Origin of the sequence: Flavihumibacter profundi (assembly GCF_020076305.1) — a bacterium.
GTDB lineage: Bacteria > Bacteroidota > Bacteroidia > Chitinophagales > Chitinophagaceae > Flavihumibacter > Flavihumibacter profundi.
In genome coordinates this window covers 288,357-346,027 of the sequence record NZ_JAIQXE010000002.1, presented here as the reverse complement: position 1 = coordinate 346,027, position 57,671 = coordinate 288,357, and the positions used below count along the sequence as shown (strand labels likewise).

At 44.4% G+C, this 57,671-nt stretch carries 42 protein-coding genes (2 of these 42 cut by a window edge); 17 read left to right on the top strand and 25 right to left on the bottom strand.

Translation table 11 applies throughout. The annotated features are described in order from the left end of the window. A protein-coding gene (locus tag LAQ65_RS11210) for a hypothetical protein (protein WP_224117057.1) crosses the window boundary here: on the bottom strand, window positions 1-152 show its beginning. Its footprint begins 190 nt before the window's first position; the window shows 152 of its 342 coding nt (coding positions 1-152); the start codon lies at window positions 150-152; its stop codon lies off the left edge, out of view. Window positions 153-280: 128 nt separating this feature from the next. Between LAQ65_RS11210 and LAQ65_RS11205 the strand changes: the two genes are divergently transcribed. Continuing rightward, complete coding sequence (locus LAQ65_RS11205; RefSeq protein ID WP_224117056.1) at window positions 281-1,111, top strand: glycerophosphodiester phosphodiesterase; 831 nt, start codon at window positions 281-283, stop codon at window positions 1,109-1,111. A gap of 82 nt (window positions 1,112-1,193) precedes the next feature. Then, window positions 1,194-1,691 carry a hypothetical protein gene (locus LAQ65_RS11200; protein WP_224117055.1) on the top strand — a complete coding sequence of 166 codons (498 nt, stop codon included), beginning with the start codon at window positions 1,194-1,196 and terminating at the stop codon, window positions 1,689-1,691. A 44-nt stretch (window positions 1,692-1,735) separates the two neighbouring features. On the opposite strand, the gene LAQ65_RS11195 is transcribed toward LAQ65_RS11200, so the two are convergent. Beyond that, window positions 1,736-4,141, bottom strand: coding sequence for a ChbG/HpnK family deacetylase (locus LAQ65_RS11195; RefSeq protein ID WP_224117054.1), 2,406 nt, complete (start codon window positions 4,139-4,141; stop codon window positions 1,736-1,738). A gap of 200 nt (window positions 4,142-4,341) precedes the next feature. Between LAQ65_RS11195 and LAQ65_RS11190 the strand changes: the two genes are divergently transcribed. Then, on the top strand, window positions 4,342-6,072 hold the full coding sequence (locus LAQ65_RS11190) for a PQQ-dependent sugar dehydrogenase (RefSeq protein ID WP_224117053.1): 1,731 nt from the start codon (window positions 4,342-4,344) through the stop codon (window positions 6,070-6,072). Here LAQ65_RS11190 and LAQ65_RS11185 read toward each other — a convergent pair. Both LAQ65_RS11185 and LAQ65_RS11180 read right to left on the bottom strand, forming a co-directional pair. After that, window positions 6,043-8,307 carry a beta-N-acetylhexosaminidase gene (locus LAQ65_RS11185; protein ID WP_224117052.1) on the bottom strand — a complete coding sequence of 755 codons (2,265 nt, stop codon included), beginning with the start codon at window positions 8,305-8,307 and terminating at the stop codon, window positions 6,043-6,045. The genes LAQ65_RS11190 and LAQ65_RS11185 overlap by 30 nt on opposite strands. 63 nt (window positions 8,308-8,370) lie before the next feature. Then, on the bottom strand, window positions 8,371-9,852 hold the full coding sequence (locus LAQ65_RS11180; RefSeq protein ID WP_224117051.1) for a family 43 glycosylhydrolase: 1,482 nt from the start codon (window positions 9,850-9,852) through the stop codon (window positions 8,371-8,373). 165 nt (window positions 9,853-10,017) lie between these two features. Between LAQ65_RS11180 and LAQ65_RS11175 the strand changes: the two genes are divergently transcribed. Both LAQ65_RS11175 and LAQ65_RS11170 read left to right on the top strand, forming a co-directional pair. Beyond that, window positions 10,018-11,103, top strand: a complete 1,086-nt coding sequence (locus LAQ65_RS11175; protein ID WP_224117050.1) for an acyl-CoA dehydrogenase family protein — start codon at window positions 10,018-10,020, stop codon at window positions 11,101-11,103. A 115-nt stretch (window positions 11,104-11,218) separates the two neighbouring features. Further along, window positions 11,219-12,292 carry an OmpA family protein gene (locus LAQ65_RS11170; RefSeq protein ID WP_224117049.1) on the top strand — a complete coding sequence of 358 codons (1,074 nt, stop codon included), beginning with the start codon at window positions 11,219-11,221 and terminating at the stop codon, window positions 12,290-12,292. Between the two features lie 6 nt (window positions 12,293-12,298). Here the strand turns inward: LAQ65_RS11170 and LAQ65_RS11165 are convergent, their stop codons facing one another. From LAQ65_RS11165 to LAQ65_RS11155, 3 genes are all read right to left on the bottom strand, one after another. Continuing rightward, window positions 12,299-12,826 carry an RBBP9/YdeN family alpha/beta hydrolase gene (locus LAQ65_RS11165; RefSeq protein WP_224117048.1) on the bottom strand — a complete coding sequence of 176 codons (528 nt, stop codon included), beginning with the start codon at window positions 12,824-12,826 and terminating at the stop codon, window positions 12,299-12,301. A gap of 92 nt (window positions 12,827-12,918) precedes the next feature. Next, a complete protein-coding gene (locus LAQ65_RS11160) occupies window positions 12,919-14,307 on the bottom strand; it encodes a hypothetical protein (protein ID WP_224117047.1) in 1,389 nt (462 codons plus the stop codon). A 49-nt stretch (window positions 14,308-14,356) separates the two neighbouring features. Continuing rightward, window positions 14,357-17,167 carry a TonB-dependent receptor gene (locus LAQ65_RS11155; protein WP_224117046.1) on the bottom strand — a complete coding sequence of 937 codons (2,811 nt, stop codon included), beginning with the start codon at window positions 17,165-17,167 and terminating at the stop codon, window positions 14,357-14,359. Window positions 17,168-17,304: 137 nt separating this feature from the next. On the opposite strand from LAQ65_RS11155, the gene LAQ65_RS11150 reads away from it, so the two are divergent. From LAQ65_RS11150 to LAQ65_RS11140, 3 genes are all read left to right on the top strand, one after another. Next, on the top strand, window positions 17,305-18,171 hold the full coding sequence (locus LAQ65_RS11150; RefSeq protein ID WP_224117045.1) for a hypothetical protein: 867 nt from the start codon (window positions 17,305-17,307) through the stop codon (window positions 18,169-18,171). A 108-nt stretch (window positions 18,172-18,279) separates the two neighbouring features. Continuing rightward, the gene (locus tag LAQ65_RS11145) at window positions 18,280-19,092 is read left to right on the top strand and encodes a hypothetical protein (RefSeq protein ID WP_224117044.1); all 813 of its coding nucleotides are present in this window, start codon (window positions 18,280-18,282) and stop codon (window positions 19,090-19,092) included. Between the two features lie 44 nt (window positions 19,093-19,136). Continuing rightward, complete coding sequence (locus LAQ65_RS11140; protein WP_224117043.1) at window positions 19,137-21,884, top strand: CHAT domain-containing protein; 2,748 nt, start codon at window positions 19,137-19,139, stop codon at window positions 21,882-21,884. 32 nt (window positions 21,885-21,916) lie between these two features. Here the strand turns inward: LAQ65_RS11140 and LAQ65_RS11135 are convergent, their stop codons facing one another. The 7 genes from LAQ65_RS11135 to pbpC form a co-directional block, all read right to left on the bottom strand. Continuing rightward, window positions 21,917-22,798, bottom strand: a complete 882-nt coding sequence (locus LAQ65_RS11135; RefSeq protein WP_224117042.1) for a DUF4382 domain-containing protein — start codon at window positions 22,796-22,798, stop codon at window positions 21,917-21,919. An 89-nt stretch (window positions 22,799-22,887) separates the two neighbouring features. Further along, window positions 22,888-23,652, bottom strand: coding sequence for a tetratricopeptide repeat protein (locus LAQ65_RS11130; protein ID WP_224117041.1), 765 nt, complete (start codon window positions 23,650-23,652; stop codon window positions 22,888-22,890). Next, entirely contained in the window at window positions 23,645-24,253 is a 609-nt protein-coding gene (locus LAQ65_RS11125) for an RNA polymerase sigma factor (protein ID WP_224117040.1), read from the bottom strand. Before LAQ65_RS11125 ends, LAQ65_RS11130 begins: the two co-directional genes overlap by 8 nt. Before the next feature lie 86 nt (window positions 24,254-24,339). Further along, window positions 24,340-25,059, bottom strand: coding sequence for a DUF4412 domain-containing protein (locus LAQ65_RS11120; protein WP_224117039.1), 720 nt, complete (start codon window positions 25,057-25,059; stop codon window positions 24,340-24,342). 83 nt (window positions 25,060-25,142) lie between these two features. Continuing rightward, on the bottom strand, window positions 25,143-26,750 hold the full coding sequence (locus tag LAQ65_RS21120) for an OmpA family protein (protein ID WP_224117038.1): 1,608 nt from the start codon (window positions 26,748-26,750) through the stop codon (window positions 25,143-25,145). 61 nt (window positions 26,751-26,811) lie between these two features. Continuing rightward, the gene (locus LAQ65_RS11110) at window positions 26,812-28,080 is read right to left on the bottom strand and encodes an amidohydrolase family protein (protein WP_224117037.1); all 1,269 of its coding nucleotides are present in this window, start codon (window positions 28,078-28,080) and stop codon (window positions 26,812-26,814) included. A gap of 6 nt (window positions 28,081-28,086) precedes the next feature. Further along, entirely contained in the window at window positions 28,087-30,333 is a 2,247-nt protein-coding gene (gene pbpC, locus LAQ65_RS11105; protein ID WP_224117036.1) for a penicillin-binding protein 1C, read from the bottom strand. Between the two features lie 185 nt (window positions 30,334-30,518). Here pbpC and LAQ65_RS11100 point away from each other — a divergent pair, with 185 nt between their 5' ends. Beyond that, entirely contained in the window at window positions 30,519-35,912 is a 5,394-nt protein-coding gene (locus LAQ65_RS11100) for an alpha-2-macroglobulin family protein (protein ID WP_224117035.1), read from the top strand. A gap of 26 nt (window positions 35,913-35,938) precedes the next feature. After that, window positions 35,939-36,925, top strand: coding sequence for an ion channel (locus LAQ65_RS11095; protein ID WP_224117034.1), 987 nt, complete (start codon window positions 35,939-35,941; stop codon window positions 36,923-36,925). Window positions 36,926-36,959: 34 nt separating this feature from the next. Here LAQ65_RS11095 and LAQ65_RS11090 read toward each other — a convergent pair whose 3' ends face one another. Continuing rightward, window positions 36,960-37,256 (bottom strand): hypothetical protein, encoded by a 297-nt coding sequence (locus LAQ65_RS11090; protein ID WP_224117033.1) that lies wholly within the window; start codon window positions 37,254-37,256, stop codon window positions 36,960-36,962. Between the two features lie 122 nt (window positions 37,257-37,378). Here LAQ65_RS11090 and LAQ65_RS11085 point away from each other — a divergent pair, with 122 nt between their 5' ends. The 3 genes from LAQ65_RS11085 (at window position 37,379) to LAQ65_RS11075 (ending at window position 39,057) form a co-directional block, all read left to right on the top strand. Continuing rightward, window positions 37,379-37,816 carry a DUF6526 family protein gene (locus tag LAQ65_RS11085; RefSeq protein ID WP_224117032.1) on the top strand — a complete coding sequence of 146 codons (438 nt, stop codon included), beginning with the start codon at window positions 37,379-37,381 and terminating at the stop codon, window positions 37,814-37,816. A gap of 17 nt (window positions 37,817-37,833) precedes the next feature. Next, window positions 37,834-38,730, top strand: coding sequence for an aldo/keto reductase (locus LAQ65_RS11080; protein ID WP_262901448.1), 897 nt, complete (start codon window positions 37,834-37,836; stop codon window positions 38,728-38,730). 150 nt (window positions 38,731-38,880) lie between these two features. After that, entirely contained in the window at window positions 38,881-39,057 is a 177-nt protein-coding gene (locus tag LAQ65_RS11075) for a hypothetical protein (RefSeq protein ID WP_224117031.1), read from the top strand. Here the strand turns inward: LAQ65_RS11075 and LAQ65_RS11070 are convergent, their stop codons facing one another. After that, window positions 39,058-39,444, bottom strand: coding sequence for an SRPBCC domain-containing protein (locus LAQ65_RS11070; protein WP_224117030.1), 387 nt, complete (start codon window positions 39,442-39,444; stop codon window positions 39,058-39,060). It abuts the gene before it with no gap. Window positions 39,445-39,469: 25 nt separating this feature from the next. Further along, entirely contained in the window at window positions 39,470-39,958 is a 489-nt protein-coding gene (locus LAQ65_RS11065) for a hypothetical protein (protein ID WP_224117029.1), read from the bottom strand. Between the two features lie 67 nt (window positions 39,959-40,025). On the opposite strand from LAQ65_RS11065, the gene LAQ65_RS11060 reads away from it, so the two are divergent. Together LAQ65_RS11060 and LAQ65_RS11055 are read left to right on the top strand one after the other, a co-directional pair. Continuing rightward, complete coding sequence (locus tag LAQ65_RS11060; RefSeq protein WP_224117028.1) at window positions 40,026-41,348, top strand: DEAD/DEAH box helicase; 1,323 nt, start codon at window positions 40,026-40,028, stop codon at window positions 41,346-41,348. 25 nt (window positions 41,349-41,373) lie between these two features. Continuing rightward, the gene (locus tag LAQ65_RS11055) at window positions 41,374-42,072 is read left to right on the top strand and encodes a dihydrofolate reductase family protein (protein ID WP_224117027.1); all 699 of its coding nucleotides are present in this window, start codon (window positions 41,374-41,376) and stop codon (window positions 42,070-42,072) included. 51 nt (window positions 42,073-42,123) lie between these two features. Here LAQ65_RS11055 and LAQ65_RS11050 read toward each other — a convergent pair whose 3' ends face one another. Together LAQ65_RS11050 and LAQ65_RS11045 are read right to left on the bottom strand one after the other, a co-directional pair. Then, entirely contained in the window at window positions 42,124-44,475 is a 2,352-nt protein-coding gene (locus LAQ65_RS11050) for a ribonucleoside-diphosphate reductase subunit alpha (RefSeq protein WP_224117026.1), read from the bottom strand. Between the two features lie 32 nt (window positions 44,476-44,507). Then, window positions 44,508-45,479, bottom strand: coding sequence for a ribonucleoside-diphosphate reductase small subunit (locus LAQ65_RS11045; protein WP_224117025.1), 972 nt, complete (start codon window positions 45,477-45,479; stop codon window positions 44,508-44,510). A gap of 468 nt (window positions 45,480-45,947) precedes the next feature. Between LAQ65_RS11045 and LAQ65_RS11040 the strand changes: the two genes are divergently transcribed. Together LAQ65_RS11040 and LAQ65_RS11035 are read left to right on the top strand one after the other, a co-directional pair. Next, window positions 45,948-47,243: a DUF5690 family protein gene (locus tag LAQ65_RS11040; RefSeq protein ID WP_224117024.1), complete on the top strand. Its 1,296-nt coding sequence runs from the start codon at window positions 45,948-45,950 to the stop codon at window positions 47,241-47,243. Beyond that, a complete protein-coding gene (locus LAQ65_RS11035) occupies window positions 47,240-48,397 on the top strand; it encodes a TIGR03364 family FAD-dependent oxidoreductase (protein WP_224117023.1) in 1,158 nt (385 codons plus the stop codon). The genes LAQ65_RS11040 and LAQ65_RS11035 overlap by 4 nt, the downstream gene beginning before the upstream one ends. Before the next feature lie 28 nt (window positions 48,398-48,425). On the opposite strand, the gene LAQ65_RS11030 is transcribed toward LAQ65_RS11035, so the two are convergent. From LAQ65_RS11030 to phnY, 6 genes are all read right to left on the bottom strand, one after another. Further along, window positions 48,426-49,019, bottom strand: a complete 594-nt coding sequence (locus tag LAQ65_RS11030) for an HD domain-containing protein (protein WP_224117022.1) — start codon at window positions 49,017-49,019, stop codon at window positions 48,426-48,428. Between the two features lie 3 nt (window positions 49,020-49,022). Further along, a complete protein-coding gene (locus LAQ65_RS11025) occupies window positions 49,023-51,047 on the bottom strand; it encodes a TonB-dependent receptor plug domain-containing protein (RefSeq protein ID WP_224117021.1) in 2,025 nt (674 codons plus the stop codon). Then, a complete protein-coding gene (locus LAQ65_RS11020) occupies window positions 51,044-53,485 on the bottom strand; it encodes a bifunctional YncE family protein/alkaline phosphatase family protein (protein ID WP_224117020.1) in 2,442 nt (813 codons plus the stop codon). The genes LAQ65_RS11025 and LAQ65_RS11020 overlap by 4 nt, the downstream gene beginning before the upstream one ends. A gap of 2 nt (window positions 53,486-53,487) precedes the next feature. Then, window positions 53,488-56,184, bottom strand: coding sequence for a bifunctional YncE family protein/alkaline phosphatase family protein (locus LAQ65_RS11015; RefSeq protein ID WP_224117019.1), 2,697 nt, complete (start codon window positions 56,182-56,184; stop codon window positions 53,488-53,490). A gap of 116 nt (window positions 56,185-56,300) precedes the next feature. Further along, window positions 56,301-57,404 carry a 2-aminoethylphosphonate--pyruvate transaminase gene (locus tag LAQ65_RS11010; RefSeq protein ID WP_224117018.1) on the bottom strand — a complete coding sequence of 368 codons (1,104 nt, stop codon included), beginning with the start codon at window positions 57,402-57,404 and terminating at the stop codon, window positions 56,301-56,303. 32 nt (window positions 57,405-57,436) lie between these two features. After that, window positions 57,437-57,671, bottom strand: the end of a protein-coding gene (phnY, locus tag LAQ65_RS11005; RefSeq protein WP_224117017.1) for a phosphonoacetaldehyde dehydrogenase. It continues 1,229 nt past the right edge of the window; 235 of the gene's 1,464 nt are visible here — the last part of the coding sequence; its start codon lies off the right edge, out of view — the gene reads right to left on this strand; it ends in the stop codon at window positions 57,437-57,439.

Genomic DNA, 57,671 nt, shown 5'->3' with positions numbered 1-57,671 from the left:
TCGCTGCCGGAGCTGGCATCATTATTAAACGGGTTTATCCATTTCATGCTTTTAGCCATGGCAGGGCCATGGTTAATGATGCCCAGCCACGAGCCCAGGCAGGACTGTTGCAGGTTAATAAAGATTAATATGACGGCGAATAACTTAGCCATTGAGGCGCAAATATACTCAGGAAGGGGAAACGATGGTAAATGAAAAAGCGTTATAACAAAATTGTAATAACCCTGGTTTCCTTATATCGCCTTTCCTGCCTATACTTGCGGCGAATAAAAAATCTATGATGAAAAGAATTGCTTTCTTCTTTATACTTACAGCCACGACCCTTATCGGCAATAATAAAATTTACAGCCAGGCAGCACATATTCCCAAATGCAAAAACCGGCTTGTCGTTATAGCGCATAGGGGTGACCATACCGAAGCCCCGGAAAATACACTGGCAGCTTATAAAAATGCGATAAAAAACGGTGCAGACTATGTTGAAATTGATTTGCGCACGACCAAAGATGGTGAACTGGTTATTATGCACGACAGTAAAATTGACCGGATGACCAATGGCAAGGGAGCAGTCCGCGAAATGACTTATGAAGAATTAAAAAAATGGCCGGTCATTGAAAAAAGCCATCCGGAATGGCAGGAGCAACCGATACCAACCTTCAGCGAGGTACTGGAACTATGCCATAAGAAAATTAATATCTACCTCGATTTTAAAGATGCTTCGGTCATTAAGAGTTTACGGTTAATTGAAAAATATGGCATGCAGAAAAATGTAGTGGTGTATATCAATTCGGAGGAGCAGTTCAGGGAATGGAAATCAATAGCACCACAAATGCCACTGATGGTAAGTTTACCAGACTCCATTAAATCGGCGACTGCATTATCGGATTTCATTACTTCATCCGGCGTTAATATCCTGGATGGTTCTTATGAAGATTATACGCCTGAAATGGTTAAAGCAGCGGCAGCAAAAAATGTTCCAGTATGGCCCGATATTCAATCTCCACATGAAGGCCCGGAAGAGTGGAATGTTGCACTTTCAAAAGGTTTGGCTGGCTTACAAACTGATCACCCCAAACTGCTTACAGATTACCTGAAGAAAAAGGGCGTGAGATAAGTTTCGGGCATATTATGAATATCCTAACAATTCCCTTTTAAACTATAGGCCTGTTTTAAGCTCTTAGGTATAAACATACCATATGAAACACCTATTCATAACAGTTACAGTCCTTGGTCTTTTACAGCTGGCAGAACCTGGACAGGCGCAGGTTAATGTTCATGTTAATATCGGCATGCAGCCGCAGTGGGGGCCTGCAGGTTATGATTATGCCGAATATTATTATATGCCCGATATAGATGTTTATTATAATGTACCGCGCAGGCAGTTTGTTTATTTGAATGGTGGGCGCTGGGTATTTGCAGCATGCCTGCCGGCTCCTTATCGTTCGTATGACCTTTACCGTGGGTATAAGGTTGTGATTAATGATCCTGCGCCATACCAGCGTTGTGATTATTACCGGAGGCAGTATGGACACTACAGGGGCTATGATGGTCGCTATGACCGGGATGACCATTATGATCGTGACCGTCACTATGACCGTGATGACAGGTACGAGCGCGATGACAGGTACTCCAGGTATGAGCACCATGATAATGGAAAACATAATGGCCACAGGGACAGGGACGATCGTGACTAAGCAGGCAGTACTAGAAAGAGAGCAGGTCGGCCGACCTGCTCTCTTCATTTATTTTTCATCGCCTGTCCGTAACTCACTAACTGAATCCCCTTCCTTATGATGGCTTCTTTAAGTTTTTCGCTGGTGAACAGATCCGTAACTTCCTGCCTGTCCTGGGCCACATTCTCGTAACCGATATGGTGGATGGCCTGTAACTCGGCATCATTAATGCCGGGATGTTCTACAAACAGGTAGGTGTTACCTTCCTGCATCTTATCAAGCGCTTCAATAAATGCGTCGATCTTTTGACCGGAAGATTTATTGTGCAGGTTTACGGAAAACCATGAAAGCGGATGGTCCGCATCCGGACCTCCATCACCAACCAGCAAGCCATAGGAGGCTGCCACGCGCTTGACCATGGCAGTTACATCTTTATCAAAGCCAATGCTTCCCATATGCCCTGAGATATGGTTCAGTTGTGGAACATATTTTTTTGCGAGGATTATCTGGGCGCGTAGTTCTTTTTCCAGGTCATCCAATTTCCAGGCATTTTCCATCACGGCCTGTTTCGGATAATTTTTATTCGGGTAAAGCATGGGATAAAAATAGCCGTCGGCATTTCGCAGGCTTGGCGCATCGGTCAATGGCCGCCATTTGATATTATCCCACTCGCTGGTAATGGCAAAATGCAGGCCCACTTCAATATCCGGATGATCGGCCAGCCATTTCACAGCTTCAGGGAACCAGGGCGAAACGGCAATGAGTTCGATACTGGTTTCAACACCATTGCTGTAAGATTGTTCCAGGGCAAGGTTTCCCGAATGGGAATAACCCATGTCATCGCCCCGTATGATCAGCCGGGGTGCATGGTTGCGGCCCGCTACCAGTACTGTTTTAAAGATGGCCTTACGGGCAGTGTCAAAACTGGAAATATCTTCCAGCTGCATGTTATCACCATTGAATATACAACGGAGTGTTTCGGTATGCGGGCTCTCGTAATACAGGAGTTTAAGTTCAAGGGTATGGTCATCCGTCCAAGTATAACTGCCGGCAACTTTTGAAGGTGGTAATTCGTGGCGGTTATTTTTTGCACCTGCAACAAGGTAAGGGCCTTTGCGGGTAGTAATGCCTTTTAACCAATTGCCATTACCAAAATTCAATTCATGCATCGCAGAATCTGTAAATAATTGTAAATGGCAAATGTCTTTACTGAAACTGAAACGTATACTGTCCAGTCCCCGCTGCATAGAAACAATGCCAAATGATTTTCCCGAAATGGTTGCAGTTGATGGCGAAACTGTACCAGCATCCGCCAGGCCTGACCCTGTTTTTATTGACAGGTTAGCCAGTTTATTTTTAAGCAGCTTTTGTTGTTTGCCATTCACGCGTGGGTTTGATTGTTGAAACAAAGGAAGCAGGTGTTCATAAACCAGGTCTAATTCGCCCTGCATGTTTGCAGTTTCTGATGTAATGATCACCACGGCATCTTCATCAGGTATTACCAGGATATATTGTCCGAATGCACCATCCCCGCGGAAGGTATTATGCCGTCCACGCCACATCTGGTAACAGTACCCTTGTAGCCAATCACTCTTATTTTTCGCTTCCTGGGGTGCATCCGGATTCTGCATTATTTTCATCGTGCTGGCTTCTTCTACCCATGCAGCAGGAATAATTTGTTTGCCCTGCCAGTTTCCTTTCTGCAAAAAGAGCTGGCCGAATTTTGCCATGTCTTCCGTCTTCAGCCGTAATCCCCAGCCGCCAGTATTGATACCTCGGGGATCAGTTTCCCAATCGATGCCTTTAATATTAAGTGGTGAAAATAACCGGGGTTCTAAATAATCAATAACCTTTTCACCAGACACTTTCTGCACGATAGCAGACAGCATATAAGTGGCAAGTGAGTTGTATAAAAACTTTGTTCCAGGCCTATAAAGAATAGGTGTTTTGAAAAATCCCTTCACCCAATTATTATCGCTGGTAGCTGTCCAGGTTGGTTCTTTTTCCTGACCCACACTCATGCTCAGCAGGTCGCGGATCCGGAGGGCTTTCAGGTTATCTGAAACGGTATCCGGCAGGTCATCCGGGAAAAAGCTGATGACCTTATCTTCCACAGTCAGTTTATTTTCCGTCACCAGGAAGCCGATGGCAGTAGCTGTAAAACTTTTGCTAACCGAATACATGGTATGGACCAGGTCTGGCTGGTAAGGCTTCCACCAGCCTTCGGCGATCACTTTGCCATGCCGGAGAATCATCAGGCTATGGAACTCATGTTTGCTTTGCCGGAGGGTATCAAAAAATCTTATCAGGCCTTCTGAAGAAACCCCTTCCGCTTCGGGTGTGCTGCGGGGTAAGGAGGTGTTGCTTTGTGCGCCGGCAGGGAATCTGGTTATAAGCAGTATGAAAAACAGTAAAGAAATCCGTATGCCGGCAGTTATTCTTTGGAAGTTTGAGGTGGCTGGAATTTTCATTATTAAATATAAATCCTTAAACAATAAATTCCCGTTTTGGGTTTTACAGTCAGTTTTTGACCGGCCTTTGTTGCGCAATAGTCAAGTGGCGGCCCAAATTCCTTATTATTTTATTATACGGTCCATATTGTACAAGGTTCGAAGAGTGCGGGTTAATGCCTATTTTTATTGCCAACTGCAAGCAGTACCAACCAACTATCATGAAAAAAGGCATCCTGATCCTCACATTTGCTTTTATCTCTATGAATTTCATTTCCTGTAAATCCGGGAAGTCACCAGATACCAGTGCCATCTCCACAGACTCAGCGATCATTGCCATGGGAGATGGAACCTTCGATAAAAACTGCAGCAGTTGCCACAACTTCAAACAGAATGGTATCGGCCCACAACTGGGTGGATTAACGGCAGATGTACCTGCAGACTGGATAAAACAATTCATAAGGGACCCCAAAAAGCTGGTGGAATCAGGCGATGCAAGGGCGCTGCAGTTACAGCACAAATACAAAGTGCTGATGCCCTCCTTTGCACAATTTTCAGATGACCAGCTCAACGGGATTGTTGCGTTTATCCATACCCATAAAAAGCCGGTTGAAAAAAAGAGCAAATCGGGCCTAAGTGCACTAGCCGATCCAATACCCGATAGCATCGCCCTTTCCAGCCTTGTGGTTGACCTGAACCTGGTTACACAGATTCCTGCATCAAGCGATAGTGGGAAATTGCCATTAACCAGGATTACAAAACTGGACTTTGAGTCAAATTCAGGCACTAATTATGTTGTAGACCTCCGTGGGAAGTTGTACAAACTTCAAAATAATAAGGCCAGTGTGTATTTAGACCTGCGCAGATGGATGCCCAAATTCATCCATGAATCCGGCCTTGGAAGCGGATTTGGCAGCTTTGCCTTCCATCCTGAATTTGCAAAAAACGGATTTTTTTACACTACACATACAGAAAGGCCGGGCTCCGGTAACCCCGACTTTAACTATGAAGACTCTATCAAAGTAAGCCTGCAATGGGTATTGACAGAATGGAAAACAGACCATCCTGAATCGGCTGTGTTTTCCGGAAAAAGCCGCGAGTTACTGCGGATAAATATGGTAACGGTTATGCATGGGGTCCAGGAAATAACCTTCAATCCATTATCGAAACCAGGTGATAAAGATTATGGCCTTTTGTATATAGGTGTTGGTGATGGTGGAAGTGTTGATGAAGGCTATCCATTCCTGATACACAGGAGGGACAGGATATTGGGAACAATCATCCGGATAAACCCAAGGGGTAACAATAGCGTGAATGGGAAATATGGCATTCCACAGGACAACCCTTATGCAAAATCAGAGGGCAATCATTCCCTGCGGGAGATTTATGCCTACGGATTCAGGAACCCGCACCGGATCACCTGGACAAAATCCGGTGAACTTATAGCCAGCAATATCGGTGGCGCAAATATTGAATCTATAAATATGGTAAAGCCGGGGCAGGATTTCGGCTGGCCAATAAGGGAAGGCAATTTTATGGTAGAACCGGATGTGGATTGGGCAAAAGTTTACCCGCTTCCTGCGAATGACAGCAGCTTCCATGTCACTTACCCCGTTGCGGAATATGACCACAATGGCGGGGCTGCTGCAATTTCCGGTGGTTATGAATACTGGGGATGTGAAGTGCCTGAACTAAAAGGGAAATTCCTTTTTGGGGATATTCCATCAGGCCGGTTATTTTATATAAACATGGCAGATTTGAAGCAGGGAAAACAAGCCCCCATTTATGAATGGAGAATTTCATTAAATGGAAAACTGACCACACTCAGGGAACTTTGTAAAACTGATCGTGTTGATTTACATTTTGGAAGAGATGCAAAAGGTGAATTATATATACTCACCAAACCAGATGGTAAGATATACTCAGTACACCAGCACTTCATCAGCAAATAAAAAGCCGTGCTTATCATTCTGCGCTTTGATGCGAATGTATTTGGCCTGGCGATTTACCATCACTTCAAATGGCTTGATAACCAGTTTGGATTCCGTATCAGGTACCGTATTCATTATGCGAACCGGGGCGCTATAGTCTTTCCCGTTTTTAGACCAGCTATATTCCACATAGTTTGGCATAAATACACCCGGACCCGTAATCTGCATAAAATTGACCGCTATCTTTTTAACATCGGTCAATTGCTTCAGTTCAAGGGTGATATCCATATCTATTCCCTCAAACCCCTGCCACTGCCCGTCACCGTAAGTAAATGAACCTGTCTGGCCATTTACAAGGGTATATTCCTGTTGAGCCGGGTAACTGTTACTGAAAGGCAGGTTATAGGTTATTTGCGCGCCAATTGCTTTATGGTAGGCTGTCTGGTGCGCCATTACCGGTCCCATTTTTCCTGTAACCGGATTAAGGATAGCTGCCTTTATGGTGGCAATTCCTTTCACATCAACCGGGCCCATATAAATCGGGCTGCTTTTTACCGGGTCGCTGCCATTTGTAGTAAAGTGAATTTCAGGTTTATACTGTTCTGAAGAAATACTTACACGACTAAGCCTGGAAACAGTGTCAGCCACTGAATTGATTTCAAGTGTTGGCTGGGGCCGGTAATAATTAATGGATTTGCGTTGTAACAACAGGTAATGCTGTTGCAGCCGGCCTTGAAAATTCGTCCAGTCTTTTTGGTTTTTGCTGCTCCAGCCTATTTCAGCCAGGGCCAGAAACCGGGGAAAAATCATGTATTCAAGGTGCTCTGCAGTTGGAATATATTCCGTCCATGTATTAGCCTGGACACCCAAAATATGCCGGGCCTCATCAGCGGTCAATTCAGCAGGCACAGGGTCGTAGCTATATACTTTAGAAATGGGCAAATAACCGCCAATGGCTTCAGGTTGAGTTGCCGGATTTGACTGGTAATTGTCGAAGTAACAATAACCGCCGGGCGTCATTATAACATCGTGACCTGCTTTAGCCGCCGCTATACCACCCGCTTCCCCGCGCCAGCTCATTACTGTAGCGCCGGGCGATAACCCGCCTTCCAGTATTTCATCCCAACCCAATAATTTCCTTCCATGGTCGGACAGGAATTTATCCATTCTCTTTATGGCATAACTCTGTAATTCATGTTCATCTTTAAGGTTTTCACTGCTTATGCGCGCCTGGCATTTGGGACAATTTTTCCATGACTCCTTACCGGCTTCATCACCACCAATATGGATATACGAAGAAGGGAAAACCTGCATCACTTCAGTTAAGACATCTTCCATAAAAAGGAAAGTGCTATCGTTGCCAATGCAAAATTCGCTTTGGGTATAAGGCTTGCCGGAGCAGGCCAGGTTGGGAAAAACAGCCAATACTTCTTCGGAGTGACCAGGCATTTCAATTTCGGGGATAATGGTTATTCCGCGTTTAGCAGCATAGCTTACCAGTTCTTTCGCTTCTTCCTGCGTATAATAGCCGCCGTAAGCATCAGCTGCGCCTTCTGCCGAGTAAAGCCTATCGGAATTCCACCATTCTTTCCAGCTATTCTTTGTGCGCCATGCTGCTTTTTTTGTAAGCTGCGGATATTTCTTTATCTCCAGGCGCCAGCCTGGTCCGTCGGTCAAATGCCAGTGGAAGGTGTTGAGTTTATACAAAGCCATCATATCGAGCAGTTTTTCCAGGACAGGAATCGGGAAAAAATTTCGCGACACATCAAGGTGGAGCCCACGGTAAAGGAAACGGGGCGCATCGGTAATTTCACCACAAGGAACCAGGGTCTTTTCTGTTTGTAAAAGCTGCAACTGCAAAAGGGTGAACATCGCCCTGAGCATACCCTGCTCATTCGCAGCCAGGATTTGAACCTGTTGAGGTGTGATAACCAGTTTATATGCTTCAGCACTACTGGTATCAGTAAATTTTTGCTTACGGAAAATAATGCAATGCGTATTCGATTTAAGATTGCGGTTATATGGACGCGGTAGTGAAAGAGAAGCCTGCATGGCAAACAACTTCGCCAATTCCTGGAATACAGGTTCTGCATATACCGGTGTGTTCTCTGACCAAAGAAAAGATCCTTTCTTTTCAACAACAACCTGTGGTTGCGGTACCAGGTTTATTCGCTGTAAATCCTGGGAAAACAGTGCAACCGGATTTATACAATACAGGAAAAAAAGAATTAACGCGGGCTGAATTGTTCTCTTCATTGCTTAAAAATAATACATGCAACGAATCCTTTACTTTTAAATTGTATCATGGTAATATACAGGTTAATTTTCTGCATGAACCTCTAGTGGAGAAATACGGATAGAGCGGAAACTCACCTTGCCATGTTTTCCATAAAACCACAGCTGGCTGCCCTTTATTTCACCCAACCGGTTCACAATACAACGCCTGTTCCCGATGCTGACATCAATGATATCCCCTTTCATTATAATATCAACCGTCATCTTTTTCCCAAGGAAATCAAGTCCCGATATGGCGCTTTCATGCAGGATGGCTGTTTTATTCACCGGTGAAAAGGCCAGCTTATAGCCCATCTGGTGCCGGTCTACCCCCCGCAGGAAAAGGCCATATTCTTCAATACCCTTTCCGGTCATTTCCACTTCAAAACTGATCCTGCAATCCAATGGCAGTCCCTCCATAAAAAAAGAGCCCATACCATTGGGCGAATTAATCGAATATTCATTACCGTTAATATGTGTCAGTGAATCAACCAGCATCTTAAGGGGAATGGCTGCACTTGCGGGAGGAATGACTTCTTTAGGAAAGCGGGCAGAAAGGCTGCCGTCTTTTTCCTGAGATAGTTCACGCAGGACGATATTTCCGCCGAATATTTCCTGGCCTTCGTCAAGGTGGTCCTGCCTGGATGGAATCCATCCTGCGGCAATCCTCCGGCCATTTGAGAACGCAGCGGTTTTCACCACATTAGACCATTCTTCGTTCAGTGCCTGGCTGGAAGGATATTGCCAGGGGCCGTAAGGCGATGTGGATTGCAGGTAAAAGGTATTTCCGCCCTGGCCATAGATAAGGTAATACCAGTTACCCCATTTGAAATAGTCGGGGCATTCGGGTACATCCTTAAGGTTCCATATCAATGGCTGTTTCACCGACCAGTGTTTCAAATCGGTAGATTCCATATGCACCATGGCGCCATTAAAGTCGTTCATGGCACTGTCGGTAGCGCTGGAAACAAATAAATGAAACTTGCCAGCAGAATCCACCACTACTTTCGGATCCCTGAAATCCCTTTTACTATATCCCTTTGCATATGTGTAAAATGGATTAGGTTGTTGTTTCCTGAAATGGATACCGTCTTCGCTGATGGCATAACTCAATTGCTCAATCTTCTGGCCGTCGGCACCAATCAGCCGGGTAGCATAAAATGCATAGAAATGGCCTTTCGAAAAAACAACAGAGCCGGTACATATAGATTTCTCCCATTCTTCATCAATTCCCAGCACCACAGGATGGTGTTGCCAGTTGACCAGGTCCCTGGAAGTGCTCAGTGTCCATTGGTGCCCGCCCAAACCGTTCAGGGCTGCGTGGTGCGCAGAATCCAGCAACCAGTAGAGAAAGTAAGTGCCGTCATGAAAAAAAGGGATACAGTCGCCTACGAAAAGATTGCCCTTTGGTTTGAAATACTGAATGTTTTTTGAATCCTGCACAGCCGGATCATACCGAACACTAAACTGTGCACCTGCTCTTGTAAAGGTGATGCCGGTAAGGAAAAGGAGCAAAAATTTACGCATAGTATTTTCGTTGTTGTAATTAACAATTTAGTATTTAAAACGCCTGATGATTGCAGCAGATAGTTATTTTTGCAGGAATATACTTAATGGGTGCCTTATTGGATCCTACCTGAAATGTAAGTATTCCTTTGAAAAAATACATGAGGCATTTCTTTCATTCACCTGATGTTTAACATTAACCATCCTTCAGAAATATTATCTCCGGAATCTGTGCGGGAGATTCGTAAATATGCCGGGGAAGCAGAAATGCTGCAAGAATTGCATCCTGCCCAACTGGCTATTATATACCAGCAAAACTGGTTCCGGTTACTGGTGCCTGGACGGTTTAACGGGCTTGGATATACGCTGCCGAAGGTTTTGCAATGGGAAGAAGCCCTTGCCTGGGCTGATGGCTCAGTTGGCTGGACGGTGACACTATGTGCCGGTGCGGCCTGGTTTATTGGTTTCCTGGACTCCGAATTGGTGGCCACCGTTTTTAATGATCCGGAATTTTGCCTGGCCGGCAGTGGCAATAACTCCGGCATTGCGAAAAAGAATGGTGATGCCTATGAAATCACCGGCTACTGGAATTATGCAACCGGGGCAAGCCTGGCTACGGCTTTTACCGCGAACTGCTTTATTGAGGAAAACGGTATTCAATTGAAAAACCCAGATGGAAGTCCCCGTGTACAGTCCTTCCTGTTTTTAAAAAATGAAGTGACCATTCATAAGAACTGGCATACTATGGGGATGATAGCTACGGGAAGCCAGGCATTTGAAGTAAGGGAGCTTCGGGTAAGGCAAAACAGGACTTTTCAAATAGATAACCAAAAGGCAATTTTAATGGACCCGATATACCAATATCCATTCCTGCAGTTAGCGGAAACTACCCTGGCGGTAAATAGTTCAGGCATGGCCCTGCGATTTATTGAATTGAGTGAAACACTTTTTAGTGTGGAATCCAGGCCGCATTTTGTAAGAATACTTGAAAAGGGCCGTGGCCAGCTGGATGATATTCGTCGGCGGTTTTACCAGCTTGCTGCCGATTCCTGGCAGGACTGTGCCAGTCATCGGGTAATTCCACCAGCTTTATTGGAAAGCCTGAGCCAGGCAAGCCATGAATTGGCCGATACTGCCCGCCGGGTAACAGATGAATTGTATCCCTTTTGCGGGTTACGCGCTGCCGACCCGGCAACAGAAATCAACCGCGTTTGGCGTAACCTGCATACAGCCAGCCAGCATAGTTTACTCAATAGTAATCTTAATGCGTAGGTGCTTAAAAGCATTAAACATCAGTTGAAATCCTGATATAAATCATTTTAGTACAGGTGCAGTATCAGCATTAAAGATGCGTGTTGCTTTTATATTCGCAAGTAATAAAACGCATATGAAACTACGATATATAGCCGCTTGCTTTTTATTATTTATGAACAGCAGGCAACTGGCAGCACAAGTAAACGATTCCCTTACGCAGGTATATAGCAAGTTTGATTTTATTCCGGGTGAAAAAGTAATTTTCTTTGATGATTTTTCTTCAGAAAATATTGGTGACTTCCCAACCCTTTGGAATACCAATGGATCAGGAGAGGTTGTCACTTATGGTAAATATCCGGGCAAATGGCTGAAAGTAACAAATAGCAAGGGCATCACCTGTTTAGCAGACACTTTAAAATTACCCGAAAATTATACGATTGAATTTGATGTGATCCCCCAAAAAGACCAGGCTAATAACAATAACACCACCTATCGGTTTATGCTGATCAGCACTTCAAAGCCAAAAGACCTGCTTTACGGATTGGCAAGACCGGGAGATGCAGGAATTTGGTTTGAATTTGCATATAATAATTCTTATTTCACCTGGTACAGGGATGGCAGTCCCGGGCTTGATGGCAGGACAACAGAGCACAAACAGGTAGCGGATAATAAATACCACATTTCCATTTGGGTCCAGAAAGAAAGGATCAGGATTTACCAGGATGAAGCAAAGCTTTTTGACGCTGCAAAAGCCATGTCAAAAAACTATAAATACAATATGATCCGGTTCGACAGGGGTGTTGAATTGATTGGCAATCTTCGCATTGCAACAGGCTTGCCTGATATGCGCAACAAACTGCTCACAGAAGGAAAACTGGTGAGTTACGGAATTTATTTTGATGTTAATTCTGATAAACTGAAACCTGAATCTGCAGGCACTTTGAAAGAGATAGCAACAATACTCACAGAAAATCCTGCCCTGCGCGTAAAAATTGTTGGCCACACTGACTCCGATGGAGATGATGCGACCAACCTTGATTTATCCAAACGTCGTGCGGCAGCAGTTAAGATTGCACTCAACAGTTCTTTTAACATTGATGCAGCACGCCTTGAAACCGATGGCAAAGGTGAAAAAGAACCAATCGCACCAAATAATAGCAATACAAACAAAGCGCTGAACCGGAGGGTTGAATTTATTAAGCTGTAAGGAAATTTAAATCAGCCTCTTTAAAATATCCAAACCGACTGGCCATGGCCCGAAACCGGAAGCGGTATTGATATGGCCGGCATTGCCAATATTCACCAGTTCGCTTCCCCAGTTATTAGCAAAACGGGTGGCCCGTTCGAAACTTACCCAGGGATCATCTTCACTTGCCACAACAATGGTTTTAAAGTTCAGTTTATCCCGCGGAATGGGGTCAAAGCCAACTGCAGGAAAATCATAAGCCGGCGCCTCCAGGTCGCTGGGTGCGACAAGGAGTGCACCTTTCACCTGCTTCTGGTAATAGTTTGCCCAGTGGGCAATTGTAGCGCAACCCAGGCTATGGCCAATTAAAACTACGGATGACAAATCATAGTTGGCAAGGCTATTCTCAATCCGGGTTATCCAATCAGTACACAGTGGGGCATCCCACTCCTTTTGTTCGATACGCAGGAAATTCGGGCCAGACTTTTCAAACCATGTTTGCCAGTGTGCTTCCCCGGAATTACCCAGTCCGGGTATGATAAAAAAATTAGTCATGCGTTTTACGTAATTGATAAAGGTAAAAATTAAAGGGCGGACACATCACCAATTGATATGTCCGCCCTTTAGAAAATTAATTCCTATCCTTGTTATTTACCCCATACAGCCCAACCTGCAGTCCAGTCGGTAGTGCCATCAAAAGCACCTTTGTAAGCAACTTTATCAAAGAAAGCATCATTCAGAGCTGACAGGTCAAACAATGCGCCAGTCAGTGCAGGAGAGCCGGCAGCAGGCTGAAGGTTAGGGGCAGCATTGTTGAATGGATCTGTGAGTTTCATGTCAGCCGGATTAGTAAGGATAACAGACTTGTACGTATTGGTTGTTAAATCAGTTACAGAAGCAAGATCATAGGTTGAACCGTCTTTCATCGGCAGGTTAAGTACAACATCAATCGGGTTAGTTATTGCATGTACATAGCTGTTATAGAAAGAACTTATTCCCTTGTTATAATAAGAGATAGTTGAATCTTCCTGTAAACGCAGGCCACCTTTTTTACCACCAAGTACTATCGAGTTGGCCAAAATGAATTTTGTACCTCTTCTCCAACGCATTCCCCAGCCATAATCAGCAGATGTATTGGCTGCGTCATTCGGACCAATAGCCGTAAAATTTGAGAATACAGGTGAAGTGATTGGAGCCCTTGACAAAAGGAATCCATTAGCAGGGTTTACGTTATCAACTTCAAAGTTATTTGAAACGTCGCCAGTGGTTCCTTTTGCATCAGTGAAAGCAGGATCTTTTACAGAAATAGCAAACTGGATTTTACCGCGGTAACCGTCATCCAGGTCATAATCGTCATCAGCAGAGTTGTAAGCAATAAGGTGTTTACAATTCACGGTGCCACCGAAAAATTCGAAAGCATCATCAAGTCCACGTACAACCTGCACGTAATCGATGGTTGTGCCAGACCCTACAGCATATAAAGACAATCCGTTTATTTCATCCCCGGGGTTAACTGCTTTTCCGGCGTATTCGATGCGCACATATTTTAATGTCCCGGAATTATCAGCATCATCATTACCACCAAAGGCGCTAAAGGCAGCATCAACACCACCTTCAACTACTGAGTGGTTTCCGTTTCCTTTTGCCTGCCCAACTAAAACAACACCACCTAAGTCACCCGGAGCAGGGCTGGTTTCATTTGAAGTAAATACGATAGGCTCAGCTGCAGTTCCGTTTGCCTGGATCTTAGCACCCCTGTAAATAACCAATACACCTGCTGAATCTTTGCTGGATACTATTTTTGTACCGGCATCAATGGTAAGTGTTGCGCCTGTTGAAACGTATACATAACCACGAAGACGATATACTTTATCTTTTGTCCAGTGCTGGTCGGTTGTGATAATTCCCCTGATATCGGGTTTCAGGTTTTCAACCGGTGGCACCGGGGTTACAGGATCCGGCATACTGTCACTTTTGCTGCAAGCCATGCTTAGCACAACAAGTGATAAAGAAAGAATTGAAAAGGTCTTTTTCATGATTTCTATTTTTTTAAAGAAAGTGTTATAGGTGATGTGTGGTGCCAGCTTAGCTGCCAAAATTGTATTTCAGGGTAAGTGTTGTAGTAGAACCGTATCGCATACTGTTGATGATTTTATCAACCGATGGATCATAATTCGTATTCTTTGGATTTACGTCGTATTTATAATACCAGGTAAAAGGTTGCGCCAGGATATCACTAAAGGTGATTTTTGCTTCCAGTTTATTCCTGAGTAGTTTTTTACTGATCTGCAAGTCAACGAGATCCCGGGGCTTTTCGAAAATATTCAGCGAAGCACCACTGATTGCGCGGAACCGGAGCCTTGGCCCTATCCGGTTATACAACAGATTTACAGAGAAGCCACCATCTGAAGTCATATAATTCAATCCGCCATTAACCAGGTAAGGCGATTGCCCCTGCAAAGGACTGTTTGATGTTGTTCCAGCAAACTGCACTGAACCTTTTATGTATGCAGCATTGGCATAAAATGTAAGATTGCTAAAGAACCTGCTGGCAATGAAATCCAGTTTTTTCCTCACTTCAACTTCAACACCATAAGCTGTAGCATGGTCTGCGTTCTCATAAGACAGCACATCATTGCCTTTATTCGTCTGCTCAATTGGCTTATCAAAATACTTGTAGAAAAGACTTGCTGAAATAATTTCCCCGGCAGCAGGATACCATTCGTATTTCAGGTCAGCATTGGTATTCTTACAACGAGCCAGGTTAGGGTTTCCCCTGATTACAAAATAATTGTCATAATCGTAGATGCTATAATCGGCCAGCTCCCTGAATTCAGGCCTGTTAACAGCCTGAGACCCGGCAACACGGATATTGGTTTTATTGTTCAATGCATAAGTGAGCAACATAGAAGGTAACAGGTCGGTATTCGTGTAGACTTTATCATCCTTTCCTGCCGCTTTTAATTCCTGCTTGTATCTCTCAACCCTTGCGCCCCAGGTTAACTTTACGCGGTCAGAAAATTTATTATCGAGCATCAGGTAACCGGCATTTAAAAGGGCTTTACCCGTATAGTTGGTGGAATTCGTTTCAATGTTGGCAACAGTAAGGTTATAATTATCGATATTCTGGCTACTGAAGAGGTTAGTAAAAGTAGCTGACTTCGATTCCGGTATGGTTACTCCCCTGAAGTCCTGTGATGCATAACCGAGTGCATCTACCTCAACATTCCTGTCCCTGTAATAATTCATAGTACCCATCCTGAATTTCTGATCCAGGTTAAACATTTTAAACTGTTTGGTAGCATTTACGGAAGCGCCATAAATTGATTCGGACAGGAAGGAATAAACCCGACCGGCATTCCTGATCTCAGGAGAATTTTCATTATTCAGTTTCAGAAAGTAGTCACCAGTACTTCCATCGGGTGTTCTAAAAGTTAATATTTTCTGGTCGGGTTGATTCCTGTAAGTAAATGCATAAGAAGCATTCCAATCAAGCGTCCAGCTGCTATTCATCTTGTGCAAGCCTTCCAGGACTGAGTTGACCAGTCCATTGCCTGTAACTTCGGTATTCGTACTCTTAACCAGGAAGGTATTGCCAAGATCATTCTCATAGTTACTACCTGCCCTGTTACTGCCGGTCTTTACAAAATTATTATTGAAGAGGTTCTTGAAAGAAATTTTGCTCTTCCGGTAAGAATAAGTGAGGTTCAGTAATGCAGATAAGTTATTTTTCATATCATAATTGCTGGTATTATACTCATAGGTATTGCGCCTGCTGATATCAAATTCAGACCTTTCCCTGTCAGAAACTGCCCTACCAATACCATAACCAACATTATAGATATACCCTAGTTTATTGCCGTTCTTCAGCAGTGAAGTATTTCCGCCAGTATAATTGAACCTGAAATTCGGTGCGCTTTTAGAGGCGGGCACATTCCCATAAGTGTTGGAAAACATTTTTGTGACAGAATTCTTGAATTCGGGGCTTTGCAAAATGAAGCCACTCTTATTCCTGTAATATGGGCCAGGTATTAACCTGGAGTCATCAAAAAAACCAAGGTTATCCAGCGAACCAGTCGGAGAGGTTTTGTAGAAGTCTTTTCCGGTGGTAAGTGTATTAAAACCAATAGAAATTTCAAACTCACTTAATTTTTTATTGGGATAATCTTTAGTAGACACTTTAATAGCGCCACCTGAAAAATCACCCGGCAAATCGGGAGTCGCTGATTTATAAATAACCAGGTTATCCACTATCGAAGCAGGGATAATGTCAAATGCAAAGGCTTTTTTATCTGCTTCAGTACTTGGCAAAACGGAATTATTCAGCAATGAAGCATTATACCTTTCACTCAGCCCCCTTATGATAACAAATTTATTGTCCTGCACTGATGCGCCACTGACCCTTTTAAGCACATCACCGGTATTTTTGTCAGGCGATTTCCGGATCAATTCAGCGGAAATTCCATCAGAAATCGCGGAGCTGTTTTTCTGTACGGAATACAGGGAAGCCTGGGCCTCTTTTCTTGCACTAGCCTTAACAGTTACCGTTGCCAGCTCCTTTTTACTTCTTTCCAATTGTATAGTTAATGCAGGAATTTCCGTACCAGTATACTCAATATCACCTAATTCCTTCTGGCTGTAGCCTACAGCTGAAAAACGGATGGTGTATTTTTTATCCTGCTGGATGGACACAAAAAATAAGCCCTCAACGTCAGTAGTAATGCCTTTTGCACCATTTTCGGTGGTAATACTTGCGCCGGCAACCGGATTGCCATTGGCACCATCAATAACCTTACCTGATAATCTGTATGTTTTTGCCTTTGATTGTACCTGGCCTTGAACACCAGTGAATAAAGCACTAAGGAGAGCCAATAACGTAAAAATACGGGTGAACATTTATCGTGATTATGGCGCGAAGCTAAAAGCCCAATATTTCCAAATTATTACTTCAATGTTATGCAATTATAAACAATGAAAAATGGCCGGCAGGAAGTCTAATTTTACCCTATTGAATTCAAATACTTCCATATAAGATGATCATAAGTTTCCCGGAAGAACAGGTTAAGCATCTACATTCCGAATTTCAAAATATCAGGACATATAATGAGAAAATCATATTTTTTGACACCTGGTTTGGTCTTTTAGCTGACCCTTATCCAGGCTTTAATCCAAAGCTCGATATATTTTTCCGGCAGGAAGCCACCAATGAACTGATAGCTTTATTTGAAAAAGAAAGAAGGCATTCATTAGTTTTGGAAAAAATATTTGATTTCGAATACTGCAGGTACAATTTCAATATAACCCCCATCAATTCGTATGCGGAAGTCCTGAACGATTATATAATTTCCAAATTCGTTGATTCAGATAATTCATTTAAAACTGAAATAGAAGAGTTAAGATATAAAGCAGCAAAAAACTATCCTCTTGTTGAAAACCAAAAAAAAGAGATCAATAAATGTATAGGCCTGGTTACAAATAAATTGAACAGCAATACCGAAAGCAGTTTTAGAGTGAAGTTCATGACCGTTTTCTATGATGGCTATTCAGACTATACACAAAACAATTACAAGAAGTTTTCTAAAAGGAAAAAAATCATTGAATTATTCCTTTATTCCTATGGAATACTATTTGGCAAATACATGGAGGCATTGAACGGTTATCCTGATTTCAATGCACAGGCCAGCGATAAAGAGGCCAATGAGGATATTCCCATTGACCTGAAAGGACGTATGTCGTTGCTCAGGGAATCCGGTATTTTAGATTTCCTACACCAGAAATATTATCTGCCTGATACGCCGGATGCAGAGCAAAAAATTGCCGAAATCATTTGCCAACTATTGGGTATGCGCGCCGAACTGCCGGAGAGTGTAATTAATTACCTGAAGTACAGCAAGGTTTAGGGCAACTTTTGGTTCGCATTTTGCGTTTATAAACGAAATATTAGCAAATGGCCGGTTACAAAAGGTCATTTAGCTTTGACCAAATATAGAATTACCAATCTTCGAACCATGAACCGTAACCTTTCTATAATTTTAGTGGGTGTATTAGCTCAATTGCTTTTTTCCTGCAATAAAACCCAGACTAAGCCAAATCCCAATCCGGACCCGAATCCCAACCCGACAGTTCTAAGCTATGGAGATTCAATACTTTATATAAAAAACCAGGCTTCGGATTATATCGTTTTGCCGAATTTAAGCAAGGCTGGCACCTATCTTAGTTTCCCGGAAGGCATGGAAATAGATCCTTCAACCGGGGCAATAAATGTTTCAAAGACCGATGCCGGCCTTAAGTACAAAGTATCTTTCATTGAAACAGGCAAGAAAGATACCGTTTCAACTTTTGTGACTATTTCAGGAATAAATTACCTCGATGGATTTTACAAGCTGACCACTGCAGACTCTATCATTCGCCCATTGTATAATGCCAACCCCAATATTTCCATACCGGGAATCAATAGCGGCAGTTTATTTGACCTTGGTTCCGGTTGCAATAGCCAGGGTTGTACCGTTAATGCAACTGATGGAAAGATAAACCTGGCAGAGACAGTCAGGAATGGTGTTTTTGGTTCAACTCCTTCAAATAATGACCGCCACGAATTTGAACTGAATTACCAAATCAATGATAAGAGCGGGAAGGCAACGAATACACTAAAAGTGAAATTGTATTATTTCAATACTGTAAATGATATTACCCCTGAAGCATACGATATTATTGCATCACGCCAGGGCACTATTTTCCTGACCGGGCTTCAGACACCTGTAGCTACCCAGGCTAAAGTAGGCAAACCCAGGCCACCCTGTATTTTTATTGTGGGTCATTAAAAGAGCTGCCATTCTGATCGGATAATTTTTCCGTAAATTGAAGGATGGGCTACAGATTAGCTTTATCCTTCTTCTTACTGGTCTTTTTTCTTTTCCTGCAAAGCCAGGACGGCAAGGGGCTGCCTGATTTTTTTACCGCCTATAAAAAAGCTGAAAAACTTTATAATACACCAAAGCCAACAGGAAAAACCGATAGCCTGGCTTTTATTGCCTATAAAAAAACAATTGAAATTTTAGAAAAGTCCGGTTCTTCGGACAGCATACTCTTTGATTGCTATAATAAAGCAGGAATTATTTGTATGTCGGCAAAAAAAGACAGCCTTGCATTGTATTATTTCCAGCGTTCTATTTCACTACAACACCAATCAGCAACGATCGCCGATTCCCTGCTTTTCCTACCCTACATTTTTGCCGGCAACTCGTATTATAAACTACTTAATTCAGACTCTGCCTTTAATTACTATAAACAGGCTGAAAATATCATCCAGCACTATCCTTTACTAAATGAAGCAGAAAGGTTGTATAATAAAATGGGGGTGCTGTATTTTGAAACGGGCGACTATAAAAAAAGTGTCCTTTATTTCAGCAAGGCTTTATCAATGGTTAGTGCCAATCCTGATGAAAACAGTGATTTTATTATCAATTATAAAAACAATATAGCGTCGGCCCTGAGAAAACTTCAGCAATATGATGAAGCGATATCCATTTACAAAAGTTTGCTGGCTTTCAAGGTAAACACCAATGAAATTTATCACAACATTGGCGTAGCTTATCTTGATGCAGGCAATTACACAGAAGCGATACACTACCTTAAACTGGTTAAATATATTAACGCGGCAAAACTAAATGACATTGGCAGGGCCTATTATAAAATGAATGACTATGATTCAGCGAAATATTTCCTTAACCTGGCTTTAACCAAAAATCCGCTAACAAAAGCATCCATAAAAAACCTTGACTATGGGATCACTTTGAAATACCTTGGTGATTTAGCAAGTTCAAAAAATCAGCCTGCAGAAGCCATCCAATTATACCAGCAATCCATTATACAACTGGCAACCGACTTCAATGATGCAGACATCAACAGGAACCCGGTTTCATTTAACGGAATTAAACAGTATATTTTTCTATTTGATGCCTTACTGGCAAAAGCGAGGGCATTGAAAAGCGGGTCGGCACACCCGGGTGAAAACATGCTTAAACAATCTTTGGCAGCTTACAATTCAGCCATTGAACTGGTTGCCCATATTGAAAAGTTGTATGATTCAGACGAATCAAGGCTTTTCCTTAAGCAAAATGCAGACAGTGCATACCATGAATGTGCAGCACTCGGACTACAACTTTATACGATAACCACAGATAAAAACTACCTGTACACTGTATTTAACCTGATTGAAAACAGCAAAGCATCTGTATTACAGGCTGATCTCCGTGATTTGGAATTAAATAAGATTCATGGCCTCCCATCGCAACTGATCCAGCAACAAAAAAATATAAAATCCGAGATAGCCCAACTATATATCAAGGAAACGCAGCCGGGTGAACACCAGGCGAAAATCAGGGACCTCGAAATCCAGCTGTCGCAAATACAGGACAAATTAAATGAAAACCCAAAATACCATGATCTAAAATTCTCTAAAAAGCTGTTAAGCATTCCGGAAATCCAGGACAACTTACTGGGTAAGGATGCTGCTATAGTTTCCTATTACTATTCCGGGAACCAGTTAATTTGTTTTTATATCACCAAAGAGGACTTTGGATATGTTGCTTCAGAAAGGGATTCCCTGCTAACCCAAAATATACTCCAGCTAAGGAAAGCGCTAAACTATTCTGTAAATAGTGACCGGGAGACAATTCATAAACTTGCCGTTTACCTGTATGGAAAATTTTTACAGCCGTTAATGGCCAGGATTAACAATAAAAAACACCTGACTATTATTCCCTATAATGAAATTGGCTATATCCCTTTTGAAATGCTTGTTGACCCGGGAAAAGAGGAAACTGTATTAAACAGGTTTGCCATCCGATACGATTATTCTGCCAATTTCCTTTCCAATATCCAGCCAGCCAATGCTGCCTACAAAGTACTGGCCATGGCACCTTTTGCGATAAAATATTCCAACCAGGAATTTCCTCCACTGCCATTTTCACGGGATGAAGTAAAAGACCTGGAAGGGAGGATACTAATGGATAGAATGGCAACAAAGGATAGTTTCCTGAAGTCGCTGCCAAATTACCCGATCCTTCACCTTGCTACGCATGCATTCGCCAATGATGCAGTACCAATGCAATCTTATATTGCCTTCTACGATGCCAGCCGACAGCACGACCCCCAGCATCGCCTGTACGAACAGGAAATTTATACCCTTCCCCTTTCTGATGTGCGCCTGGTTATTTTAAGTGCCTGTGAAACTGCCAATGGGCAGCTGGTAAATGGGGAAGGCATAATGAGTCTCTCCAGGGCATTTTCATATGCGGGTTGTAAATCTGTAATCGCTTCTTTATGGAAGGCAGATGATGCTGCAACCGCCTACATTTCAAAGCACATGCACAAGTACCTGGCTAAAGGGGAACCTAAAGACATCGCTTTACAAAAAGCGAAAATAGATTATCTCGAGGACCCAGAAATTGAAGGCCGTTTCAAAACTGCCTCTTACTGGTCGCACCTTATTTTAATTGGAAATGAGCAGCCAGTTACCCAAAGCAGTAACTATATCCTGATACTATTTGCCTGTATCCTTTTCATCGCTTTTATGGCAATAGTGTACAAAAAGAAAGCCGTGCACAAATAAATGTGCACGGCGGTTTTCACAGGTGAACTTTTTTACTTCTGCAGGGTGATTGAACCCAGGTGGGCATCTTCGTTATTTCCAACAACTACATTACCGATTGTCTTGTCCTGGTAGTTATTCGCTGTCGCATGGAAAACCACAGAATAAGACCCGGGCTTTAAGCCAATGATTTTAAACTCGCCTTCTCTTTCCGGTTTCGCACTGGTAGTATCAGTACCCATGATGGCATAAACAACTGCATTGGCATCGGCAGGAAGTACACGGCCTTCAACACTGCCGGTTTTATCTTTTCGGAATGCTTTTACCTGGGGTTTCATTTCAAATTCACTGCCATGCATGCGGATGGAACGGCCGGCATCAAAGTCCAGCCAGAAATTAGTATCGCTATGATCGTCAGAACCCTCTGTTATTTCATTGAGTTTAATTACGATGAAATTGTCATTTCCTTTTATTAAAACCGGGAATGCATTGCCATTATAAACAACACTATTGTTTGTCCCTAATGTTAACCTGACTTTTCTCAGTGAATGGGTTGATGAGAAACTGGAACTTCCGAATAAGGTATCGAGGCCATTCCTGAATTTCAGGATATCATATACCCCGGTGTGGATATCTACAGGTTTCCATCCGCCCGATGTATGGCCCAGGCGGTCATTATTATCGCTTTCAGACTCATTTTCCATTTCATGCTCAACTTCGGAACTGTCTTCCAGTTTTATTTCCAGCTTTTGGATGTCTATCATTACCTGGTCAAAAACGAGGGACTGGTCATCTGTCAGGTAAATATTGACAGCTTTTGTTGTTGGTGTATTTGATTTAGATGTTGATACTGATTTTTGGCAGGCTGTTACAAATAAGAAAAGGCCCGCGAGGATAGGGAGGGATTTCATGCCCCTGGAAAGTTGTGTTGTCATACAATTTAATTTAAAAAGTTATGCATATTGGTCACCACAACTTTTGGATTTGTAACCATTACTGCAAAAAAAAACCGCGGATGCGGTTTTTACAATTTTTTCTTCAGTAGCCAGAGCCTCCACATAAACCAGTCATTCACTTTATCGTGGTATAAATGGTCTTTATGATTGTGGATTTTTTCGAATAATGGCACTGCCTGATCAATTTGCCCTTTATTTAAATACGCCATTGCTAAATAATATTCTGTATCATCTGAAAAAATACGGGCCTGGTTGATTGCATTCTTCTGTTGTACCAGCAAAAACAGGGAAATAGCTTCTTCAGGCTTACCTTCCTGCAAATATGCATTCCCGGTATAAAAACAATCTTCAGCCGAAGCCTGGGGCAGTTGTTTGAATAAACCGATTACTTTCCCCGTTTGCCCGTTTTTAAAAGCATCTGCCAGTGGAGATGCTGCAGGCGCACCCCTTGTCTCTGGAATAGTATAAGGCTGGAAGTTTTTTTCAAACACCGCAAGGCTGGAAACCTGCAGGAACTGATAAATTGTTGCTGCTCCAATTAACAGCAGCAATACTGCGGCAATCCGCATGACCGGCCTGAACATACTGATAATACTTCCACCCTGTTGCGCCTTTTGGGGTTTCAGTTCCCGCATCATTTCTGCATGGATGCCACTAACTTTTTCCTTTAACCCATAAAGCTTAACAGCATCACGGGCGAGCAGGAGTTGTTGGTATTCTTCCTTCAGGCTATTGTCGGATTCCAACCTGATTTTGAGCGCTTCAAGTGGCTGTCCTTCCAAATCGCCATCCAGGTATTGCATTAATAATTCTGAGGTAGGGTTGTTATTCATAAGATAAGACAGATTGTAAGTTTTTAACAGTTTGGGGGTGGGAAGCCAGCACTTCGGTCAACTTTTTCAGGCATTTATATTTCTTATTCCTGACAACCTGTTCATTCTCATAGTTAAGCTGAGTTAATATATCCCGCATTGAAAGCTCTTCATAATAAAAAGCCATCAATATCTTTTTACAGGTTTCCCCCAGGTTTTCTAAAAGTTGTTGTAGTTGCATCTTTACTTCATTCGTTACCAGTTTTTGGCTGCTGTCCAGCTCTATGGTTTCCATTCCCTTCCCGAATTTTTCTTCCCTTACCCTGGCCCGGTTTCTCCTCTTGAACTCATTCAGCCAGGCATGCCTTGCAAGGCTATACAGGAAAGTGCCGCTACTGCATTCTCCCCTGAATTTGCCCTCTTTCAGGATCCTGATAAAGTTTATTACCGCATCCTGGAAAAGGTCTTCTGCATCTTCATTAGATCCGCCGTTTTGCTTAATATAGACCAGCACTTTGCTATAATGTTCCCTGTACAAGTACCTGATAGCATCATCCTGGGTATCCGGACTCACCAAATCGTGTAATAATTCAATTTCTGAATAAGTTTTTCCAATTTTCATCCGCAATACAGGTATTAGTAAATGGTAAAGGTTATTATGTAATCAAATTACCATTAAAAAGATTGATTATTCCAGGATAGTATTTACTATTCCATACCCGGCATGGAAATTTTTTTATAGCCTGCAGTGGGAAAGGTTTTGCCCTCTTTTTGAATTGACTTTGCTTCGAGCTTACTGGTTGCACCCGATTCAAGTGATGTCGTTTCCATCCGCAGCATAACGCTATTTGCGGCATCTTTCAGGTCTGGTGTGCTATTGCCGGAACGATTTGCCCGCATCATCATAGGAAAACTTTTAGAGAACCCGGCATAGCTTACGCCTAACTCTTTGGTCAGCCAGATCTGCATATTGGTATTCTTTGACGTAACCTGGTATTGTTCGCAGGTATAACCCAGTATCTTTTCTGTTTTGCCAGTTTTACGGATTTTAACATCATTACGGGAAGTATCTCCATTGTGGGCTTTATTCATGGAGTCCGCTTTATTTTGCATCTTCTTCAGGTCCATTATCATCACCATTTTCTGGGATTCTATAAATGAAAGCAATTGGTTTCGGGGCAGGTCAAATACCATCATCATGCCCAGCTGCCCGCCCATATTAAAACCTGAATAATTCTGGTCGGAGAACCAGAATGTTGTTTCCATGGTTTTCTGGGTATCACCCGGTTTCCCACTCGTCATTTCATAGGTAATACCCAGTTTGAAAATAAATTCAGCAGGATAATCCTGCGCATTCTGTGCCTGTATGTTATGGGTGGTAAAGACAGCAACCAATGCTGCGAGCAGGTAAATGGTGATCTGTTTCATGATGATTTTTTAGGTGCCGATCATCGCCTTAGTATTTTCAAGGTACATCATTTTTAAATTTGGAAACAGGCAGTTACCGGGACCTAATTCTTTAAAATCTTGAATTCAACCCTGCGGTTTAATTGCCTGTTTTCATCGGTGTCATTAGGCACAACAGGTTTTGTTTCCCCGTATCCCTGCGAAATTATACGGTTTGCGGCAATGCCTTTAGACAATATATATTCCCTTACCGACCTGGCCCTGTCATCGCTTAGCCTGAAATTATAATCATCAGATCCTTTGCTATCAGTATGGGCGCTCATTTCAATTTCAATGGCTTCATTTTCCTGAAGCAGTTTTACAACTCGGTCAAGTTCAACAAAGGATTCGGGACGAAGATTTGATTTATCAAAATCAAAGAACACATTATTCAATCGTACAACCTGTCCAATTTCGATGGGAGCCAGGTAAAGGTCTTTATGTATTTCCTTGTAACCTGCTTTAACCAGGGAGTCGAGGTTCAGGTTTTCTGAAACCGCGAAGAAATGATCGGCCCTGGCACGGATGCTATAATTTTTATTATAAGGTAACACCATCTTGAAAGCACCATCCAATGGGCTCGAAAGGGCGTTGCCAGCCTCCTTGCCATCGGGCAGGGTTTCATATACCAGGGAAGCGCTCAATGGCTCTTTTGTTTTCAGGTTATAAACATTTCCGCTGACCAACACCACCGGATCGGGTTTTTCACGCTCCAATAATTTCACCCGGACGATATCTGATTCACCATAGGAATTTAAACTGGTAGAGAGATAGGCGAATTCACCACCAGCATCAAGGGTGAAAAATGCATCCCAGCCGGGGGTATTGAAAGGACTGCCCAGGTTCACCGGGTCAGACCATTTCTGCCAACTGTCATCCAGCCTTTTGGTTTTCCAGATATCGTTATCACCGAGTCCGCCCGGACGGTTACTGCTAAAATATAAGGTAACACCATCTGCTGCCAGGTAAGGGGTCATTTCATCAAATTCAGGAAGGTTGATTTTTTTGCCGAGGCTTTTTGGTTCTGTCCAGGTGCCGTTATCAGTTTGAAAGCAAACAAAAATATCGTTCACCGGGCTGCTCCTTTCCGGAGACATATACAGTAACAGGGTTTTCCCATCCTGGGCCATAGTGGCACCGGATTGCTGACCCCGGTCAAACTTGTCATAATTTTTAATAACAAGGGCATTTGGCTCGCTCCAGCGGCCAGATTCGGTAAGCGTAGACATACTAACGCCTTTGCCTACAAAGGCGCCATTCATAAACGCTCCCCTGATCAGGATCCTGTTATTGTCGGGTGAAATCCAGTAAAGGGCATTGTACTGCACGGTATTTAAAGGATAGGAAAGGTGCCGCGCTTCACTCCAGTTTCCTGCGCTATCCCTTTCGGAAAACCAGATATCCTGAGAATTGGGTACTGAATTGAATTTGGTATTGCGGGGATGGTTTTCACAAATAAAAAACAGGAGATTTCCGTCGGCAGAAACAGTAGGCCTTAATTCGGGCAGGTCTGAGTTTATATTAATACCAAGGTTTTCAATTTTAATGACGGTTTCTTCAGTAATAACATTCGTCTTTTGCGGGATCAGTTTTGGTACTGAGTCGTTAATTGGTGCTGCGTTTACCGAAAGGAATCCTGCAGATAATAGAAAAATCGAAACTACCTTTTTCACAAGAATGGATTTTACAGGTAGTAACGAATAAATGGTCGACTTAATACATTAAGTAAAAAAATTAAAATTCATTCCTGTAAACGACCCCGTCTTTCATAACCCATTTTACATTACGGCAATCAGCAATTTGCTGAGCCGGGTTCCCTTCAACAATCAGCAGGTCGGCTTTTAAACCGGTTTTTATTGAACCAGTGAGCCCCTCCAGGTGAAAAGCCCTGGCATTTATGCTGGTGGCCGCTTTCAATACATCTATGGCTTTCATGCCATATTCAACCATAAGTTCCATTTCCAATACATTTTCACCATGGGCGAAAACACCGACATCGCCACCCATGCCAATATTTACTTTGGCTGCAAGTGCTGCCTGGAAAGCTTTCTTTTTTTGGGTGATATTGGCAGGTTCAGGGGATTTGCCTTTAACCCAACCGCGGTAGCGGCTGATGGACTCAGTCGCAGCTAGTGTAGGAATCCAGGTTACCTGGTGCGCTACCATCAATTTGGCGATTTCTTCATCCAGCTCATCACCATGTTCAACCGTTTCGGCACCAGCCAGAATTGCCCTACGCATCCCTTCTTTGGTGGATGCGTGAACAACCAGTGGCCGTCCGCCGCTATTTGCGGTTTCCCTTACCAGATTTAATTCCTCCAGCGAAAAAGTCGGGAGGTTTTCGCTGCCTGGGCCCCAGCGGTAATCGGCATATACTTTTATAATATCAGCACCCTTGCCCATCTGGTCCCTGGTAACCCTAACCAAATCGGATCCATCTGCTTCCTCTGCACCCAGCATTATTTTTGAATCGGGGTCATAACCTTTCGGGCCATAAGATCCGGTTGCCACAATGGCCCTACCGGCAACCAATAAACGGGGGCCAGGAATCAATCCCTCGTTAACGGCCCTTTTCAAAGCGACATCAGCATAACCGGCGCCTTCTGTACCCAGGTCGCGTTCGGTAGTAAAGCCTGCCATCAGGGTCTTTTTAAGGTGTGTCGTGGCCCTGGCAGTGCGGTATGTATCAGATTCTTTCAATACCTGCGTATCCCAATCTGTAATATTATAAGGATACAAAAGGATATGGGAATGGCCTTCAATAAGTCCGGGTAACAATGTGGAATTCCCTGCCTGTATGCGAATCGCCCCGGCAGGTGGCTTAAGCTGGGAAGTCGGGCCAACAGCACTGATCTTATCGCCGTCCACCAAAACCGCCCATCCGGTATGCAATGTTTCGCCGTCGAAGACCCTGTCGGCTGTAATGTAATAGCTGTTTGGCTGTTGTGCCAAAAGTGTACCGACTGAAAATATACCGTTTAGTAGCCAGATTGCCTTGCGCATGGTAGATTATTGTCCGATAAATTTAACCCGAATCCAGATATCCCTGTTGCGGCCTTTATCGTCTGTGCAGGAAATTTTAACCGGGCCTTCCGAGGGCATAAAAAATATTTTAGACCGGGTGCCGGTAGTTTTATAAAACTGGTCATTGATATACCAGAAAACCTTAGCCACATCTGCTGCTGCATGACAGGCCAATTGCAGGGGCTCCGGATTAGAGCGGTCAATTAAGTATTCCGCGTTGGCAGACGGCGATACAATAAGCGGCGAACCTTCCCTGAAGATTTTCTCACAGGCAGGATTATGCGGAGGAATTTTTTTATACAAGACCTTGTGTTCATCCATCCATGCCTGCATTTCGGGAGCGATGGCAGTATATAGTATTTTCTTATATCCGCCAGCGGGCATGCAACTTTTACAATAGGAGATTTTTTCCCGGGGATCCACCATTATTTCCTGGACATGCTCGCATAACTGGCTGGATGAAACCAACGGGATAAAATAATCCGTTACCAGGTTGGTGCAATATTCACCCGGCTGCAAACCTGTTTCGTTGCAAACTTTACGAATGCCGCAATCAGCCGGCTGTCGAAACCATTCATTGTCTGAATCATAATCGACAGTATTAAATATCCTGAAAAGCAACGGTGTTGCTATTTCCGCACCACTTAGTCCGCTTACCCCGAGCCCTGAGAAATTACCCACCCAAACACCAATAGTAAAACGCTGGTTATACCCAATGCTCCATGCATCACGGCGGCCATAGGAGGTGCCGGTCTTCCAGGCAATGCGGGGCATTTTTTCTGTACTGAACCAGTTAAGGGGGAAATCCGGGCGGTTCACTTTTGACAGCATTTCATTTATCATAAAAGCTGAAGCGGGGGAAAGAATTCTTTTCTTAACTGCTTTTTGAGCTTTTCGGCTATACTCCGGCGTAATAAAATCGCCATCATGGGCAAAAATCGAAAATAGGGCAGTGAGCTCTTCCAGCGTAGTACCGCATCCGCCGAGGATAAGCGACAGGCCTAATTTTCCCTGGTCTTTCCGTACTTGTTCGAAATTGCATGTTACCAGCTGGTGAACAAATTTATCTTTCCCCAGGGCCCTTAAACTCTTTACGGCCGGAATATTCAGGGAATGTTCAAGTGCATATTCCATTGTAACATACCCATTGAATTGCTTGTCATAATTTTCAGGCGCATAGCCATTATAGTTAACCGCAACATCAGTAAGGACGGTTTTAGGAGTCATGAGCCCGGCATCCAGGCAAAGTCCGTACAGCAAGGGTTTCAGGGTGCTGCCCGGCTGCCGGATAGCAGCCGCGCCATTTACCTGGCCGGCATCAGTACTGTCATTATAATCTGCTGAGCCGACATAAGTAACAACCTGCCGGCTTGGGTTATCAATGATGATCACAGCTGCATTTCGAATATTCATTGGGGTTAAAGTCCGCACATAATCCTTAACCAGCTTTTCCGTTTTCAACTGGGTATTCAGGTTGATATGCGAATGAGATATTTCTTCGCCAGTTTGGCTGAGTTTATAAGCGAGGTGTGGCACGAGGCGGGGGGCTGCCAGTCGTTTTGCCGTTAGAGGTTCATCAACAGCATCAGCAATTTCCTGGTCGGAGAATACCTTATCGGCTTTAAACCGCATCAGCCATTTATTCCTCGCCAGGATGATCTGTTCATTATTCTTCCCCATTACCAGGCTGGAGGGCCGGTTAGGGATTACCGATAGCGCCATCAGTTCAGCCAGCGAAAGGTGATTGGGGTTTTTGCCGAAATACAGGATTGCGGCAGCCTTTACGCCTTCAATATTCCCTCCGTAGGGTGCCAGGTTAAGGTATAACTGCAATATTTCCCTTTTCGGATATTTCCATTCCAGTTGAAAAGCCCGGAATATCTCTACCAGTTTATTGACATAAGTGCGCTTTTTCGGTTCAAGCGCCCTGGCAACCTGCATAGTAATAGTGGATGCGCCGGAAGTTCTTTTTCCCGAAAAGAGGTTTTTAAACAGCGCCCGTACCAAAGCCAGCGGATTCACCCCGGGATGATAATAAAACCATTTGTCTTCTTTTTCGATGATGGCTTTTTGCAGGGATGGCGAAATTTCACTTAAGGCTGTTTTCATCCGCCATTTTTCATCTGGTGTCAGGTAGGCGTGAATAACCGTACCAGATTCATCGGTAACGATTTTAGAATAGGTGAAGGTGTCGGGTAATGGGAAAAGGAAACTGGCGAGAATACAGAGCATACCAAAGATTAGCAACCCGCCTAACCATTTGATTAGAGCGCTCCGGAAAAGGCAGTGGCTATTTGCTTTTAGGTAAGGCATTGTTGAGGTGCAGAAGAATCTGCCCGGTTTAACAAACTTACTGCAAAAGGTTATTTTGGAATAGTCTTTTTCGTTAATACATTTACCTACAATCTCCCAATTATATGTTCATTAAGAATGTGAGGCTACTCCTCCTGCTATGTACAATAGTAACGGTAGCCTGCAACCGCTCAACGGTAACCCTTGAGTACACCAACGCCAGTAAAGAAGTACAGCAATTACAAAACCTCGTTTTCCGTTTTAACCATCCTTTGGTTAATGATTCACTGCTTAACCGCTGGGATTCTACTGCGTATGTGCAGTTTGAACCGGCCATCAAAGGCAGGTTCCGTTGGGAAAGCAGCGACCAGCTTGTGTTTTCGCCAGAAAAGCCATTGTCCCCGGCAACCACCTACAAAGCTTCCATCACAAAGGCAATATTGGCAAAATCTACGTTCAATGATTTGGGAATCAGGGAAGAAATCACTTTTTATACACGCGACCTAAACCTAGACAACAGCAATGTACGCTGGGTTTTGCAGGATGACAATGTGCGCCTTGTGATACCTGAAGTTGACCTGCAATTCAATTATAAAGTTGAACCCGCCGCGCTGAAGGAAAAACTAATTGTTGAAGCAGATGGCAAACCACTGGAATATACAATCATCACTGCTTCGGCAAATGATAAAGTAACCTTAAGGTTGCCAGGTGTAAAAGCCGGGGAAAACGACTTTAACCTCAATATTGTGCTGGGCCAGGGTATCCTCCCGGTAGGAGGCACCAATCCGGCTAAAGAAAAACAAAGCATTGCATCCGTCATTCCATCACCATTTAACCTCAATATCAATAGCGTAGAAACAGAACATGATGGCACTACCGGGAAGGTTTTGGTGAAAACCAGCCAGCAGGTTGAGCCTGCTTCGCTTGCACAACTGGTCCGTTTCACCCCAGCAGTAAAATTCAACACAGAAATTACAGAAGAAGGGTTCTTGCTATCGAGCGACCAGTTCAGCATGGATAAGAGCTATGAGCTGACGCTTGATAAAGGGATCAGGGGAAAAATTGGCGGGCAGTTGAAAGAAGGATATGAAAGCAGTATTGCCTTTGGCAAGTTGGAACCATCACTCAGTTTTAACCAGGCTAGGGCCACTTACCTATCGGCTAATGGTGCCCGTAATATCGAGGTAAAAATCACCAATATTGAAAAAGTAAAAATCATAGTTTCCAAAATATATGAAAGCAACCTGCTTGCGGCACAACGATACGGCTATTATCCCAAAGAAGCAGATAGCGAGAATGAAGAATACGACTATGAAAGCGGCGGTGATGCCACGCTGGGTGATGTGATATATGAAAAGGAAATTGATACCAGGAGCCTTCCTAAGAACAATGGCAGCCACCTGTTTAACTTTTCAATTGAAGACAGGATACCGGAGTTAAAAGGGTGCTACCACATTAAAATAAGGTCTGCCAAAGACTACTGGATCAGCGACAGCAGGTTCGTTTCACTATCTGATATTGGCCTTGTGGCCAGGGAAGGGAAAGAAAAATTATTTGTCTTTGCCAATTCCCTAAAAACTGCCCAATCATTAAATGATGTGAATATTGTTGCCTATGGAGCCAATAACCAGGTGCTGGGCATAGGTACTACCAATGCGGAGGGAGTAGCCGAAATCGCCTATACTAGAAAGGAATATGCCGGGTTTAAACCTGCCCTCATCATCGCGAAAACCGCCCTGGATTTCAACTACCTGGTGTTCAGTAATACAATAGTAAATACTTCGCGTTTTGATGTTGGCGGAAAGCGCCTAAACAGCACCGGACTGGATGCTTTCGTTTATGGTGAAAGGGATATTTACAGGCCCGGTGAAAAAGTAAATTTCGCCCTTATCATCCGCGATAAAGACTGGCGGTCGCCCGGTGAAATTCCGGTCAAGTTCAAATTTTTACTGCCGACCGGTAAAGAGTTGAAATCATTCCGGAAAAACCTGAACAGCCAGGGCGCAACAGATGGCAGCATTGATATTCCCCCTGCTGCAATTACGGGTACATATACCCTGGAAGTATATTCCGGTAATGATGTGCTGATTACGAGTATGCCGTTCATGATAGAAGAATTCGTTCCCGATCGCATAAAGGTGTTGACCAAACTGGATAAGACCGAGTTGTTACCCAATGAAAAAATGAACCTTTCTATTACGGCAACCAACTTCTTTGGTCCCCCTGCTGCCAATAGAAATTTTGAGTGCGAGATCCAGGTAAAGCAAAAAATGTTTTACCCTAAAAAATATCACCAATACAATTTCAACCTCACCAACCAAAAAAGCTTCTTTGATAAAAAGCTTCTCGAGGGAAAGACCAATGAATCCGGACAGGCAGTGGAAACCTATACTGCGCCAGACCTGTATAGGAATATTGGCGTATTGCAGGCCGCTTTTTTCACCACGGTTTTTGATGAAACCGGCCGGCCGGTAAGCAGGTCCAACAGCATTGATATTTATACCCAGCCAGTTTTTTATGGCATCGGTGAAAACGGCTATGATTATTTTCCACTGAACCAGGTGATAAAATTCCCGCTTATCGCCATCAATAAACAGGAACAAGCAGTGTCTTCCACAGCTAAAGTGGAAGTAATTAAACACGAATACCGGACTGTTCTCAGTAAATCGGGCAGGTATTTCCGTTATGAATCACAACCTGAAGATAGAATTGTGGTGACAGGTAATCCAAGTATTGCAGGTGAAAATAGCAGCTACAGTTTTGTACCCCGTTCGCCAGGTAATTATGAAATTAGGGTTTCCATCCCGGGCTCTGCCTCCTATGTTAGCCGTTCATTTTACAGCTATGGTTTCTGGGGTGGGGATAACAGTTCTTTTGAAGTAAATACCGAAGGACAGATAGATATTGAAACCGATAAGGCAAAATATAATGAAGGTGAGAAAGTAAAGCTTCTGTTCAAAGCTCCATTTAGCGGACGAATGCTTGTGACCATGGAAAAAGACAAAGTACTTTCCTATCAATATATAAACGTAGACAAAAGGATAGCCACGCTGGAACTGCAGTTGACCAGCGATTATCTTCCCAACGTTTATGTAACAGCTACATTAATAAAGCCGCATGAAGTTTCTGATATTCCGCTAACAGTCGCGCATGGATTTAAAAACATAACGGTGGAGGATAAGGGCCGAAGGATGAAGGTTGATATCTTTGCCGCAGCATCGGTTCGTTCCCGCACACACCAGAAAATACTTGTCAAGGCGCCTGTGGGAAGTATGGTTACCCTTGCTGCAGTAGACAATGGAGTGCTGCAGGTGTCGGATTTTAAAACACCGGACCCTTACAGTTTCTTTTATGCGCAGCGGGCACTTGGAGTGAATGCATATGACCTCTATCCTTTGCTGTTTCCCGAAATAAAATCGAATCGTAGCAGTACCGGAGGTGATGGGGACCTTAAGATGGACCAGCGTGTGAATCCTATGCCCAATAAACGCATCAAAATATTGTCCTACTGGAGTGGAATAGCCATTACAAACAACTCGGGTGAAGCAGGTTTTGAATTTGATATCCCGCAGTTTTCAGGGGAAGTCCGCCTGATGGCTGTAGCTGCCAGAAATGAAAATTTCGGGCATGCTGAAAAAGCAATGAAAGTGGCAGACCCCATAGTGCTGAGCACTTCATTGCCGAGGTTTTTGAGTCCGGGCGACAGTATAACCGTGCCCGTTACTATTTCAAATACAACAGCAAACTCAATGTCTGCCAATGCATCCTTTAAAGTTGCGGGTCCGCTTGAGGTAACCGGCAAATCAGAGCAAACAATTGCCATGCCTGCTAATAGTGAAGCCCAGGTGACTTTTACTGTCATGGCAAAAAGGACCATTGGTGCGGGAAAAATTACGGTTGATGTACAGGGTGGGGCGCAAAAATTTACAGAGGAAACAGAAATCACGGTAAGGCCCGCATCAACGCTGCAAAAAATGAGTGGAAGCGGAATAATAGGTGCAAATAATTCGCAGCTACTTCGGATTAACGAAAACGATTTCCTGCCTGGAAGCTGTAGTTACCAGTTATTGGTAAGCCGCTCCCCGGCGCTAGAACTAGCAGACCAGTTGAATTCGCTGGTGAAATACCCGTATGGCTGCACTGAGCAAACAATTTCGGCGGCATTCCCCCAATTGTATTTTGGCGATATGGCAGAACTAATGCAAAAAGGAAAAGGGTCTGTAAACAGCGCAGCGACCAATGTAATGGAAGCCATCCGAAAAATAAAAATGCGGCAGTTATACAGCGGCGCTATTACGCTTTGGGATGATGCGGGGACAGAAAACTGGTGGTCGACCATCTATGCAGCACATTTCCTGCTGGAAGCAAAAAAAGCCGGTTACGATGTAGAAAGCAGTTTGCTGGAAACCATATTGGGCTATATCAACAACCAACTCAATAATAAAACCACCATCGCTTATTATTATAACCGCGACCAACAGACGAAAATTGCACCAAAAGAAGTGGCGTATACATTATATGTGCTGTCACAGGCAGGCAGGCCAAATATACCGGTAATGAATTATTATAAGGCAAGGCCAGCCATTCTAAGTCTGGATAGCAAATATTTATTATCGGCCGCATATGCCATTACGGGAGACAAAACAAAATTCAGGGAAATGCTGCCCACATCTTTTAGCGGGGAAGAATCGGTAGCGCAAACAGGAGGAAGTTTTTATTCAGACATACGTGATGAAGCCATTGCCCTCAATGCCTTATTAGAAGTGGACCCTGCCAATGCACAGGTGCCGGTTATGGCAAAACATGTAATTACGAAATTAAAGCAGCGCAGCTGGTACAGCACACAGGAGAGCGCATTTGGATTCCTTGCCATAGGGAAAATGGCCGCACTTGCAGCCAAAACTACAGTAACGGCAGATATCCAGGTAAATGGGAAAACTGTCGGGAAACTGGCAAATAATGCCATTAAGCTTACGCAGAAAGAATTGGGCGGGACCGGCATCACCATTACAACTAAAGGAAATGGCGCTGTATATTATTGGTGGCAATCGGAAGGGATCAGCAGCAGCGGGGCCTATAAAGAGGAAGACAATTACCTGAAGATCCGCAGGAAGTTTTATGACAGGAACGGAAAAACCATAACGGGCAATAATTTTAGCCAGAATGACCTGGTTATTGTACAATTATCTCTGGAGAAATCATATTCAGGCACAGTGGAGAATATAGTGCTGACTGACCTGATTCCGGCTGGCTTTGAAATAGAGAACCCACGAACAAAAGATATACCGGGCATGGACTGGATAAAGGATGCAGCCACACCAACAGCCATTGACGTAAGGGACGACAGGATCCACCTGTTTGTTGATGCCAAGAAAAATCGCCAGGTATATTACTATGCAGTAAGGTCGGTATCGCCCGGCGTATTTCAAATGGGGCCGGCGAGTGCCGATGCGATGTATAATCCGGAATATCATTCTTACAATGGCGCAGGCAGAATTACCGTAAACCGCAAACAGTAAGGGGAATGGTTTATTATCTTTAAAATATGGCAATTCGAAAACTCAACAGGAAAGCACAGGTAAATAATGAAACTGGGCTGGCGACCAATACAGCACTAAGTGGTGGCCGTTTCATCAACCGGGACGGCAGCCCTAATGTGGAAGTGAGGGGAATGAAAATTTCCCAGCGCCTTAATGTTTATCATGCACTGCTAACCATGCCGCAATGGAAATTCCTCCTGGCTGTGGTAACCTTCTTCCTGGCTATTAACCTCCTGTTCGCGGGAATATATTTATGGATCGGCACCGAGCACCTGGGGGGCATGGTTGCCAATAGCCGGGCCGAAAAATTCGGGGAAACTTTTTTCTTCAGTGCCCAGACTTTTACAACAGTGGGCTATGGGCGGATAAACCCGATTGGTATTGCTGCCAGCTTCGCGGCATCCATGGAAGCACTCACCGGTCTGATGACATTTGCTGTAATTACCGGCCTGATCTATGGCCGCTTTGCAAGACCCAGGGCTTTTATCCGGTATAGCAAAAATGCCCTTTTCGCCCCATTCAGGAACGGCACTGCGCTTATGTTCAGGATGGTTCCATATACCAAAAATTACCTGGTAAATGTTGAAGTGAAAGTGACACTTGCCATGCGGGTTGTTGAAGACGGCCAGACTAAAAACGGTTTTTTTAATGTGCCCCTGGATATTGCCAAAGCAACAACATTGACAGCCAGCTGGACACTCGTTCATGTTATTAATGACGAAAGCCCTTTTTATGGTTTTAAAAAAGAAGACCTGCAAAATGCAATGGCAGAATTACTGGTATTTGTCCAGGGGTTTGATGAAAGTTTTGCCAATACGGTGATCTCAAGAACCAGCTATAGTTACGAGGACTTTATTTACGGGGGTCGTTTCCTGCCAATGTTCCATCCCAATGAAAATAATACCAGCACAATTCTGCACATTGATAAACTGGATGATTATGAGCCATATGTATTACCTGAATTTGAGGAAAGACAAAAAGGGGACCAGTAAAAATTACTGATCCCCCAGTGTGCTACAACCAGAATTATTTAAGGGAACTTCTCCGTACTACTGCTGTATTTTTTGCCACCGTTTTTTTTACTGTTCCAACAATTGCAGCGATTAAAACACCACTTACTGCAGATGACAATATTGATACGGTTATGCTTGATGAATTTTCAAAACTAATATGGATAAGCTGCAATACCTTATGGCCAACCGCACCACCTAAAAGGCCAATAAATGAATTCCATAAAGGACCGAAGCTATATTTTTTAAACGTGGCAGCAAATGCATTTCCACCAAGAATTCCTGCAACCAGGCTGATGACGATCTCCTGCATATGATTCGTTGTTTAGAAGTAAAAACATTTTTGCAACAAATCTTACCTTAAGCAAGTATTCAGGAGGCGGGATTACCAGAAAACTCTAACAATATAGTAAATTACCTGCAATTAACCAGCATATGCAAGATCAAAATTTTCAGAACCACGCAAAGTATTACGGGGCCCACCACTTTGTTTTTTACCCAATTATCCTGGCAGGTGGAATTTTCAGCGGGATGGGTATTTCAAAATACCCTGAGCATTCCCGTGAGTGGATCGCTATTGCAATTTTATTTTTCCTGGTGGGCTGGCTATCTTTTATGCTAAGGCAGCATTATTCACTGGGAAACCAGGACAGGATTATCCGTTCGGAAATGAGGCTACGATATTTCATGCTTACAGGCCAAAGCCTTCAGCCACTTGAAACGCAGCTAACCTTTAAGCAACTGGCCGCACTTCGTTTTGCAAGCGATGAAGAATTACAAGAGCTCATACAACAAGCTATCCAGGAAAACCTTTCGCCCGTAGCAATCAAAAAAATGATCAGGAATTGGGTACCCGATCATATGCGTGTATAAGTACGGCAAATTAAATTATGCAATACCAGCAACTGGGAAAATCCTCCCTCCAGGTCAGCAGGGTCGGGTTTGGCTGCATGTCGCTCCAACCTGGCCAGCAAGATGTGCAGCAACTTTTGCATGCTGCCATAGAACGGGGTATTAATTTTTTTGATACTGCCGACCTCTATGAAAAGGGGCTGAATGAATTAGCAGTGGGTAAATCATTAAAAACCAAAAGGCAGCAGGTAATACTTGCCACAAAGGCAGGAAACCAATGGCGGCCTGATGGCAGCGGATGGGATTGGAATCCACGGAAGCCGTATATCCTTTCAGCTGCTGAAAAAAGCCTCAAACGATTACAAACGGATTATATCGATCTCTACCAATTACATGGCGGGACTATTGAAGACCCTATTGATGAGACCATTGCGGCATTTGAACAACTGCAGCAGGAAGGTAATATCCGTTATTATGGCATTTCATCAATCAGGCCCAATGTTATCCGGGAATATGTCCGGCGGTCAAATATTACCAGCGTAATGATGCAATACAGCCTCCTGGACAGGCGGCCGGAAGAAACCTGCCTTCCTTTACTGCAGGAACATAATATCGGCGTATTGGCCAGGGGAACGGTGGCTGGCGGGTTGCTCGCTGGCAAGCCACCTCATAATTACCTGGCACATTCAGCAGCAGTTGTAGCCCAAGGAGCAGCAGCAATTAAAAACCTGGCCGGCCAAAAGCGAACCGCAGCTGGATTAGCCATCCAGTTCGCCCTCCAACAGCCAGGCATTACTGCTGCCATAATTGGCATAAGAACCCTTCAGCAGTTGACAGAAGCTGTTGAAGCAACTGGATTAGAGCCCCTAAGTCAAAATGAAATGCTAAATCTTCTGAAAGCCGTTCCAACACTGATATACAGCGATCACCGGTAACAAGTGCCAATAAATTTTACAAGGTGTTCAAAGTGAGCATGATAATTCATTTCTCCTGGCAAAATGCAGTCCTTTTACTACCATAAAAGGAGAAGTTGCAACATTGATCCGGCCCGGTATTTGGGCAAATTATTACCTCAACCTTTTGCTATGTCTAATATCTCCACAGAAAAAAAACTTCACCTGCCACACAGGAAATTAAATGTCGGCAAGAAGTCTACCGCGCCAAAACTGGCCAAGGTACTACCGATTAATCCATTTGCCAACTGGATAATGCCGCCAGCACCTAAATCGTATATTAAAGCAAAAGACCGGGATTGCCTGTAGTTATTCGTCGCCGTAGAATTCGAGCAGGGAAGCAAAATACACGTCATTCCAGCCTTCAACGATGTCGTCATAGGCTTCGTCAGGGATATTTGTATGCCTTAATTCCACTGAAGTGCCCTGTGCATGCGGATGAAGTTTGATTGTAACAATTGAAAGCTCTTCTTCGTCTCCCCCAAAATACCATTGCTGTACAATTTTCTTACCGGGATCAAATTCAATATTCAACCCAACGATACTGTCTTCCCACAAACTGAATTCAGAGCCCGGTATTTCCGACATTACAGCTGGCTCACCCGTCCATAATTGCAGCGTCGCCGGGTTGGTCAGCGCTTTATAGACATCCTCTGGCGGTGCTGGTATGATGTAATATTTCTTGTAATCCTTCATGTTGTTTGCTTACCGTAAAGATACTTTAATTAGTTCCCGGTTGACCCAGTTTGTCGAGTAACCGGCGATAGTCGTATTGCAGGTCTTCGTGCAGGGAACCGATGAGTTTTTTGATTTTGGTTAGCTGGGACTGGTATAACTTGTCAATCACCGGCGCTTTCTTACCGGCCAGTCCCGATTCCTTCAGGTTCTGACAATAGGCCAGCAGCAATTCCACTTCAGCAGCTTTTGAGCCAATATAGCGGACCTGTTTGTTGGTATTGCGCAGTATGCGGCGAAGGCTCTTTTTAGCAAAATAAACCTGGGAAGTATTGATCCCTGCAAATTCAACCTCCATTTCGGCTTTGATTTCGCCAAGGTAACTGTTCAGGTTATGCGATTCAAAAAGCAGGTAAGTCACCAGTTCCTTATTCTCCTTTTTAAACTTCACCAGGCGCAGGCAGAGTTCTGCAACCTGTGCAGGCGGAAGTGCCTGAAGGGCTTCCTTGATGTCATAAACTGTTGCTGCTTTCATTTTCACGGTGTTAGGGAGGCGTGAAGATAAGGCGCCAATCCAAATAAAGTCCAGTACTTTTGCCGCAATGAACAAAGCGACTTATTCCCTCCCAAAGATACTTTCGGCCTTCAAAATTGATGCTCTGAATGCCATGCAGGAAGCATCCATAGCTGCCAATAAAGAACACGATAATATCATTCTTTTGTCCGCCACCGGTTCCGGCAAAACCCTGGCTTTTTTGCTGCCTGTCCTTGACCTGCTGGATCCCGCGAAAAAAACGACCCAGGCTATAATAATTGTGCCATCACGGGAACTTGCACTGCAGATCGAACAGGTATTCCGGACCATGGCAACCGGCTTTAAGGTAACCTGTTGTTATGGAGGCCATTTACGAGAAACGGAAGAAAATAATTTACTGGAAGCGCCGGCACTGATTATAGGCACACCCGGCAGGCTCTCAGACCATATCCGCCGGGGAAATATCCAGTTGGCCGGGATTGAAACTCTGGTTTTGGATGAGTTTGATAAATCACTCGAATTCGGGTTTGAAGAGGAAATGTCTTTTGTGGTTGGGTCACTTCCATCTATTAAAAAAAGGATTTTGGTTTCGGCTACAGAATCGCCCGAAATGCCCAAATTCATCAAGATGAAAGAGGCCGTAACGCTTAACTTCCTGACTGGTGAAGCCTCCGAGGCCCTGGCCATCCAATATGTGAAAAGTCCGGATGTCGATAAACTCGAAACCCTGTTTCGCCTGATCTGCCACCTGGGTAACCGGTCTGCAATCGTCTTTTTGAATTTCCGCGATGCTGTCCAGAGAACCAGCGATTACCTGAAAGACAAAGGCATTGTGAATGTGTTTTACCATGGCGCCCTTGAGCAACCAGAGCGGGATAGTGCCATCTGTAAATTCAGGAATGGCACGTCAAATGTCCTGGTAACTACCGACCTTGCTTCGCGCGGATTGGATATACCGAATATCAGGTACATTATCCATTATCACCTGCCCTCGTCCGAGGAAGTATTCACACACAGGAATGGCAGGACTGCCCGTATGGAGGCCAGTGGTACTGCTATCCTCATCCTGGCTCCCGGTGAAGAATTGCCTGAATATATAAGCGGTAACACGGTCGAGATTGAAATCCCCGAACAGGTAGAGATCCCTGAAAAGCCAAAATGGAGTACCCTGTTTTTATCCGCTGGCAAAAAAGATAAAATCAATAAAGTAGATATCGTTGGTTTCCTTTCACAGAAAGGCGAACTTAAAAAAGAGGACATTGGCCTTATTGAAGTAAAGGACTTTATTTCTTTCGTTGCAGTCCGCAAATCAAAAGTGAGCCACACCCTGCAATTGATCAAGGACAAAAAGATCAAAAACAAGCGCGTGAAAATTGAAGTGGCGAAATAGGCCATTAACCTTATAACTACGCGATATGAAACCATATGTAATTTGCCACATGCTGGGGTCCGTTGACGGGCGTATCAAACAGGATATCTGGGGATTCAAAGACCACCATAAATATTTTGAGGAACCCGCTTCAAAGATCAAGGCCGATGCCTGGCTCGTCGGCCGGAAAACCATGCAGGAATTTTCCAGCAAAAAGACCTTTCCCGCCAATAAGGGCAGGATCAATATCCCTAAAGAAGATTTTGTTGCGGAACAAAGGTCAAAAACTTTTGCAATAGTAATTGATCCTACCGGTAAATGCTATTGGGATTCGAATATGGTGTCCACTGAACAGGTGATCGAAGTGCTTACCGAGAAAGTAACAGGTTCTTACCTACAACACCTGCGAAGTAAAAATGTGTCTTACATTTTTGGCGGCAAGGAAGAACTTGACCTCAAACTGGTACTGAAAAAATTGAACAAACTATTTGGGATAAAGCGCCTCCGGATCGATGGTGGCGGGCATGTTAACGGATCTTTCCTGAAGGCAGGGCTCATTGATGAATTCAGCCTTGTACTGGCACCGGTAGCGGATGGCACCATTGGTGCACCTTCAGTATTTGAAGTGGAAGAGGGATATGGAAAACGCAGGGCAACCCACTTTAAACTGAAATCAGTGAAGAAAATTTATGGCGATTTTTTATGGATCAGGTACCTGGTTTTTAAAGGGAAAGCGCAGTTATAAAAAAGGCGACTACCTTCCGGTAATCGCCTCGTATTGGTTATGGGTTATTCTCTATGATCCACAACTGATACAACCGTCCTGCATGGTGCACACTGCACCTTCTGCAGGTTCCGGGTCAACTGGTGTTGACAGCGGGTCTGCTGCTTGCTTTTCTACCGTAAACTGAACGGCCTGGGTTGCTGCCTGCGTGCGCAGGTAATACATGCCGGTTTTCAATCCTTTTTTCCAGGCGTAAAAATGCATGGAGGTGAGCTTGGAGGCAGTTGGGTTACTAACGAACAGGTTGAGGGATTGTGACTGGCAAATAAATGCGCCGCGATCTGCTGCCATATCAATTAGTGTACGCTGGCGGATTTCCCATACTGTTTTATACAATTCACGAAGCTCTTCCGGAATTTCAGGGATATTCTGAACAGATCCATTCGCAGTGATGATCTTGTTCTTCATATCATTATTCCATAGTCCAAGCGCTACCAGGTCTTTCAACAGGTGTTTGTTTACTATTACAAACTCCCCGCTTAATACCCGGCGGGTATAAATATTCGATGTATACGGCTCAAAACATTCGTTATTTCCAAGGATCTGTGAAGTTGAAGCGGTTGGCATTGGCGCCACCAACAGGGAGTTACGTACACCATGCTGCATTACTTCTTTTCTCAGTGAATCCCAGTCATGCCTGCCGGAAACATTCACTCCCCATAAATCAAACTGGAACATTCCCATCGATAAAGGTGATCCGGGGAAGGTTTCGTAAGCACCTTCTTTCTTAGCCAGGTCCTTGCTCGCGGTCATCGCGGCAAAATAAATGGTCTCGAAAATATTTTTGTTCAGCATGCCTGCCAGTTCAGATTCAAATGGCAAACGCAGCAATATGAATACATCAGCCAGTCCCTGTACACCCAATCCAATCGGGCGGTGGCGAAGGTTAGAACGTTCTGCCTCAACAACAGGATAGTAGTTTACATCAATCACTTTGTTAAGGTTGACTGCTACCTGGTAGGTTACTTCATACAGTTTCTCGAAATCGAATTTTCCATCTTTCACAAACCTTGGAAGGGCCAGGGAAGCGAGGTTACAAACTGCTACTTCATTGGCATCGGTATATTCGATGATCTCTGTACAAAGGTTGGAACTCTTAATAGTACCCAGGTTCTGCTGGTTTGATTTGCTGTTGGCAGCATCTTTATACAACAGGTATGGTGTTCCGGTTTCTATCTGCGCATCAAGAATGGCAAACCACAATTCCTGTGCCTTGATCGTTTTTCTTCCGCGGCCTTCTTTCTCATATTGCTCATACAAATTCACAAAAGCAGCACCGAAACAATCTGCTAATCCTGGTGCCTCATTCGGGCAAAACAGGGTCCAGTCACCATTCTCCTCTACCCTTTGCATAAACAGGTCGGGGATCCACAGGGCATAAAACAAATCCCTTGCACGCAGTTCTTCCTTACCGTGGTTCTTCCGCAGGTCGAGGAACGAAAACACATCGGCATGCCATGGTTCAAGGTATACTGCAAATGCTCCTTTACGTTTACCACCGCCCTGGTCTACATAGCGGGCTGTGTCGTTGAAAACGCGCAGCATGGGGATGATACCGTTGCTGGTGCCATTGGTTCCGCCGATATAACTTCCGGTTGCGCGGATATCGTGGATAGCCAGGCCAATACCGCCTGCGCTTTGTGAGATCTTTGCAGTTTGTTTCAGTGTATCATAAATACCATCGATACTGTCTTCTTTCATGGTCAGCAGGAAGCAGCTCGACAATTGCGGCTTTGGCGTTCCTGCATTGAACAAGGTTGGTGTTGCATGCGTAAACCAGCGCTCACTCATCAGGTGGTAGGTTTTGATCGCCTGTTCCAGGTCGTTCTTATGGATGCCGATGGCAACGCGCATGTATAGGTGCTGCGGACGTTCTGCTATATTGCCATTCAATTTCAACAGGTAAGATTTCTCAAGTGTTTTGAAACCGAAATAATCGAACCCGAAATCACGGTCGTAGATAATGGTGCTGTCCAGTAATTCAGCATTCTCCTCAATAATCTGCATCACATCATCAGCCAGCAGTGGCAGTGATTTGCCGGTAACAGGGTCAATATACTGGTGCAGTTTACGCATGGTTTGGGAAAACGATTTTATCGTATTCTTATGCAGGTTGCTTACAGCAATCCTTGAAGCCAGCAGCGCATAATCAGGATGGCGGGTTGTTAGGGATGCAGCTATTTCTGCTGCAAGGTTATCCAGTTCAGTGGTGCTCACCCCATCATAAATACCCTCAATGGTTTTCATAGCCAGGTCAATAACATCGACAATCGGGCTGAGGCCATAGGATAGCTTCTGGATCCGGGCAGTAATTTTGTCAAACTTAACGGACTCTTTCAGCCCGTTTCTTTTGATGACGAACATAGGTTAGTGTTTATATAGTAAGTGTAGTAAGTTTAAAAATCTTCATCCAGGGAAAAGGATTGTCCTGCTGCGCCGGTCATCACGCCTGATTTCTGGTAATCACCCACCCTTTTCTCAAAGAAATTGGTCTTACCCTGCAGGGAAATCATTTCCATAAAATCAAATGGATTGGTGGCGTTGAACATTTTGTCATAGCCCAGTTCAGATAACCATCGGTCAGCCACAAACTCAATATATTGTTGCATCAGGCGGGCATTCATACCAATAAGGTCCACCGGTAATGCCTCAGTGATAAATTCTTTTTCAATGGCAACCGCATCGCTGATGATCGCAAATACCTGCTCCTGCGTTAATTGCTGCGAAAGCATTTTATACAGCAGGCAGGCAAATTCACAATGCAGTCCTTCATCACGGCTGATCAGTTCATTACTGAAAGTAAGTCCAGGCATGAGGCCCCTTTTCTTCAGCCAGAATATTGAACAGAAACTTCCGCTGAAGAAGATACCTTCCACAGCAGCAAAAGCCACCAGGCGTTCTGCGAATGTGCCGTTCTCGATCCAGCGCAAAGCCCATTCTGCCTTCCTCTTCACAGCCGGTACGGTATCGATAGCATGAAACAACCTGTCCTTCTCTACTGGGTCCTTTATATAGGTGTCGATCAGCAAGGCATATGTTTCAGAATGGATATTCTCCATCATGATCTGGAAGCCATAAAAACAGCGGGCTTCCGGCAGCTGTACTTCACTCATGAAGTTCACTGCCAGGTTTTCATTCACTATGCCATCGCTTGCAGCAAAAAAGGCCAGGATGTGCGAAACAAAATGACGTTCTCCATCATTCATTCCTGCCCAATCTCCCAGGTCAGCAGAAAGGTCGATTTCCTCTGCCGTCCAGAAGCTGGCCTCGTGTTTTTTATACATTTCCCATACACGGGGATATTTAATTGGAAGAATCACAAATCGATCCTTATTTTCCCTCAGTAACACTTCATTTTCGGTCTGCATAGCGACTTTGAATTTTTTTATCCATTAATAGCCATTAGAACAGTCGATAATCCATCCTGTACTTATGGTATAAATACAGAAAAACATCTACGGCTGTATCTTAATCGGGGGGGTCCAAAAAACAGATCGCTCCGGCAGGTTCCTGATTTGTAATAAGACATTACGTACAGTTGCCCTTCATCCAGTACCGAAACAAAATATCCTGATGAACGGGAACGAAAATATCGGGAAACTGAAGACAAAAGGATTTTTGTTTTTCACACCTGTGGATAGATAAAATTCATAATAAATTAACAATTGTCAAATGCTTGTTAACAGCGCAATCCGGGCCGACAATCCCCGTGAAACCCGCCACAGGCGGGATAATATTTTAAAAAATGATAACGGGCGGGCTTTTGCAGGGTTTTCTTAATTTGATAATTCGCCGGCAGACCTGGCTTTATATACAATTCTTATCTTGCCCCCCACATGATTAGTTTGTCAACACTTACCGGGAAAGTCAGCCGGACGCAGCTATCCAATATTGCCCTGGCCTCTTTTGCCTCATTTTCGACCTATTTCTGCATGTATGGTTTTCGCAAAACCATTAGTGCCACTACATTTGATGGCATAACCACCCTTGGGATTTCCTTCAAATCGGCCCTGGTCATCGCGCAGGTCCTGGGCTATATGACAGCTAAGTTTATAGGGATCAAATTCATTGCAGAGCTCAATCCCGCAAAAAGGGGGCGGTATATCTTAACCCTAATCGGGGGCGCCCACCTTAGCCTGCTTTTACTGGCACTGGTTCCGAAGCCCTGGAACCTGGTCTTCCTTTATACTAATGGCATGTGCCTGGGACTTATATGGGGACTGGTTTTCAGCTTTATAGAAGGCCGCAGGTATACCGATTTTATCGCCCTCATCCTGAGCATCAATTTCATTTTCAGTTCGGGAGTTGCTAAGAGTATTGGGCGTACCTGCATTGAATCCTGGGGTATCCCGGAAATTTATATGCCCTTTGTGGCCGGATGCCTATTCCTGCCCCTTCTTTTCCTGTCGGTATATTCCCTGGGTCGCATCCCGCCACCAAGCCCGGAAGAAACTACCCAAAGAGGAAAGCGGGAAGCCCTTGATGCCCTGGGAAGGAAGGCCCTGGTAAAAAAATTCCTGCCCGGACTGGTGGCTATTATCCTCATCAACCTTTTGCTGACCATATTGCGCGATATAAAAGACAACTATGCCGTTGAAATAATCCGAAAAATAAGGCCTGACGCCTCTCCGGCAATCTTTACCAGGATGGAAACCCTCGCCGCGATGATCGTATTTGTCTTGCTGCTCACGGTATCAGGACTATCCAGCCATTTTAAAAGTATTAAAAGGCACCACCTGGTTATTAGTGGCGGGTTTTTAGCCATAGGAATCTGTGCTATATGCCTCTACCTGAAAACCGGCGATGCCATTGCCTTGCTGGTCACCTATACCATCGGCTTATATGTCAGCTACAATACCCTCCAGTGCCTTTTTTTAGAGCGGTTTATTGCTGCCTATAAGGTGAACGGCAATATCGGGTTCTTCTTTTACCTCATGGATTCCATCGGTTACCTGGGCAGCTGCGTGCTTATCCTGAATAAGGAATTACTTAATTTCCATACCGACTGGCTACCATATTTCATTTATGTCAGCGGAATTTTCGCGGTGATCGGATTGGGTGCGGTAGGGTTCAGCTGGATTTATTTTAAAAGGAAATACCAACAAGTACAAACCATCCAGATAGGTTTATGAATAGCAAACACTATGATTGTATCATTACCGGCGCAGGTGTGTTAGGGAGTTTTCATGCCTACCATGCTGCCAGGAAAGGATTAAAAGTATTGTTACTGGAAAAGGACAGCCAGCCTACAGATGCCACTGTACGAAACTTTGGTATGGCGATCCCTTCGGGACTTAACCAGGGGAAATGGTCCGATTACGGAGTACGGAGCCTCGAAATTTATAAGGACATCCAGTCTGAATTTGACCTGTCTGTCCGGAAAAACGGCTCAATGTACATCGCATCAGATGCTACCGAACTGACCTTGCTGGAAGAACTTTCCGCAATCAACAAAAAGATGGGTTACCCTTCTGTTATAACGGGAAAGGAATCCTGCCTGGAAAAGTATCCGGGTCTAAGGGCTTCCTATTGCATGGGCGGATTATTTTTCCCGGAAGAAATTACGGTTGAGCCAGACCGTATGATCCACCGGCTGATTGCATTCATGCAGGAACAGCTCGGACTCATTTACCGGCCTTATTCCCTTGTTAAGTCTGTAGTCTACCGGAATGACCGCTGCTTCGTGGAAACCAGCGATGGCAGAGAATTCACAGCAGACAAGGTGCTTATCTGCAATGGGCGCGACTTTACTTCATTGTATCCTGAATTGTTTGCAAAAAGCGATATAGTGGTCACCAAATTGCAAATGATGCGTACCTCACCCATGACAGATTTTGTTTTACCTGGTGCAGTGCTTGGCGGGTTGAGCATACGGCGGTATGAAAGTTTCCAGGAATGCCCATCCTATGAAAAGCTCAATGCAGCCACCATCAATGAACAGTGTAAAAAATGGGGGATCCATGTGCTATTTAAACAGGCAGCAGACGGTAGCCTGATCATTGGTGATTCACATGAATACGAAGACGCAAGGAATGCCGACCGGCTTGGTTTCGATGTGAAGCAGGTTATCAACGATATCATACTCCAGGAAGCACAACGGATTTTTGACCTGCCGCACTGGAATATCACTACGCAATGGAATGGATACTATGCCCAGCGGAAAGAACACGACATATTTATGGAAACGGCCGATACCAACACCTGGATAATTACTGCCATCGGCGGCAAGGGAATGACCGTTAGTGCCGGACTCGCGGAAGCCAATATCCATAAAATTTTTGCCTGAGTAGCGGTCTGATTACGGGTACACTAACTTAATTATCAGCTAAACTTTTTTCGAGGTAATTGTTCAGTTTAGTTTTTAATTCATCCAATCCGGCTACTGGCATACCTTCTATCTTGGCTGCTTCATCCCAGCGCCGCATCCTGATGTACAATTCGAATAAGGGGTCTTGCTCAAAGGCCATGGCTTCCACTTCCGACATCCTGCCCCCCTGGAATTCGAGGGTGCGCTTGCTTGCTTCTGACAATTGTCCGTAGTACCCGGGGTCTTTAAAGGTCAGGTACCTTTTCGCATTAACATGGGAGGCAATGAGCTTACACATCCTGTCGCCAAGCCCCAATGAACGCAACCATCCAGCCCCGACTTTCTCATGCTCCATCATGCCATAATGCAGTCCATCGTTGCCAACCATGGTGTCTTCCTTATTATCGATGGGTAGCAAATGACCAATATCGTGCAGGAAGGCAGCCAGGATAACTTCATCATCATACCCTTCACTGGCAGCCAGTTCCGCGGCCTGGTACATATGTTCCAGTTGTGATACTTTTTCACCGGCATATTCGTCTGCGCCATATTGCTCAAACAGGGAGAATATCTCGTAACTAATGATTTGCGGGGATGCCATTATTTACTGGTTTATTTTTATTTTAAGGGATATCCAGAGGCTGCGGCCAACGCCGTTAATCCCCGACCCGTGGGTACGATAATCTTCATCCAGCAAATTCTGGAGCCCAAGGTTCAGGTCCGCAAATGACCAGCTGTATCCACCATAAAGGTTTACAACATTCCAACCCGGCGTGCCGCCTTTTGGAATGCGGTTATCCTCCATATCGCCCTGTGCCAGGCGGTCCTGTTTTCCTGCCAATAGCCATTCAGCGGCTGCGTGCCATTTGTTTTTGGTATAACCGGCCATCAAGCGTCCGTAAACCGGGGGAATCCGCCGGATAGGCTCACCTTTTGTTTTATTGGTACCCTGCTGCCAGGCAAAATTTGCCGAAACCCAAAAATAAGACAACGGAGAATATTTAAGTGATGCTTCGACCCCATTGATTTCCGCCCGCTCGGTATTTTCTTTCTGGTAAACTGGGTAGCCATTTATGGAATCAGTACCTACCCTGACCCTGGTGATCAGGTCTTTAAGCTGCAAATTAAATACGCTTGCAGTTCCCTCCAGTTTCCCTGCTATGAATTTGTAACCCAGTTCGGTATTCAGTGATTTTTCTGGGCGAAGGTCATTTGTGGGTACTTCATAGCGGAAATCAACGATTCCCAGTGTGCCCATATCATCAATATTGGGTGCCCGGAACCCGTTACTCAAGGAAACGAAAACCTTGTGCCTGTCGTTAAGGTGATACATAACCGAAGCATTACCTACCAGGGTACTGGGATGAAGGGTAACCACACCCAGGCTTGTATCATTTAGTTTGATGTTGAACAGGTTAAACCTTCCTCCTAATTCGGCAGAGAACCGTTTCCAGGATAAATGGTGTAAGGTATAGATTGAATAGTTACCATACTTGGATCCTGTTGGATACAGGCCCCTTAATTCTTTTACAGTTCCGGTCGTTTCATTGATATCCTGCCTTTTACTGGTAACACCATCATAATATAATTCAATACCCGAATTTGCGGTCCAGTTTTTTGCAAGCTCGCTATACAGGTCAGCAGTTAAGCCAACAGTATTCACTTCATCCCATTCCTTCCTGGTTACCGGGCTGTTATTCCTGCTGCTTTCCCGGCCTTCAATGGTTTGCTGCCAGGAAGCGGTTATGCATAACTGTTTTGCGAAGGACTGCTTGCCATTGATGTTGAGCCTGGCATAATTCAATAACCTTTGTTGCGGGTTGGTTTCATTTATGCGATAATTTTCAAGCACTACTTTATGATAAACCGGAACATGGTTTTGTTGCAGGAACTGGTGTGCAATGGTGAGGGTTGTATTTTCGGATAGGCCAAATTTCAGCCTGGCGTCCCAGGCCATTTCATCGTAGGCGGTCGGGGTTTGTTTGCCTGTTGTATCACCACCAATAATATCCCCGAAATTGCGGCAGCTCAGTCCAACCTGCGCTGCCATTTTCCCTGCGCTATAGGACATTTCAGCCCTTCCGGTCTGTTCCATTCCCCCGCTCATCCATTTTCCTGTTGCACTTGCTTTCCAGCGCGGAGCTGTAGCCGAAAAAACAGGTTCCTTTGTAAACACCTGTATCACGCCGCCAAGTGCATCTGATCCATACTGAACCGACCCGGTTCCTTTCGCCACTTCAATGTGGTCAACGCTAAAAGCATCAATAGTATTCAGGTATTGGTTGGGCCCATAGCGAAAAGTGGAATTATTCAGCCTGATCCCATCAACCAGCACCAGTAACTGGTTGCCGGTCAGTCCGCGTACGAAAGGCGACCCCCCGCCATGGTTTGTCTTTTGGACAAATACGCCATTTAATCCGACAAGCACCTCCGGGGTAGTTCTTGGCTGGTAGGTACTGATGTAGCGACCCGAGACTCTTTCAACCTGGTATGGTGTTTTCAGCAGGGACTGTTTTTTCCGTAGTGATGTCACCACCACCTCTTCCAGTTCTAAAGCTATAGTGTCTTGCTGTGCGAAAGCCGGTACCGCCGAAAATGCGAATAAAAAAGGGATAACTGTTTTCCTCATTTTTCTGCTTCTTCTTTAACCTGCAGGAAAGCACTGCGGCGTGGTGCAGGCATTACACTGTTCTCACCTTTAACTGCTTTCCAGATTACTTCACTGAATAACAAGTCCGGAACCCGGTCTTCCTTAGAGAAATCAAAACCCGCGCTTATCCTGGCACTTTGGGTCGTCGCTGTATTCTTTTCGGTGATGTCAATCTTTGGCAGTACAGAAGCAAAACCAGATGGATTCGGCTGGTGGGCAAAACAACGCCACATTGGCTCTGCAGCCGCATCGTACTGGCTCATTGGTGGTAGTCCAAGGATAAGTTCGATAGTGCGGAGCAATGAGGAAGTGGAATACATGGTATGGTCTACAAAATGCCGCTTTACATAACCCCCTGCCACATACGTAGTACTCCTGTGTGCATCAACATGGTCCGGCCCGTTCTGGGCATCATCTTCCACTACAAACACCACCGACTCGTTCCATATGGGGCTTTTTGACAAATGCTCTACAAAGAGCCCTACAGCCCAGTCGTTATCAGCACAATGGGCGAATGGTGTTGGCCTGCCCAGCGACAGTCCTTCGGTATGGTCATTTATGATACGTAATGAATTGAATTGCGGTACGGCATTAACCAGCACCATGGAATCAAATTCCCGGGCCCACTGGTTATAGCGTGTGGTATCACGAACCGATTGGTCCCAGCTGGTATAATAGGGGCATAAATGATTTTTCAGAACGGGAATATTGGGTTGGTAATCATCGGCAAACTCACCGTAGGTGCGATAGGTTACCCCGGCTCTTTTGCAGTAATCCCAGATAAAGCCTTTACCCGGATTGGCGATTTCGCGGTTACCTTCAGCATCATAAGAGCCGCCGCGGCCACCATAAGAAGTCGGCCAGTTTTTTTCCAGGTAGTCATTCGCGTTAGCAGAGAGGCTCCAGTTATGCCCATCGGCACTTACTTCACCATCAACATAGAAATTATCGAGTAATACGAACTCCTTCGCAAGCTTGTGAAGGTTGGGGGTGATTTTCTCGCCGAACAAAACCAGGCTGGTATCTCCATTACCTTCTGGTATATCACCCAGCACCTGGTCGTAAGTACGGTTTTCCTTGATAATATAAAACACATATTTAATCGGGGAAGGATCGCCAACTTTCATGGGAACCGGGTTCCCGGTTTCACCCGGTGATTCCAGTTCGCCTTTTTTCGTATAGGGCGTATTTTGGTAAACTGCCCTGGAATATTGAGCAAGTTGCGTTGCATTAGGGACATCAATTATACTAAGGGTCCCTTTCATAAGTCCCCCGATGTATTGGACACCTGATGCATTTTCTTCATCACCTTCCTGGTATTTTACTTTCTCTTTTTTCACTGCGGGATTGGGTCCGCGTGGATTGGCAAAAGAAGTGAACCCTTTACCATTACTCACAAAGATTTTTGATCCTTTCACTTTCACGTTAGTCGGATACCATCCGGTTGGTATAAAACCAAGGGAATGTGAGGCGCCGGGTTTGGTTACATCAAAAACTGCGAGACAGTTATTGTCGGCGTTAGCAACATACAGCGTCTTTCCATTAGCTGAAAGTGCCAGTCCGTTACTTGCTGAACCGGTTGGTGCATCCGGATATAAAGCAGTATTCAACACTTCAATCACCCTTCCCTGCTGTACGTCGATGACAGAAACACTATTGTCATCACCATTCGCAGAAAAAAGGAATTTGCCGTTGCTGGTAAGTAAAAGTTCATTCGGGTTTTTGCTCACAGGAATTTTCCGGGTAATCCTTTGCAGTTCTACGTTGTATTGCCAAACCTGTGCGCCACCCCAAACAGAAATAAAAACTGATTTCTGGTCAGGGGATAACAGGCATGCATAACCTTCGCCGCCCAACGTAATGGACTTTATGATTTTTTTTGTCCTGAGGTCAATGCAATAGAACTGGTTATTCTCTTTGGTGACCACATACATTTCATTTCTCTTCGGATGCAGCGAAATACCAGCAGGGGAAATTTTTACCGGCCATTTTTCACCCAATATGATACTGTCCGTCTTTACCAGTTTATTGTTGCTGATAGCATACTGCCAGATAATATTATCATTGCCGCCGCTGGCATACAATGATTTTTCATCAGCGCTGAAACATAGTCCGTACCAGCTTTTCGGGATTACTACTTTATCCAGCAAACGTTCATTCACGGGATCAATTAGTTGTATGCTTTGCACGCTTTGTCCGTTATTCGTTGCCGCCATATATTTTCCGGAGGCGCTTAATACCAGGTTGAGCGGAAGGTCACCCAGGGGAAGCGATCGGCCTGCAGGAGAAAGGTGCCAGCCGTTGGGCAATCGTACACGGTCATGGCCGGGTTTTGCAGCAGAAGCCGAAACCTGCGCAAAGGCACCTGCGGAATTAATCAGCAGGTAGCCTGCGAGGCTCAATAAGTATTTCCGCATAATTAGTTGCTTTTTGATTTATAGTGATTTTTACGAAGCTCATCTTCGTTGTCCATTTCAGGTCCCTTTTGTATTTTTCTCCAATCAATGCCCCTGTTGTATTTGGACATGGCTTTTGCAGGATCAAATACCCTTTTATCGGGGAAGACGAGCTCGTAAGTGCTAAAATCAGGTTTGTCAGTAAAGAAATCCTGCATTAAGCTGGCTGTTACATCATACTGGTTCACATAATGAACCCCCAGGATATTATAGATCACTTTTAAGAGGGAGCCGAAATTGGCATGCTGGTTGGAAACATAACCATGCTTCACATACGGACCTGCCATCAAACAAACACTGCGGTGGGCATCAATATGGTCAACACCGCCCTGGGGATCATCTTCTGTAACGATAACCAGGGTGCTTTTCCAATAAGGGGTGCGCGATAAGAAATGCAGGATACGACCCAGTGCCAGGTCATTGTCTGCCATGAAAGAATGAACATAAGGGTAGCCGTCATCCGGACGGATATCTGCCCCATGGTCATCAGGTAACTGTATGGTGACAAGCGAAGGCATGGTGTCTTTTCCTTTCAGCCACATTTTGGTAAACTCGGTCTCAAACTGCTCCATCCTGAACTGGTCGGGAATATCAGTGTTGAAGCCCGCATAGTTATGGCTGGTACGGCTCCAAAGGGCTTTCTGCATGGGCACCATTACAGCATGACCGCCACCGGTAGCGGTATCATACCATTCTTCCCGGTTATGGGCGGTTTCATTAGCCTCACCAAAATTGTAAAAAGAAACTTTGGATCTTTCCATCGCTTCCCATAAGCCACCGATCTCTGCATAATCTTCGGGATCAATGCTGCCACTGGTTCCAGGGTGACGACGGCCTGGTGCCGAAGAAAATACTTTTGCGGTTTTACTAACGCTGGAATTAGTCTCTACCCATTCATTCGGGATAACCCCAACCATCCAGTGGTGGCCGTGGATGGATGCATCGCTGTCGCAATAAAAATTATCGCTGAAAGCAAAGCCCCTGGCAATTTTATGGTGGTTGGGCATAATATCGGCATTCAATACCGTATCTGTCTTACCATAGACATTTACGCCAACTCCGTAACGCGCAAGGGTAGCATCGCCTTTAGCCATTGACAGCTGGCCAAACACTTCATCATAGGTCCTGTTTTCCTTGGTTATATATACAATATGTTTAATCGGGCTTTTATACATGCCGGGTAATGGCGGTAATGGGTTGGATGATTTTTCTGCAACCTTTTCTGTGAAAGTATTTTCCTTTGACTGGCGGGTATATACAGCCAGTTGTTTGGCATCGGGCATTGGTATTTGCTGGAAGGTTGCCAGCTGGATATCGCCGATATAGGTGCCCTGTACAGGGTCAATAAAATTTTTCCCGCCATTTGGCCCTGCGCCATAGCCGCGGCAACTGATCACATAAATTTCTTTTTCATCAGCTGACAAGCGCACACGTGCAGGTCCCCATCCTGTTGGGATCAACCCTTTGGTAGTTCTTTTTTCCGCATCGATAACAGCAACTGCATTAAAACCAAGTAAAGCAACATACAGGGTCTTTTCATCCTTGCTCAGCGTAATACCAAAAGGCAGTAAACCGCGGTACTTGTCAATGCGAGCATCCACTTTTATGGGGATATGGGTAACAATCTTGTGCAACCGATAATCGATCACGGCAATATTATCATTGGTCGCATTGGTAACATAAGCATATTTCTTTCCAATGGCAATGGAATTCGGACTGGCACCGCCGACAACTTCAGCATCTTCCACCATCTGGCCGATCTGCATACCAGTCTTCAGCCTGAACAATACTTTGTTGGCCTGGATGTCAATACCATAAACACTCATGGCTTCAGCGGCATTCGGGCTGCCAAGCCCTGGTATTTGCCTTCCTTGAACTACAGTGCCTTCACGGGATTCCTTTGTATTGTCACCATATGGATGCCATGGGATCATGATGGAATCATAGTTCTCCGGTGTAGTCCCTTTGATCAGCGGATAGGCATACGCCCCCACATTCGCCACCAAGGCAAATTTCTGGTCGGGGCTCATGGCAATGCCAAATGGCAGGCGTCCTGTAGGTACGGAGGCCCTGATTTTACGGGTGGCCATGTCAATACGCACCATCCTGTAATTAGCCCGGTCGAGCACCAGCAACTCATTTGTTTTTTCATTAAACAGCAGGTCTGCGGTAAAACTATCTTCAAATTTTACTCCCTTAAATGTGCCGTCGAGGGATATGGAATCGGTGCGTTGCATCTTTTCCATATCGTAAACAATCACTGCACCGTTATCGCCACCGCTCAGGTAAAGTGTTTTCGAATCGGGGCCGATTGCAATACCCAGGTAAGACCCATGTGATAAGGGGGATACAATTTTCCCATCATAACTGGGCACCCTTGTTGCCTCTTGGTTAGCCAGGTTGATAATGGTAAAAACACCATTGTGAAGGGTAACTGCTTTTTTGCCATCGGGTGAAATTGCCATTCCAAAGGGGTCATGGGTAATGGTAATGGTTTTACCAGCCGGGCGGACCCAGCGGCCACTTGGCAACACACTTGTACCTTTTGTATCAATTATACTGTATTGATTAATACCAGGTACAGATAACATTTTTTTTTGCTGGGCGGCGGCAGCAAGTGCCAGTAAGAAGAATGCGAAGGTTACGCGTAAATTTTTCACAGTCGTGATTGATTTTTTATATACAACTAAGGGAATTTTTGGACCACATAAAGATAGCCTGTCTTAATCTAAAACAGGCTATCTTAATAATCATGTAACATATAGTTTTCCGGCGGCTACATATCAATACCTTCTTCGGCGAGGACTTCTTTAATAGCCTGGATTAAGCGCTTCACATCATCTGGAAAAATCTGACCGATATTACCAATACGGAAGGCATCGGTCTTGCCCAGTTTACCCGGGTAAATGATTAACCCGCGGTCATTAAGTTTCTGGTAAAACCTTTCGAAATTAAACTTCGGACTTTCGGGGTATAAAAAAGAAGTGATGATATGGCCCTGGATTTCAGGCTGCAGGTATTGTTTGAAACCAAGTTCCGCCATACCGGTATCCAGTGTCAGTTTGTTGGTCTTGTATCTTTTTTCACGGGCAGGAATACCACCTTCAGCAGCTAATTCTTTCATGGCCTGCCTGAACGCGAGGATACTTAGTGTTGGGGGTGTAAACCTGAACTGGCCATTGGCTTCCAGTCCGGCCCACTGGTCATACAAATCGAGGCTAAGGCTCCTTGCCTGGCCCTTGCATTTTTCCAGTTCAGATCTTTTGCAGATCGCAAAAGCAAATCCGGGAACACCTTCAATACATTTATTAGAGGAAGAAACCAGGTAATCAATTTTCAGGGCTTCTATATCCATTTCAACCCCGCCAAAGCTGCTCATAGCATCTACAATAAATATTTTATTGTATTTCTTACAGGTATCGCCAATAGCGCCAACCGGGTTGAATACCCCGGTTGTGGTTTCACTGTGGATGCAGGCGACATGCGTAATTTCAGGATGGCTTTTCAGGTATTCTTCAGTGGCAGCCGCAGTTACAGTTTCAGCTTCAGGAAATCGAAGCACCTGGTGCTGCAGTTGGTGGATGATGGCCATCTTAACGATCCGTTCGCCATAAGCGCCATTTGCAAGGACCAGTAAAACATCGTTTTTGCCAATCGCACTGCTGATCACACTTTCAATTCCAAAAGTGCCTGAACCCTGTACCAATACAGTTTCATACCCTTTTTCGCGGGAAACATGGCCAAGGCTCAACAGTTCACTCCTGATTTCCTTAACCGCATTTACAAATACATAATCCCTTGAACCAACGTCTTCCAGCATAGCCTCTTTAACTGTCCTGGAAGTAGTGAGCGGGCCGGGTGTAAACAATAATTTTTTCATATTAATGCAAACTGTTTTTATTAATTAGCGAATTACCAGGGCATAGAGAATGTCTTCACAAATGTGAAGCATTTCATTGCTTCGATCACACCTTCCTTGATACCCAGGCCCGAATCTTTTATACCACCAAAAGGCGAAGATTCAATCCTGTAACCAGGCACTTCGTTGATGTTTACCGTGCCCACTTTCAGTTCCTTCACAAAGCGCAGCGCATATTCCATGTTGTTAGTCACGATACCACTTGATAAACCATAAGCTGTACTATTG

Bases quoted from the DNA above. Each gene is read 5' to 3' on its own strand.
- LAQ65_RS11205 (WP_224117056.1), top strand. From the start codon at position 281: ATGAAAAGAATTGCTTTCTTCTTTATACTTACAGCCACGACCCTTATC.
- LAQ65_RS11200 (WP_224117055.1), top strand. From the start codon at position 1,194: ATGAAACACCTATTCATAACAGTTACAGTCCTTGGTCTTTTACAGCTG.
- LAQ65_RS11195 (WP_224117054.1), bottom strand. From the start codon at position 4,141: ATGAAAATTCCAGCCACCTCAAACTTCCAAAGAATAACTGCCGGCATA.
- LAQ65_RS11190 (WP_224117053.1), top strand. From the start codon at position 4,342: ATGAAAAAAGGCATCCTGATCCTCACATTTGCTTTTATCTCTATGAAT.
- LAQ65_RS11185 (WP_224117052.1), bottom strand. From the start codon at position 8,307: ATGAAGAGAACAATTCAGCCCGCGTTAATTCTTTTTTTCCTGTATTGT.
- LAQ65_RS11180 (WP_224117051.1), bottom strand. From the start codon at position 9,852: ATGCGTAAATTTTTGCTCCTTTTCCTTACCGGCATCACCTTTACAAGA.
- LAQ65_RS11175 (WP_224117050.1), top strand. From the start codon at position 10,018: ATGTTTAACATTAACCATCCTTCAGAAATATTATCTCCGGAATCTGTG.
- LAQ65_RS11170 (WP_224117049.1), top strand. From the start codon at position 11,219: ATGAAACTACGATATATAGCCGCTTGCTTTTTATTATTTATGAACAGC.
- LAQ65_RS11165 (WP_224117048.1), bottom strand. From the start codon at position 12,826: ATGACTAATTTTTTTATCATACCCGGACTGGGTAATTCCGGGGAAGCA.
- LAQ65_RS11160 (WP_224117047.1), bottom strand. From the start codon at position 14,307: ATGAAAAAGACCTTTTCAATTCTTTCTTTATCACTTGTTGTGCTAAGC.
- LAQ65_RS11155 (WP_224117046.1), bottom strand. From the start codon at position 17,167: ATGTTCACCCGTATTTTTACGTTATTGGCTCTCCTTAGTGCTTTATTC.
- LAQ65_RS11150 (WP_224117045.1), top strand. From the start codon at position 17,305: ATGATCATAAGTTTCCCGGAAGAACAGGTTAAGCATCTACATTCCGAA.
- LAQ65_RS11145 (WP_224117044.1), top strand. From the start codon at position 18,280: ATGAACCGTAACCTTTCTATAATTTTAGTGGGTGTATTAGCTCAATTG.
- LAQ65_RS11140 (WP_224117043.1), top strand. From the start codon at position 19,137: ATGGGCTACAGATTAGCTTTATCCTTCTTCTTACTGGTCTTTTTTCTT.
- LAQ65_RS11135 (WP_224117042.1), bottom strand. From the start codon at position 22,798: ATGACAACACAACTTTCCAGGGGCATGAAATCCCTCCCTATCCTCGCG.
- LAQ65_RS11130 (WP_224117041.1), bottom strand. From the start codon at position 23,652: ATGAATAACAACCCTACCTCAGAATTATTAATGCAATACCTGGATGGC.
- LAQ65_RS11125 (WP_224117040.1), bottom strand. From the start codon at position 24,253: ATGAAAATTGGAAAAACTTATTCAGAAATTGAATTATTACACGATTTG.
- LAQ65_RS11120 (WP_224117039.1), bottom strand. From the start codon at position 25,059: ATGAAACAGATCACCATTTACCTGCTCGCAGCATTGGTTGCTGTCTTT.
- LAQ65_RS11110 (WP_224117037.1), bottom strand. From the start codon at position 28,080: ATGCGCAAGGCAATCTGGCTACTAAACGGTATATTTTCAGTCGGTACA.
- pbpC (WP_224117036.1), bottom strand. From the start codon at position 30,333: ATGCTCTGTATTCTCGCCAGTTTCCTTTTCCCATTACCCGACACCTTC.
- LAQ65_RS11100 (WP_224117035.1), top strand. From the start codon at position 30,519: ATGTTCATTAAGAATGTGAGGCTACTCCTCCTGCTATGTACAATAGTA.
- LAQ65_RS11095 (WP_224117034.1), top strand. From the start codon at position 35,939: ATGGCAATTCGAAAACTCAACAGGAAAGCACAGGTAAATAATGAAACT.
- LAQ65_RS11090 (WP_224117033.1), bottom strand. From the start codon at position 37,256: ATGCAGGAGATCGTCATCAGCCTGGTTGCAGGAATTCTTGGTGGAAAT.
- LAQ65_RS11085 (WP_224117032.1), top strand. From the start codon at position 37,379: ATGCAAGATCAAAATTTTCAGAACCACGCAAAGTATTACGGGGCCCAC.
- LAQ65_RS11080 (WP_262901448.1), top strand. From the start codon at position 37,834: ATGCAATACCAGCAACTGGGAAAATCCTCCCTCCAGGTCAGCAGGGTC.
- LAQ65_RS11075 (WP_224117031.1), top strand. From the start codon at position 38,881: ATGTCTAATATCTCCACAGAAAAAAAACTTCACCTGCCACACAGGAAA.
- LAQ65_RS11070 (WP_224117030.1), bottom strand. From the start codon at position 39,444: ATGAAGGATTACAAGAAATATTACATCATACCAGCACCGCCAGAGGAT.
- LAQ65_RS11065 (WP_224117029.1), bottom strand. From the start codon at position 39,958: ATGAAAGCAGCAACAGTTTATGACATCAAGGAAGCCCTTCAGGCACTT.
- LAQ65_RS11060 (WP_224117028.1), top strand. From the start codon at position 40,026: ATGAACAAAGCGACTTATTCCCTCCCAAAGATACTTTCGGCCTTCAAA.
- LAQ65_RS11055 (WP_224117027.1), top strand. From the start codon at position 41,374: ATGAAACCATATGTAATTTGCCACATGCTGGGGTCCGTTGACGGGCGT.
- LAQ65_RS11050 (WP_224117026.1), bottom strand. From the start codon at position 44,475: ATGTTCGTCATCAAAAGAAACGGGCTGAAAGAGTCCGTTAAGTTTGAC.
- LAQ65_RS11045 (WP_224117025.1), bottom strand. From the start codon at position 45,479: ATGCAGACCGAAAATGAAGTGTTACTGAGGGAAAATAAGGATCGATTT.
- LAQ65_RS11040 (WP_224117024.1), top strand. From the start codon at position 45,948: ATGATTAGTTTGTCAACACTTACCGGGAAAGTCAGCCGGACGCAGCTA.
- LAQ65_RS11035 (WP_224117023.1), top strand. From the start codon at position 47,240: ATGAATAGCAAACACTATGATTGTATCATTACCGGCGCAGGTGTGTTA.
- LAQ65_RS11030 (WP_224117022.1), bottom strand. From the start codon at position 49,019: ATGGCATCCCCGCAAATCATTAGTTACGAGATATTCTCCCTGTTTGAG.
- LAQ65_RS11025 (WP_224117021.1), bottom strand. From the start codon at position 51,047: ATGAGGAAAACAGTTATCCCTTTTTTATTCGCATTTTCGGCGGTACCG.
- LAQ65_RS11020 (WP_224117020.1), bottom strand. From the start codon at position 53,485: ATGCGGAAATACTTATTGAGCCTCGCAGGCTACCTGCTGATTAATTCC.
- LAQ65_RS11010 (WP_224117018.1), bottom strand. From the start codon at position 57,404: ATGAAAAAATTATTGTTTACACCCGGCCCGCTCACTACTTCCAGGACA.